The 57671-nt window shown below is 64.4% G+C and carries 44 protein-coding genes (2 of these 44 cut by a window edge); 29 read left to right on the top strand and 15 right to left on the bottom strand.

All coding sequences use genetic code 11. The annotated features are described in order from the left end of the window. Positions 1–551, bottom strand: the 5' end (the start) of a protein-coding gene (locus AC1DX6_RS09040) for a 4-hydroxyphenylacetate 3-hydroxylase N-terminal domain-containing protein (protein ID WP_477313653.1). 994 nt of this gene lie to the left of the window's left edge; only the first 551 of its 1545 coding nucleotides appear in the window; the start codon lies at positions 549–551; its stop codon lies beyond the left edge, outside the window. A 93-nt stretch (positions 552–644) separates the two neighbouring features. On the opposite strand from AC1DX6_RS09040, the gene AC1DX6_RS09035 reads away from it, so the two are divergent. Continuing rightward, entirely contained in the window at positions 645–1517 is an 873-nt protein-coding gene (locus AC1DX6_RS09035) for a helix-turn-helix domain-containing protein (protein ID WP_477312394.1), read from the top strand. Positions 1518–1557: 40 nt separating this feature from the next. Here AC1DX6_RS09035 and AC1DX6_RS09030 read toward each other — a convergent pair whose 3' ends face one another. The 4 genes from AC1DX6_RS09030 to AC1DX6_RS09015 are packed head-to-tail and all read right to left on the bottom strand — an operon-like array spanning position 1558 to position 5664. Next, on the bottom strand, positions 1558–2913 hold the full coding sequence (locus tag AC1DX6_RS09030; RefSeq protein WP_477312393.1) for an aminotransferase class III-fold pyridoxal phosphate-dependent enzyme: 1356 nt from the start codon (positions 2911–2913) through the stop codon (positions 1558–1560). Further along, positions 2906–3604, bottom strand: a complete 699-nt coding sequence (locus AC1DX6_RS09025; RefSeq protein ID WP_477312392.1) for an HAD family hydrolase — start codon at positions 3602–3604, stop codon at positions 2906–2908. Before AC1DX6_RS09025 ends, AC1DX6_RS09030 begins: the two co-directional genes overlap by 8 nt. After that, entirely contained in the window at positions 3601–4863 is a 1263-nt protein-coding gene (locus AC1DX6_RS09020; RefSeq protein WP_477312391.1) for a Tm-1-like ATP-binding domain-containing protein, read from the bottom strand. The genes AC1DX6_RS09025 and AC1DX6_RS09020 overlap by 4 nt, the downstream gene beginning before the upstream one ends. 27 nt (positions 4864–4890) lie before the next feature. Then, on the bottom strand, positions 4891–5664 hold the full coding sequence (locus AC1DX6_RS09015) for an IclR family transcriptional regulator (RefSeq protein WP_477312390.1): 774 nt from the start codon (positions 5662–5664) through the stop codon (positions 4891–4893). Positions 5665–5841: 177 nt separating this feature from the next. On the opposite strand from AC1DX6_RS09015, the gene AC1DX6_RS09010 reads away from it, so the two are divergent. The 3 genes from AC1DX6_RS09010 (at position 5842) to AC1DX6_RS09000 (ending at position 10030) form a co-directional block, all read left to right on the top strand. Then, positions 5842–7287 (top strand): APC family permease, encoded by a 1446-nt coding sequence (locus tag AC1DX6_RS09010; protein WP_477312389.1) that lies wholly within the window; start codon positions 5842–5844, stop codon positions 7285–7287. Positions 7288–7349: 62 nt separating this feature from the next. Continuing rightward, complete coding sequence (locus AC1DX6_RS09005; protein WP_477312388.1) at positions 7350–8543, top strand: cytochrome P450; 1194 nt, start codon at positions 7350–7352, stop codon at positions 8541–8543. Continuing rightward, on the top strand, positions 8540–10030 hold the full coding sequence (locus AC1DX6_RS09000) for an aldehyde dehydrogenase (protein WP_477312387.1): 1491 nt from the start codon (positions 8540–8542) through the stop codon (positions 10028–10030). Before AC1DX6_RS09005 ends, AC1DX6_RS09000 begins: the two co-directional genes overlap by 4 nt. Positions 10031–10039: 9 nt before the next feature. Here AC1DX6_RS09000 and AC1DX6_RS08995 read toward each other — a convergent pair whose 3' ends face one another. Beyond that, positions 10040–11626, bottom strand: a complete 1587-nt coding sequence (locus AC1DX6_RS08995) for a GMC family oxidoreductase (RefSeq protein ID WP_477312386.1) — start codon at positions 11624–11626, stop codon at positions 10040–10042. A 4-nt stretch (positions 11627–11630) separates the two neighbouring features. Then, complete coding sequence (locus AC1DX6_RS08990) at positions 11631–13133, bottom strand: aldehyde dehydrogenase family protein (protein ID WP_477312385.1); 1503 nt, start codon at positions 13131–13133, stop codon at positions 11631–11633. Positions 13134–13337: 204 nt separating this feature from the next. Here AC1DX6_RS08990 and AC1DX6_RS08985 point away from each other — a divergent pair, with 204 nt between their 5' ends. The 10 genes from AC1DX6_RS08985 to AC1DX6_RS08940 all read left to right on the top strand — a co-directional run bounded on the left by AC1DX6_RS08985 (position 13338) and on the right by AC1DX6_RS08940 (position 21877). Beyond that, a complete protein-coding gene (locus AC1DX6_RS08985; RefSeq protein ID WP_477312384.1) occupies positions 13338–14237 on the top strand; it encodes a hypothetical protein in 900 nt (299 codons plus the stop codon). Positions 14238–14280: 43 nt separating this feature from the next. Next, a complete protein-coding gene (locus AC1DX6_RS08980; protein WP_477312383.1) occupies positions 14281–14865 on the top strand; it encodes a YceI family protein in 585 nt (194 codons plus the stop codon). 180 nt (positions 14866–15045) lie between these two features. Further along, on the top strand, positions 15046–15834 hold the full coding sequence (locus AC1DX6_RS08975; RefSeq protein ID WP_477312382.1) for an SDR family NAD(P)-dependent oxidoreductase: 789 nt from the start codon (positions 15046–15048) through the stop codon (positions 15832–15834). 13 nt (positions 15835–15847) lie between these two features. Next, the gene (locus AC1DX6_RS08970; protein ID WP_477312381.1) at positions 15848–16642 is read left to right on the top strand and encodes a MoaF C-terminal domain-containing protein; all 795 of its coding nucleotides are present in this window, start codon (positions 15848–15850) and stop codon (positions 16640–16642) included. Positions 16643–16659: 17 nt separating this feature from the next. Further along, complete coding sequence (locus AC1DX6_RS08965) at positions 16660–17049, top strand: nuclear transport factor 2 family protein (protein ID WP_477312380.1); 390 nt, start codon at positions 16660–16662, stop codon at positions 17047–17049. A 65-nt stretch (positions 17050–17114) separates the two neighbouring features. Next, positions 17115–18323, top strand: a complete 1209-nt coding sequence (locus AC1DX6_RS08960) for an amino acid ABC transporter substrate-binding protein (RefSeq protein ID WP_477312379.1) — start codon at positions 17115–17117, stop codon at positions 18321–18323. 234 nt (positions 18324–18557) lie between these two features. Next, a complete protein-coding gene (locus AC1DX6_RS08955) occupies positions 18558–19295 on the top strand; it encodes an ABC transporter ATP-binding protein (protein WP_477312378.1) in 738 nt (245 codons plus the stop codon). Continuing rightward, positions 19276–19998 carry an ABC transporter ATP-binding protein gene (locus tag AC1DX6_RS08950; RefSeq protein WP_477312377.1) on the top strand — a complete coding sequence of 241 codons (723 nt, stop codon included), beginning with the start codon at positions 19276–19278 and terminating at the stop codon, positions 19996–19998. Before AC1DX6_RS08955 ends, AC1DX6_RS08950 begins: the two co-directional genes overlap by 20 nt. Positions 19999–20003: 5 nt before the next feature. Next, entirely contained in the window at positions 20004–20897 is an 894-nt protein-coding gene (locus AC1DX6_RS08945) for a branched-chain amino acid ABC transporter permease (RefSeq protein ID WP_477312376.1), read from the top strand. Between the two features lie 5 nt (positions 20898–20902). Beyond that, the gene (locus tag AC1DX6_RS08940) at positions 20903–21877 is read left to right on the top strand and encodes a branched-chain amino acid ABC transporter permease (RefSeq protein ID WP_477312375.1); all 975 of its coding nucleotides are present in this window, start codon (positions 20903–20905) and stop codon (positions 21875–21877) included. Between the two features lie 13 nt (positions 21878–21890). Here AC1DX6_RS08940 and AC1DX6_RS08935 read toward each other — a convergent pair whose 3' ends face one another. Then, positions 21891–22793 (bottom strand): LysR family transcriptional regulator, encoded by a 903-nt coding sequence (locus AC1DX6_RS08935; RefSeq protein WP_477312374.1) that lies wholly within the window; start codon positions 22791–22793, stop codon positions 21891–21893. 102 nt (positions 22794–22895) lie between these two features. Between AC1DX6_RS08935 and AC1DX6_RS08930 the strand changes: the two genes are divergently transcribed. Beyond that, positions 22896–23885 carry a zinc-dependent alcohol dehydrogenase family protein gene (locus AC1DX6_RS08930; protein ID WP_477312373.1) on the top strand — a complete coding sequence of 330 codons (990 nt, stop codon included), beginning with the start codon at positions 22896–22898 and terminating at the stop codon, positions 23883–23885. A gap of 24 nt (positions 23886–23909) precedes the next feature. Here the strand turns inward: AC1DX6_RS08930 and AC1DX6_RS08925 are convergent, their stop codons facing one another. Continuing rightward, a complete protein-coding gene (locus tag AC1DX6_RS08925; protein ID WP_477312372.1) occupies positions 23910–24863 on the bottom strand; it encodes a helix-turn-helix domain-containing protein in 954 nt (317 codons plus the stop codon). A gap of 173 nt (positions 24864–25036) precedes the next feature. After that, entirely contained in the window at positions 25037–25783 is a 747-nt protein-coding gene (locus tag AC1DX6_RS08920) for an IclR family transcriptional regulator (protein WP_477312371.1), read from the bottom strand. A 160-nt stretch (positions 25784–25943) separates the two neighbouring features. On the opposite strand from AC1DX6_RS08920, the gene AC1DX6_RS08915 reads away from it, so the two are divergent. The 3 genes from AC1DX6_RS08915 to AC1DX6_RS08905 are packed head-to-tail and all read left to right on the top strand — an operon-like array spanning position 25944 to position 28903. Next, positions 25944–27332, top strand: a complete 1389-nt coding sequence (locus AC1DX6_RS08915; protein WP_477312370.1) for a transaminase — start codon at positions 25944–25946, stop codon at positions 27330–27332. A 3-nt stretch (positions 27333–27335) separates the two neighbouring features. Then, on the top strand, positions 27336–28133 hold the full coding sequence (locus AC1DX6_RS08910) for an SDR family oxidoreductase (protein WP_477312369.1): 798 nt from the start codon (positions 27336–27338) through the stop codon (positions 28131–28133). Continuing rightward, complete coding sequence (locus AC1DX6_RS08905) at positions 28130–28903, top strand: SDR family NAD(P)-dependent oxidoreductase (protein ID WP_477312368.1); 774 nt, start codon at positions 28130–28132, stop codon at positions 28901–28903. The genes AC1DX6_RS08910 and AC1DX6_RS08905 overlap by 4 nt, the downstream gene beginning before the upstream one ends. Positions 28904–29160: 257 nt before the next feature. On the opposite strand, the gene AC1DX6_RS08900 is transcribed toward AC1DX6_RS08905, so the two are convergent. Beyond that, positions 29161–31053, bottom strand: a complete 1893-nt coding sequence (locus AC1DX6_RS08900) for an ABC transporter ATP-binding protein (RefSeq protein WP_477312367.1) — start codon at positions 31051–31053, stop codon at positions 29161–29163. Then, on the bottom strand, positions 31053–32915 hold the full coding sequence (locus AC1DX6_RS08895) for an ABC transporter ATP-binding protein (RefSeq protein WP_477312366.1): 1863 nt from the start codon (positions 32913–32915) through the stop codon (positions 31053–31055). The genes AC1DX6_RS08900 and AC1DX6_RS08895 overlap by 1 nt, the downstream gene beginning before the upstream one ends. A gap of 333 nt (positions 32916–33248) precedes the next feature. Here AC1DX6_RS08895 and AC1DX6_RS08890 point away from each other — a divergent pair, with 333 nt between their 5' ends. After that, positions 33249–34292, top strand: a complete 1044-nt coding sequence (locus AC1DX6_RS08890) for a LacI family DNA-binding transcriptional regulator (protein WP_477312365.1) — start codon at positions 33249–33251, stop codon at positions 34290–34292. A 15-nt stretch (positions 34293–34307) separates the two neighbouring features. On the opposite strand, the gene AC1DX6_RS08885 is transcribed toward AC1DX6_RS08890, so the two are convergent. Beyond that, entirely contained in the window at positions 34308–35339 is a 1032-nt protein-coding gene (locus tag AC1DX6_RS08885; RefSeq protein ID WP_477312364.1) for an L-idonate 5-dehydrogenase, read from the bottom strand. A 14-nt stretch (positions 35340–35353) separates the two neighbouring features. Then, a complete protein-coding gene (locus AC1DX6_RS08880; RefSeq protein WP_477312363.1) occupies positions 35354–36322 on the bottom strand; it encodes a 2-hydroxyacid dehydrogenase in 969 nt (322 codons plus the stop codon). A 125-nt stretch (positions 36323–36447) separates the two neighbouring features. Between AC1DX6_RS08880 and AC1DX6_RS08875 the strand changes: the two genes are divergently transcribed. From AC1DX6_RS08875 to AC1DX6_RS08835, 9 genes are all read left to right on the top strand, one after another. Then, entirely contained in the window at positions 36448–37185 is a 738-nt protein-coding gene (locus AC1DX6_RS08875; RefSeq protein WP_477313651.1) for an SDR family oxidoreductase, read from the top strand. Continuing rightward, a complete protein-coding gene (locus tag AC1DX6_RS08870) occupies positions 37154–37732 on the top strand; it encodes a gluconokinase (protein ID WP_477312362.1) in 579 nt (192 codons plus the stop codon). Before AC1DX6_RS08875 ends, AC1DX6_RS08870 begins: the two co-directional genes overlap by 32 nt. Further along, positions 37729–38613: an NAD(P)-dependent oxidoreductase gene (locus AC1DX6_RS08865; RefSeq protein WP_477312361.1), complete on the top strand. Its 885-nt coding sequence runs from the start codon at positions 37729–37731 to the stop codon at positions 38611–38613. Before AC1DX6_RS08870 ends, AC1DX6_RS08865 begins: the two co-directional genes overlap by 4 nt. 80 nt (positions 38614–38693) lie before the next feature. Then, entirely contained in the window at positions 38694–40190 is a 1497-nt protein-coding gene (locus tag AC1DX6_RS08860) for a sugar ABC transporter ATP-binding protein (protein ID WP_477312360.1), read from the top strand. Positions 40191–40209: 19 nt separating this feature from the next. After that, the gene (locus AC1DX6_RS08855) at positions 40210–41265 is read left to right on the top strand and encodes an ABC transporter permease (RefSeq protein ID WP_477312359.1); all 1056 of its coding nucleotides are present in this window, start codon (positions 40210–40212) and stop codon (positions 41263–41265) included. Between the two features lie 22 nt (positions 41266–41287). After that, positions 41288–42223: an SMP-30/gluconolactonase/LRE family protein gene (locus AC1DX6_RS08850; protein WP_477312358.1), complete on the top strand. Its 936-nt coding sequence runs from the start codon at positions 41288–41290 to the stop codon at positions 42221–42223. Between the two features lie 60 nt (positions 42224–42283). After that, on the top strand, positions 42284–43399 hold the full coding sequence (locus AC1DX6_RS08845) for an ABC transporter substrate-binding protein (RefSeq protein ID WP_477312357.1): 1116 nt from the start codon (positions 42284–42286) through the stop codon (positions 43397–43399). A gap of 85 nt (positions 43400–43484) precedes the next feature. Further along, positions 43485–43817: a hypothetical protein gene (locus AC1DX6_RS08840; RefSeq protein ID WP_477312356.1), complete on the top strand. Its 333-nt coding sequence runs from the start codon at positions 43485–43487 to the stop codon at positions 43815–43817. Positions 43818–43992: 175 nt separating this feature from the next. Beyond that, entirely contained in the window at positions 43993–44655 is a 663-nt protein-coding gene (locus tag AC1DX6_RS08835; protein WP_477312355.1) for a GntR family transcriptional regulator, read from the top strand. Positions 44656–44883: 228 nt separating this feature from the next. Here AC1DX6_RS08835 and AC1DX6_RS08830 read toward each other — a convergent pair whose 3' ends face one another. Further along, positions 44884–45420 carry an invasion associated locus B family protein gene (locus AC1DX6_RS08830; protein ID WP_477312354.1) on the bottom strand — a complete coding sequence of 179 codons (537 nt, stop codon included), beginning with the start codon at positions 45418–45420 and terminating at the stop codon, positions 44884–44886. Positions 45421–45696: 276 nt separating this feature from the next. Between AC1DX6_RS08830 and AC1DX6_RS08825 the strand changes: the two genes are divergently transcribed. Then, a protein-coding gene (locus AC1DX6_RS08825) for a beta strand repeat-containing protein (RefSeq protein WP_477312353.1) crosses the window boundary here: on the top strand, positions 45697–57671 show its 5' portion. Its footprint extends 454 nt past the window's final position; 11975 of the gene's 12429 nt are visible here — the first part of the coding sequence; its start codon is at positions 45697–45699; its stop codon lies beyond the right edge, outside the window.

Genomic DNA, 57671 nt, shown 5'->3' with positions numbered 1-57671 from the left:
GCGTCGCTCTCCTTGGTGATGTGCACGAACACGTCCTTGACCTGTTCGGCCGGCTTGTGGCGGTCGATCGGCGGGTTGACGATGGTGTGGTTCATGAACAGGACGGCTTCCTGCGCTCTGCTGTGCCAGGCGCGTGCATTGTCCTTGAACGGGCCGTACCATTCGGCATTGGCGCCGAGCGTGTTCATCAGCGCGGCCTTGTAGTCGGGCGTGCGCCCCATCCATCCGTAGGACATGCGCGACCAGTCAGCGATCGCCGCCTGCTGTGCGCCAAGCTCGCCGGAAGATCTGGCGACGCGGAAATATTTATGGGTGTAGCCGCCCGAGCCGGTGTCGGTCGGCGAGGTCAGCACCGCCTGCCGCGCCGGGTCGTGCAAGGCATCGTAGAGACGAGCGAGCGAGCGGGCCGAATTGCGCATCGCCGGATGCGTGGTGACGTCGGCGATGCGTTCGCCATTGATGTAGACCTCGCGGCCATCGCGCAGGCTCTCGAGATATTCGGCGCCTGTGAACGGCCGTTTCGTATCGGCCCGGAAATCTTCCGATCGCATCATGATCCTCCCTTTGATGGTCGAACACTAGCCCGGCGCCGTGCAATGGTTTATGGACGAAAGACCAAAACCATTTGGACTTTTTCGGGCGTCATGAGCCAGGCCAGCATTCCCGAGTTCTTCGTCTATGGCGAGCCGGCGCAAACCCTCGACGTCGGCTTCCTGCATGTCGAGACGGTTCTTGCCCGCGCTGCCGTGCACAGGGGCCAGGTGTTGGCGCACAAGCATCCGCAAATGGCGCAGATCACCTTCTGGACCAGCGGCTGCGGCAGCTACCGGATCGAGGACCAGACCTGGAGTTTTTCGGCGCCGACGGTCAGTTTCATGCCGAGCGGCGTGGTGCACGGCTTCAGCATCGAACCGGGCACCGATGCCATCGTGGTGTCAGTCGCCGACGCGGCACTTGCGGCAATCGCCGAGCACTCTTTGCTGCCACTCGACCAGCCGGTCTTCGTCACCGGTCGCGGCGAAGCAGCCCTTTGGGAGAAGCTCGCAAGTATCATCAGGCTGATCCAGTCGGAATATGCCGACTCACTGCCGGGCTTGGACAAAATCCTGCCGCCGCTGATCGCCGTGGCGCTGTCGGGGATTGCTCGCCTCGATGCCGAGTCGCATTCCGTGGCGGTGCCGGCGGCAGTTGCGCTGGCCGGCCGCTTGCGGCGGTTGATCGACCGGCATTTTCGCGACGACTGGCCGGTCGAGCGCTATGTCGCCGCACTTGGCACCACGCGCCATCTGCTCGACAAGGCGGCGCGGCAGGGTCTGGGTGCGGGCGTGCGCCAGGCCATTGGCGAGCGGCGGCTGGTCGAGGCCAAGCGGTTGCTGCTGTTCACCGTGCGCCCGGTCGAGGATATCGCCTATGAGACCGGCTTCAACGATCCCGCTTATTTCTCACGCTTTTTTCGCTCGGCAATAGGTATGTCGCCGGCGGCGTGGCGGCGGGAGAGACTGGGCAGTAGGCAGTAGGCAGTAGGGGTTCGGCTCCCTAATCCCTACTGCCTATTCCCTAGGCTGCGGCAGCAGCCAATCCCACATCCAACGCTTCGGCGATCTTCGCCACATCAGCGGACGAAATCACCAGTGGCGGCGACAGGATGATGGCGTTGCCGGAGACGCGCAGCATGACGCCGGCCTTGTAAGCAGCATCGGCGACAGCATTCATCGTCTTCTTGTCGGCGGGCTTCTTGGCGGCGCGGTCGGTGACCAACTCGAGTGCCGCCATCAGCCCCTGGTAGCGGACGTCGCCGACCAAAGCGTGCTTCGCCTTCAGCGCTTCGAGCACCTTGCCGAGCTCGACGCCGCGCGCAGCCGCGTTCTCATTGACGGCAAGCCGCTTGGTTTCGGCAAGTGCGGCCAGCCCCGCCGCGCAGCCGACCGGATGGCCGGAATAGGTGTAGCCGTGGCCGATGGCGCCGAAGCTGGTCTTGTCGGCCTCGAACACCTCGGCGACCTTGCCACTGATCAGCGTCGCGCCGAGCGGAAAATAGCCTGAGGTGATCGCCTTGGCGATGGTCATGAAGTCAGGCTTGACGCCGGACAGGCGCGAGCCCGACCAGGCGCCGGTGCGGCCGAAGCCGGTCACCACTTCGTCGGCGATGAGCAGGATGTCGTGGCGGTCGCAGATGGCGCGCACCAGCGGCATGAAGCTCTCATGTGGGACGATGACGCCGCCGGCGCCAAGCACCGGCTCCATGATGAAGGCGGCGATGGTGTCGCCGCCCTGGAAGGCGATCTCGTCCTCGATTGCACGGGCGCAGAGTTTGGCCAGCTTGGCCGGGTCGGTCTCGTCGAATGGATTGCGGTAGGTCCACGGCGCCGGCGTGTGGAAAACGCCGGGCATCAACGGCTCGTAGTTGCGGCGGAAATTGGCGTTGCCGTTGACCGATGCGCCGCCGAAATGCGTGCCGTGATAGCCCTTCTTCAGCGCCAGGAATTTCGTCCGGTCGCCCTGGCCGCGGATTTTCCAGTATTGCCGCGAAAGCCGCAGCGCAGTCTCTACCGAATCCGAGCCGCCGGAGGTGAAGAAGGCGCGGACCATGCCCTCGGGAGCAAACCAGTCGCAAAGTTCAAAGGCGAGCTCGATCGAAGGTCCGGTCGAGGTGCCGCGAAAGCCGGAATAGTAGGGCAGAGCGTCGAGCTGCGCGGCCATTGCCTGCTTGATCGGAGCGCAGCTGTAGCCAAGGTTGACGTTCCATAGCCCGCCGACCGCGTCGAGCACGGTGCGACCGTCAATATCGGTCACCTCGACGCCGTTGCCCTTCATGATGATCCTGGGCGGTGTCGCCCGCATCTCGGCCGGATGCGCCATCGGATGCCAGATCGGCTTGGCGTTGTTTTCGGTGAGGAAGTTGATGTCACGCATCGCTGGGGACTCCGGAGTTTTCTGGATTATGGGTAGCGAGGCCAAAATGACCAAGCGCCTCGGCGTAGCTTCGCGCCGGCGCGGCGACGTCGAAATGCACGGCGAGCATGCCGGCAGCGAGCGCGCCGTCGACATTGCGCTTCTGGTCGTCGACAAAGACGCAAGCAGCAAGCGGCAGATCAAGCGCCATGCTGACCATGGCATAGGCGCGTGGGTCGGGCTTGAGGATGTGGGTGTAGGTGGCGTCGACGATTGTCTCGAACAGGGACAAAAGCGGCAGCCGCTGACGGAACGTGCTGCCGTAGAACAGGTCGAGCTCGTTGGAGAGGATGGCGAGCCGGATGCCGGCGGCGTGCGCGGTCCGGATCGCCCGCTCGGCCTCCGGCCGCACCACGGCTTGCGGATCGGCGCCGCGCGCGCGTTGCACGAAGGTCGACATATCCTCCCAGTCCTCGCCGACCAATTGTCCAAACTCGCGCGTGCGCGTCTTCCAATAGTCGCGCTCGCTGATCTCGTCGGCCTGCATCGAGCGCCAGAGTGGATCGGACGCCGGCTCAAATGGCCCGCGCCAGGAAAGCGTGCCGGGTGCCAGCCCGAGCGCCCGCTCGGTCAGCGCATGCGTCTCGAACAGCGTGCGGGTGACGACGCCGCCAAAGTCGAGCACCAGCGCCTTTGGTCGCATCGTGCTCATGCGGCCTGCTTTCCCTGTGGCGCCCCTGGCGGGATGAGGCCCTCGGCAACCCAGCGATCGAAAATCTCCAGCGCCTTGGCGCTGAAGGCGGCGTCGTTGATGTGTCCCGATATCTCGTGCAGTTCGGCATTGCCGGGCATACTGGCGCGCATCTCCTCAATGAATGCCATCAGCGCGTCGGGTTCATGCAGTGGCTCGCCTTGCTGGTCCCATTGCTGGATGCCGCCTGCGGGAAGGATGAAGGCGGTCGGGCCCTTGGCCGCCGCCAGTTTTTGGCCGATGGCGCGGGCGATCTCGCGGCGCGTGGCGCCATCCGAGGTCACCGAGGCGAGCAGGCGGTTGTGGGCGTGGTAGGGACGGTCGACAAAGCGGGTTGGCACTGCTTGCCAGGTGGGAAAATCCACCATGTCGATGGCTCCCGGCGCGACGATCTGTGGGATGGCTTGCCGGCCGGCATTTTCCAGCCGGTCGGTGCCCGAGTTCACCACCGAACCGGTGAGCTGGTTGGCAAGTTCCTGCAGGCTGAAATCCATCACCGCGGCAAAACCCTTTTGCGCGGCGATCGCTTCCAGTGCACGTCCGCCCATGCCGGTGGTGTGGAAGACCACGACTTCATAGCCGCGACTTTCGAGCGCCGGCTTCAGCGTCACCATATATTGCAGGCAGCTCTTGCCGAGCGAACTCATACCGATCATCGGCCGCAACGTATCCGGCTTGATCGCGGCCCTTGCCGCGCCGACGACCGCGCCGCAGGCCTGCGACAACACCGCCTTGCAGGTGCTGTTGAGGCCATAGAGACCGCCCGCCCACAGGATCATCATCAGATCGGTGGCGATCCGTTCCGGCGGCACCAGATGCGAATAGGCGATGGTCGACACAACGAATTTCGGCACGCCGAGTGGCAGCGCCAGGGCGACGTCGAGCGCCAGGTCAGTGCCCATCGTGCCGCCGAGGCCGATGAAGCCGTCGATGTCGTCTCGATCGTAAAGCGTGCGGGTCAGCCGCGCGGCGCCGAGCGCCATCAGCGTCATGGCCGAATTCTCGTCGCCGCTGGCGATGATCGCCTCGATCGTCGTGTCCGCAGCTTTGGCTACCGCATGCTTGTCGTGCTCCGGCCGGTAGGGCGGGTCACCAAGCACGCTGACATCCATCATCACGGCGACACCGCCGACGGCCTCTATGCGCTCGCGCATGAACAGCAGTTCGTCGGCCTTGGTGTCGCCGGTGCCGATGACCAGGATTCGGCGTCTTTCCTCCACGTCAGTCTCCTTGCAATCCGAAAATTCTTATGATGCTCGCCTGCGGTCCGGCAGGCTACGCCGTCCGACAAGCTGCTCGCCGATGCCGCGCGCGGCATCGGCGACGCTGGCGCCATGGCGTTCGATGTCGCCCTTGCGGATGCGCGCTTGCGGCGCGGCGATGGCGATTGTGCCGATGGCGAAACCGTCAGCGCCGAGGATTGGCGCCGCGACACTCTGCACGCCTTCCTCGAAGCCTTGTGAGCCGATCGAATAGCCACGCACGCGAGTCGCGGCAATCTGCTCGGCAAGTGCGGGCGCGCTGGAAATGGTGAACGGCGTGAACTCAGGAAACGGTCCGGCGAGAATGGCGTCGCGAATCCGGTCCTCGGTGAAGGCCAGGAAGGCGATGCCGGAGGCGGTTGCATGCATCGGCAGCAATTCGCCGAGTGGCACGCTGACACGGTTGGCCTTGGTCGACTCGACGACATGGACCGAGATCAGGCCGCGCCTGGAATATTCCGACAGATGCACTGTCTCGTCGGTCTCCGCGGCCAGGGCCTCGGCCACCGGCACCGCGGTTCGCAGGAAAGGGAACTGGGCTTCGCGCAGCAGCGCCAGCCGCCCGATGCCGGCGCCAAGCCGATAGCGGCGCGTGCCTTCGTCCTGCTCCACCAGCCCATATTCCATCAGCGAGACCAGCAGACGGCGCGTTGTCGCCTTGTCGAAGTTCGCACGCCGGGCGAGATCGGCCAACGCCATCTCTGGCTCGCCGCGACCGAGCATTTCCAGCAGGGAAATGGCTTTGGCCACAGTGCTCATGCGTGTCTGATCCTCCGACAGATACTTAACGTGCGAATTAACTTGACAGGAAGTGGATTCCTTTGCAAGTCTATATTCGAAATGCCGTTGCAAATAGTGAAATGAGCATTGGCCCCTCAAGAAGGCCGCGGCATTTCAGGGACACTTGTTTCCGCAGCGCGGAATTTGGAGGGTAAAATGACGACAATCGAAACCGGTGAGGTGAACCGGCTGAGGAAGAACAGCCTCGGCGTCGGCGCCATCACCTTCATGGTCATCTCGGCGGCGGCGCCACTGACGGCTGTCGCTGGCGGCACGCCGCTCGGCATGCTGATGGGCAATGGCGCCGGCTTTGCCGGCACCTATCTCATCGTGACGGTTCTGCTGCTGCTGTTCGCGGTCGGCTATGTCGCCATGTCGCGCCATGTCGGCAATGCCGGCGCCTTCTATGCCTACGCGGCACGCGGGCTCGGCGGCCTTGCCGGCGGCGCCACGGCGCTGATCGCGATCCTCTCCTACAACGCCATGCAGATCGGTGTCATGGGCCTGCTGGGTGCGGCCACATCCGGCCTGTTCGCCTCTTGGGGCATCAATCTGCCGTGGTGGGTGTGGAGCTTCATCGCCATCGCCGTCGTTGCCGTCCTCGGCTACCGGCAGGTCGACCTGTCGGCCAAGATTCTGACCGTGCTGGTGCTTGCCGAATATGTGGTGGTGCTGATCCTCGATCTGGTGATCCTCAAGACCGGCGGCGACAGCGGCCTGTCCGCCGCACCCTTCAGCTGGAGCCAGATCACCAGCGGCGCGCCGGCGATCGCCATCCTGTTCTGCTTCGCCGCCTTCATCGGCTTCGAGGCGACCACGATCTATGCCGAGGAGGCGCGCGACCCCAAGGTCACCATTCCGCGCGCCACCTATTTCTCCGTCATCCTGATCGGCGTCTTCTACATGGTCACGGCATGGCTGATGGCCGTCGGCGCCGGTGTCGACAAGTTGCTGCCGGCACTGCAGGGCTTGCAGGACCCGACCACCTTCCTGTTCGGCCTGTCCGACCGCTATGCCGGAACGCTGCTGACGCACGCCATGAGCATTCTGTTCGTGTCGAGCCTGTTCGCCGGCGTGCTGGCGTTCCACAATGCGGTCGCCCGCTACATCTACGTCGCTGGGCGCGAGAAGCTGCTGCCGCAGTCGATCGGCGTGACGCATTCGTCGCACCAGAGCCCGCATGTCGCATCGGTCATCCAGACCGTGCTTGCCGCCGTCGTCGTCGGGCTCTTCGCCGTGCTCGGCCTCGACCCGGTGCTGGCGCTGTTCTCGTGGCTCACCAACGTCGCCACGCTCGGCGTCATCGTGATGATGGCGGTGGCCTCGCTCGCCGTCGTGATGTATTTCCGCGCCAATCCGTCCGCCCAGGAAAATGCGCTGAAAACCACCATCCTGCCGGGGCTGACCTTCATCGCCTTCGTCATCATCATCTACCTGATCGTCATCAATTTCGGCAGCCTGTCGGGTGCCGGTGGCTTCCTCGGCGTGTTCCTGCCGTTGCTGGTGTTGATCGCGGCCGTGGTCGGCCTGCTGCTGGCGGGCGCGTTGAAGGGCCGTGATCCGGTTGCCTTCGAAAATCTCGGCGTGCCGCTGAAGGACTGAGACAGACAAAAGGGGCGGCGCGCTCTGCGCCGCCCCTTTCCATCGCAAAGGGAGTGACAGCATTGAGCTTTGCCGATGATATCACCGTCGAGGCGCTGGAAGCCGATCCCTACCCAATCTATGCCGAACTGAGACGCAGCGCCCCTGTCGCTTTCGTGCCGGCCGTCAATCTCTGGTTCGTCACCCGCTGGAAGGACGTCGAAACGGTCGCCAAGTCGCCGGACATCTTTTCCGCCGTCGTCGGCACATCTCCGGTCGAACGTTCCTTCGGCAAGCCGACCATCCTGACCACCGATGGCGAGACTCACAAAGAGCTGCGCCAGGGCGTCGACCCGAAATACCGGCCGCGCACCGTCGCCTCCTATGCCGGCGACCTCGTGCGTTCGATCGCCGACCCCTTTCTCGACCGCATCGCCGAACAGGGCTCGGCCGAATTGATGGCGGACTATTTCGAGCCGGTGTCGACGCTTAGCCTGGCGCGTTCTCTCGGCCTTGCCGACATCGACATGCCGACCTTGCGGCGCTGGTTCTATGGCCTTGCCCAGGGCGCCATCAATTTCGAGAACGACCCCAAGCGCCAGGAGATCGCCGACGCGATCAGCGCCGAGGTAGGTGCAGCCATCCTGCCGACGCTGCAGCGCCTCGTCAGCGAGCCCGACGATTCCGCACTGTCGCACATGCTGCATGACGGCATGCCGCAAGGCGCGACCCGCCCGATCGACTTCCTGATGCCGAGCATCAAGGTCATCCTGCTCGGCGGCATGCAGGAGCCAGGCCATGGCGCCGGCTCGATCCTTGCCGGCCTGCTTTCGCATCCCGAACAGTTGCGGCAGGTGCTCGACGACCCTGGGACATTGGTGCCGAAGGCGGTCGACGAAGGCCTTCGCTGGGTCGCGCCGATCGGCACCCAGACACGCCAGACGACGCGCGCGGTGGAGATCGGCGGCGCCGTCATCCCGGCCGGCGCGCCGGTCGCGGCACTGGTCTCCTCGGCCAGCCGCGACGAAAGCCGCTTTTCCGATCCCGACCGCTTCGACATCAATCGCGACGAGGGCAACCATGCCGCCTTCGGCTTCGGCCATCACTTCTGCTCGGGCCGTTTTTTCGCGCGCGAACAGATGTGCCTGGCGGTAAGGTTGCTGCTCGAGCGCTTTCCGGATTTGAGGCTGGTGCCGGGCAAGGAACCGGTCTTCCGCGGCTGGGAGTTCCGCGCGCCAACCACATTGCATGTCAGTTTCGGAGCCAGTTCCCAATGATCAGCCAGACCACCATCGATGCGCTGCGCACGACGGAGATCGGCGCGCGCAACCTCTTCATCGATGGCGCCCAGACCGCAGCCGCGAATGGCGCCACCTTGCCGGTGATCTCGCCGATCGACGGTCGCCCGTTCACCAGCATCGCCGACGGCAATGCCGCCGATGTCGATCGCGCCGTGGCGTCGGCACGGCGTGCCTTCGAGAAGGGCTCCTGGTCGCGCGCAGCACCCGCCTTCCGCAAGAAGGTGCTGACGCGGCTTGCCGAACTGATCGAGAAGTATGCGCTTGAGCTTGCCGTGCTCGGCGTGCGCGACAACGGCACCGAGATCGGCATGGCCTACAAGGCGGAGCCGCTGTCGGCCGCCGGCACCATCCGCTACTACGCCGAGGCGATCGACAAGGTCTATGGCGAGATCGCACCGACGCCGGACAACGTGCTCGGGCTGATCCACAAGGAGCCGCTTGGCGTCGTCGGCGTCATCGTGCCGTGGAACTTCCCGCTGATGATCGGCGCCTGGAAAATCGCGCCGGCGCTTGCCGCCGGCAATTGCGTGGTGGTCAAGCCGCCGGAAATCGCGTCGCTCACTCTGCTGCGGCTGGCCGAGCTCGCTGTTGAGGCCGGACTTCCCGAAGGCGTGCTCAACGTCGTCACCGGTCGCGGCGTGGTCACCGGCGAGGCACTCGGCCTGCATATGGACATCGACGCCATCGCCTTCACCGGATCGGGGCCGGTCGGCCGGCGACTGCTCGAGTACTCCGCGCGTTCGAACCTGAAGCGCGTTTTCCTGGAGCTCGGCGGCAAGTCGCCCAACATCGTCTTTGCCGACGCGCCGGACTTGAAGCAGGCAGCAACCGTGTCGGCCAATGGCATCTTCCGCAATTCCGGACAGGTCTGCGTCGCCGGCTCGCGCCTGCTCGTCCAGTCATCGGTCTATGACGGCTTCATGGACGAGCTTCTCAAGGCAACGACAAAACTCAAGGTCGGCGATCCGCTTGATCTCGCCAGCGACATCGGCGCGGTGTCGAGCGCCGAGCAGCTGGACAAGAATCTCGGCTTCGTCAACAGAGCCACGGAGGAGGGCGCCCGCCTCGTCACCGGCGGCGAACGCATTCTGACCGAGACCGGCGGCAGCTACATGGCGCCGACCATCTTCGAGAACGTGACGCGCGACATGCAGCTTGCCCGCGAAGAGGTGTTCGGGCCAGTGCTCGGCGTCATGTGCTTCGAGACGGAGGACGAGGCGGTGAGCCTCGCCAATTCCACGGTGTATGGCCTCGCCTCGGCGGTATGGACCTCGAACCTGTCGACCGCACACCGCATGGTGCGCGCCATCAACGCCGGCGTCGTCCACGTCAACACCTATGGCGGCGCCGACATCACCGTGCCGCTCGGCGGCGTCAAGCAATCCGGCTTCGGCCGCGACAAGTCGCTGCACGCGCTCGACAAATACACCGACCTGAAAACCGCCTGGATTGCTCTCGGCTAACCGCCCTGGCTATGCGCCAAGAATAAAATCGGCGCAGCGGTCGCCGATCATGATCGCCGGCGCGTTGGTGTTGCCGCTGATCAGGCGCGGCATGATCGAGGCATCGCAGATGCGCAGGCGCGGCACGCCGCGCACCCGAAGCTGCGGATCGACCACCGCATGATCGTCCGAGCCCATGCGGCAGGTGCCGGAGGGATGATAGACCGTCTTGGCGTGGCGGATGATGTGGTCGACGATGGTCTGGTCTGGAAGGTCGTCGGCCTTACCGGGCCCAAGCTCCTCGGCGATCACCTCCTGCAGCGCCGGCTGGCGCAATACCGTGCGGGCGATCTTCATGCCGGCGAGCAGTGTGGCGAGATCGTCGGGATGCGACAGGAAACCGGTGGTGAAGCGGATCGGCTCCTTCGGATCGCGCGACCGTAGCAGGATCGTGCCGCGTGATTTCGGGCGGAGCACGCAAGGATTGATCTCCATGCCGTGCCGTTCGATCGAGCCATGTTCGGCGCTTTCGATCATCACCGGCAGCACATGGAACTGGACATCGGGCCGGCCGTCGCCATCGGTGTCGAAGAAGCCGCCGCTCTCGACCACGTTGGAGGTGAGCAGGCCGCTGCGAAACAGCAGGTACTCGATGCCGTGACGCAGCGCCTTCAGGCCGCGGTCCTGGCCGAGCAGCGAGATCGGCTGGCGGGTCAGCGCGTAGAGCGGTGCGGCGACATGGTCCTGCAAGTCGCGGCCAACCGAGGGCATGTCGCGGATGACAGGTATGCCCATCTCCGCAAGGTGCTCGGCAGGCCCCAGACCCGACAGCATCATCAGCTTGGGCGTGCCGAGCGCGCCGGCACAGAGGATCACTTCGGCCTCGGCGCTGGCCGTTTGGCTCTGGCCATCCGCTGTGGTGTAGGCGAGGCCGGTCGCAGCGCCATTTTCCAACGTCAGTCCGGTGATCAGCGCATCGGTGATCACCGTGAGGTTGGCGTTGCCGGCCAGCGGCTTCAGGAACACTTTTGCCGCCGACTGCCGTTCGCCATTCGCGGTCGTCGTCTGGTAGAAGCCGACGCCCGCCTGCTTAACGCCGTTGAAGTCGTCGTTGAATGGATAGCCGGCCTGTTGTGCTGCCTTGACATAGGCAAGCGACAGAGGGTGGCGATGGCGCGGATCGGAGACCGGCAGCGGTCCAGCATTGCCGTGGCGCGCGCCGGCCAGCCGCTCGTTGCGCTCCAGCCGCTTGTAGACCGGCAGCACATCGTCCCAGCACCAGCCAGGGCAGCCGAGATCGCGCCAGCCGTCATAATCCTCAGGCTGGCCCCTGATGTAGAGCATGGCGTTGATCGACGAGCCGCCGCCCAGCGTGCGGCCCTGCGGGATCGGCAAAGTGCGGCCGCCGACGCTGGGCTCCGGGTCTGACTGGTAGATCCAGCTGCGCGCCGTGCCGATCACCTTGGCGAAGGTGGCCGGCATGTCGATGAAGCGCGTATTGTCCGCGGGGCCGGCCTCGACCAGAAGCACGCGCTTTCCCGCGCTGACCAGCCGGTTGGCCAGCGTGCAGCCGGCCGAGCCGGCGCCGGCGATGATGTAGTCGTAGCTCTTTGTCATGGTTTCAGGCGTAGCGCATGATGACGGTTTTCATCTCGAGATAGCCGTCGATCGCGGCGCGGCCATGCTCGCGGCCGATGCCGGACTGTTTGAAGCCGCCAAACGGCGCGTTGGGGTCGAGCGTGTTGTGCGAATTGACCCAGACAGTGCCGGCCTTGAGGCCGTGGATGGCGGTCATCGCCTTGTCCATGTCGCGGGTCCAGATCGAAGCCGACAGGCCGTAGCGTGTGTCGTTGGCGACACGGATCGCCTCGTCGAGGTCGGCGACCGGCATCGCCGCCACCACCGGCCCGAAAACCTCTTCGCGCACGATCTCCATATCGGGCCGGACATTGTGCAGGATGGTCGGCGCCACATAGTGGCCCTTGCCCGGCACCGGCCGTGCCCCGCTGATGCGCTCGCCGCCGGCGGCCAGGCTGCGCTCGACAAAGCCTTCGACGCTCTTCCTGTGCTTGGCCGAGACCAGCGGGTTGATCTGTGCATCGGCGTCGCGGCCGGCGCCGAGCGTCATGCCGTCGGCGATTTCGGCCAGCCGCGCCAGCGTGCGGTCGTAGATCGACTTTTCGATCAACAGCCGCGAGGCGGAGGTGCAGACCTGGCCCTGGTTGAAGAACATGCCGAGCCCGGCGATCAGCGGCTCGATGCCTTCCTCCATGTCGGCGAGCAGGATCATCGGCGATTTCGAGCCGAGCTCCAGCGTGAAGCGCGCGACGCGATCGACCGCCGCGTGGCCGACGCGCTTTCCGACCTCCGTCGAGCCGGTGAAGGTCAGCTTGTCGATGCCGGGGTGGCGGATCAATGCTTCGCCGGTGATGGCGCCGCTGCCGGTGACGATGTTGACGACGCCGGGCGGGAAGCCGACCGCCTCGATCAGTTCGGCGAGCCGCAGCAGGCCAAGCGGCGTCTCCTGCGGCGGCTTCAGCACCACCGTGCAGCCGCAGGCCAGCGCCGGGGCGATCTTCCACATGCCGATCAAAAGCGGAAAGTTCCACGGCACGATGGCGCCGACCACACCGACCGGCTCCATCACCGTCATCGCATGGTGCTTGGCGCCGGGCGGCACGGGGATGGAGACCTGGAAGGTCGAGCCCTCGATCTTGGTCGCCCAGCCGGCATAGTAGCGCAGCCAGTCGACCGTGCCGCCCGCGCTCAGCATGCGGGCGACGCCGAGCGACTTGCCGTTCTCGATGCTTTCGATTTCGGCCAGCAGGTCGGCATCGGCCTCGACCGCGTCGGCAAGCCTCAGCATCAAATTCTGGCGGTCGACCGGCCGTATCGATGCCCACGGTCCCTCAAGCGCCGCACGTGCCGCGCGCACTGCTTGATCGACCAGTTCGGGACCACTTTCGGGGACGCGGGCGACGATCTCGCCGGAGGCTGAGTCATCGACGGCGAGGCCGTCACCTGCAGGGCCATCGACGAAACACCCATTGATGAACGGCCGATGCGAACGCGACAGGAAGGCAGCGGCGGCCGCGCTGATCGGCGGCACGGTTCTCTCGTTCACGCCATCCTCCTCGATTGCTGATGAACATGTCTGAAGCGATATGGACGGCGCCGGGTCCGTTCAAGCGGCTGACGAAGCGAGTGCGCGTTCAGTCAAAACAAAGTTCCCGCTCGGACAAGACGCCCGGCATTCCGCCCATCAAGATTGAAGCATGAGATCGGACCGAGGGTTCGACCGGAAACCGACATCGGAGGGTTGCAGCGGTTGAGCGCGTTTCTGGGCAATCCGATGGTCACCACGGCGGCACTGCCGCTGCTGATCGGCATTGTGCTGGCGCTGCTGGTGAAATTCGTCGTGCCCGGAGCATCGGTCATTGCCACGCTGATCGCAGGCGCGGCGGTTCTGTTCTTGTACTGGGATACGATCGGCACGCCGGCTTTTCCGCCGATCGTCGCCAGCCAGAAGCTGGTCTACCTCGCGGTCGCCGGCATTCTGATTGGGCTGCTGTTCGGGCGCTTGCCGAACGGCGCCAAGGCCGGCGTGGTTGCTGCCGTTGCCATCGCCGTGGCTTTCGTATGGCTCGGCTGGCGGCGCATCCTTGCCGGTACCCTGGATCTGCAAATGGCTGCGGCAATCGTCGTCGGCTTGCTGACGGCTGCCGGTGTGGCGGCACTGATGGCGATGCGGATCGAGCCGTCGCCGCCAGCCGAGCGGCCGTTCCTTGTGCCGGCCGCAGTGCTCGCCCTGTCGCTTGCTGGCGCCATCATCTCGGTGCTCGGCGCCTCGATCGTCGTCGGTCAATTGCTCGGCTCGCTCGCTGCGCTCGCCGGTGGCTGGTGCCTGGTCGAATACATTGCGCTGCTGCGCGGCCGCACCGCAGCCGGCTGGAGCAAGGGCGTCGAGTTTCTCGTCCTCTTCGCCGCCGCGACGGCGCTCATTCAGGTCGCGCTGCTGGCGCCGAAGGCCAACCCCGCCGCGCTCGTGCTTTCGCCTATGCCGCTGCTGGTGGCAGCGTCTCTGGCTGGTCCGCTGCAAAATCTGCTTCCCGGCAGCCGGCCCTTGCGGCCGCTTATTGCCGGTTTCCTGATCGCCATACCGGCGATGCTGGCTGTGCTCGCGGCGATCGTCTGGGCGCCGCACGGGGCAGCACTCGGCTTTTCCTGAGCCATTGCGACAACAACCTTCGAACAACCGGGAGAGACATGTGATGACAAGAAAACTGATCGCCGCCCTTGCCTTCATCGGCGCTTCTGCAATGGCGTCGGGCGCTCATGCCGACACTTACGAGATCGATGGCCAGCACAGCTGGATCACCTTCACCATCAAGCACGGCATCTATGGCATCGCGCATGGCCAGTTCGACGCTGCGTCGGGCACGATCGTCATGGACAAGGCCGACGTGTCGAAGAGCAGCGTCAAGGCAGAGATCGATGTCGGTTCCGTCCACACCGCTTTCGACCAGCGCGACAACGATCTGAAAGGCCCCGACTTCTTCAACGCGGCCGAGTTCCCCGCGATCAGCTTCGAGAGCACCAAGGTCGAGAAGGTGGACGACAAAACAGGCAAGGTGACCGGCAATCTGACCATCAGCGGCGTCGCCAAGGAGATCACGCTCGACGTGACGCTGCGCAACGAAGCGCCGGCACCATGGGACGCGACCCTGACCAAAGCGGCGTTCACCGCCACCGGCAAGGTCAGCACCGCGGACTTCCCGATGGCGAAAGCCGCCGACGGTTTTGGCCTCGGCCCGGACGTCGACATCGTCATCGATCTCGAGGCAGTGAAAAAATAAACGGGTCGAGCGCTGTGCGGCCAGCACGGGTCGCGCGGCGCTTTCCTCCTTCTGCCTGCATGAAGTGCGCGCTCAGTCAAAACAAAGTTCCCCCTCGGACAAGACGAAAAATGGGGGATGCCGCACTATCCCTGAAGAAGATCGGCGCATAGCCGGCGCACCAACCATCGGGACGGAACAATGAGATTTTCAGGCAAGACAGCCTTCATCACTGGCGGCGGAACCGGCATCGGTGCCGCCGTCGCCCGGCGCATGGCCGCCGACGGCGCCAAGGTGGTGCTGATGGGCAGGCGGCGCGAGCCGCTCGAAGCCGTCACCAGGGACATTGGCGGGCTGGCGCTGCAAGGCGACGCCGCCGATCCGAAAGCGGTGCGTGCCGCCCTTGCCGAAGTGCATGAGAAATTCGGACCGGTCGACATTCTGGTCGCCAATGCCGGAGGCCACGGCGTCGGCCCGACCATTTCGATGAGCGACGAGACCTGGTCGCTGGCAACGCGCACCAATCTCGACACCGCCTTCGTCTGCGCCCGAGAATGCCTGCCCGACCTGATCGCGCAGAAGGGCAACATCGTCGTCGTCGCTTCGATCGCCGGCCTGTTCGCCGGACCGGCGGCGGCGGGCTACGTCACCATGAAGCATGCCTGTGTCGGCTTCGGCAAATCGCTGGCGCGCGACTATGGCCGCCAGGGCGTGCGCACCAACATCATCTGCCCCGGCTGGGTGGCGACCGCCATGGCCGACGAGCAGATGCAGGTGATCGTCGACAAGCATGGCCTTGCTTCGGTCGACGAGGCCTACCGGCTGGTGACCAAGGACGTGCCGCTCGGAAGACCGGCGACACCGGAAGAAGCGTCCAACGTCATCTGCTTCGTCGCCTCGGGCGAGGCGGCGATGATGAACGGTTCGATCCTGACGGTCGACGGCGGCGCGACGGTCGTCGATCTGCCGACCTTGGCCTTTGTCGATTGATGTGGAGATGGCGATGAACGACCAGAACAGACCCGCGGACTGGAAGCATTTCGACGACTTCGCCGCCGGCATCGCCACCAACAGGCTGGCGACGACATCGGCGCTGCGCGGCCAGACTTTCAAGATCACGCTGAACACCGGCCGCACCATCGATCTCGCCTTCACCGCCGCCGATACGGTGGCGTGGAGCGAGGGCAAGGATGCCGGCGCCGACTGGTACGAGGCGCTCGAAGTGGCGCCTGACGTGTTCTTCATCAACATGACCTTTGCCACCCGGCCGACCGAGGACGAAGCGTTCATCGTCAACACCAGGACGCGGCGCGTGCTGTCGGTGCGCGAGCGGGTGCGTGAACCCGCCGAAGCGCCCGGCGAGCCGCGCGTGGCGCAAATCTATGCGGCCGGCGTGCTCGGCGATCCCTCGGTGCCGCCGACCGGCATCGAGCCGGCGCCGACCAGGGATCTGATCGGTCTTACGGCGCACTACACCTACAGTCCCAACCACGTCTACGAGCACATCTATCTGAGCTCGGAGCGCTATGCCTGGCAGAACCTTGTCGGCATCCAGCGCGGCCATGGCGATGTCGATCTGGCGACGACCTGGAAGTTCGCTGAAGACCAGTATGTCTTCGGCTTCCGCGAGTTCATCATCCCGGTCGCTTCGCTGTTCTTCTACAATTGGGACACGATGCGCTCGACCGGCAAATTCCTCGGCGTGACCAGCCGGGGCAAGGTCGAGAACAAGCCGGCCGGCGCTTTCATCGAGAAGAAATCCACAACCGTCTACGACCACGGCCAGGCGCCGGTCTGAGCGCGCGGAGCATAAGCATGAGCAGGAACTACGAGGTCATCAAGGCGCACTATGCCGGCTCCGACGCCAAGAATCTCCAGGCGATGATGGCGCCGGTCACCGACAAGACGGCCTGGACCGAAATGGCCGGCTTTCCTTATGCCGGCACCTATGTCGGCCCCGACGCCATCATCTCCGGCGTCTTCAAGCGCATCGGCGAGGACTGGGACGGCTATGCCCTCAAGCTCGAAAGACTGGTCGACGGCGATACCACCATCGTTGGCATCGGCACCTATTCGGGCACCTGCAGGAAGACCGGCAAGGCGATGTCGGCGCGCGTCGTCCATGTCTGGGACATGGATGACGGCAAGGCCGTGCGTTTCGAGCAGTTCACCGACACCAAACTGGTCGCGGCAGCGATGAGCTGAGGCCGGCGCATGCATGCGGGCCAGGCGTTGACGCGCCTGCCCGAGGAAAAACCTGGGAGGATGAAATGGATAAATCTCTGAAAGGAATGCTGGCGGGCCTGGCGCTGTCGACCGTGCTTGCGGTCGGTGGCATGAGCGTCGCCAATGCCGGCGACAACGAGATCGTCATCGGCGCGCCGATCTCGCTGACCGGGCCGCTGGCCGGCGACGGCAAGGAACAGAAATGGGCCTATGAGCAGGCCGTCGCCGACATCAACAAGGCCGGCGGCATCATGATCAAGTCGGCCGGCAAGAAGCTGCCGGTCAGGCTCGTGGTTGCCGATGACGAGAGTTCGGAAAGCAAGGTCGCCTCGGCGCTCGAGAACTTGATCAAGGTGCAGAAGGTCGATGCGCTGCTGTCGACGCACTCAGGGCCGATGAACATCGCCGGCGCCATCGTCGCCGAAAAATACAAGAAGTTCTACATGATCACGACGGCCTTCCCGTTCGAATGGCAGCCGTTGAAGCTGAAATACTCCGCGCTGTTCTTCTTCCATCCGGGGCCCGGCGCCGAGGTGCCGTTCGAGATCTGGGACAAGCTGCCGGCCGGCGAGAAGCCGAAGAACCCGGCGCTGGTTTCCGAGGATTCTCCCGACGGCAAGGGCTTTGGCGGCGCCTTCGAGGCGGCAGCCAAGAAATATGGCTACACCTTTGCCGTCGACGATCCGTGGGCAATCGGCGCCACCGACTATTCGGCGCTGATCACCAAGCTCAAGGCCGCCAATGTCGACGCCATGCTGGTGTTCGGCTCGCCGGCCGACACCATCACCCTGCTGCGGCAAATGAAGGAGCTCGGCTTCAGCGTGCCTTACCTGCATGGCTGGAAAGGCACCTGGACCGGCGAGTTCCACGAAGCGCTCGGGGCTGACTCGGACTACATCATGACTGACGGCTTCTGGTCGTCGAGCTATCCCTATCACGGCGCCAAGGAGCTCGGCGACCGCTATGAAACCGAGTTCAAGAAGGACTCTGTGACCGTCGGCGCTTTCTACGCCAACGCGCAGGTCCTCGCCCAGGCCATCGAGAAGGCGGGCACGACCGATGCCGGCGCCCTGCATGACGCGATCTTCAATCAGGAGTTCAAAGACACGGTGGTCGGCGACCTCAAATTCGACGAGACCGGCTTTGCGCTGATCCCCAGCGTCGCAACGCAATGGTGGCAAGGCAAGCATCAGCTGATCTTCCCGAATGGCGACTGGACCTACAAACCGGCACCTGCCTGGGACAAGCGCTGACGGGGCGGGGCGGCGGGTAGCGCCCTACGAGTTACCCCCACCCCTAACCCCCCCACAAGGGGGAGGGGGACTTCGCAGCGCTTATCGCGGCAAATCGCTACCGTTGACGGAAGTGCGTGCGGCAGCGTTTCCCTCCCCCTTGTGGGGAGGGGTTAGGGGTGGGGGTACTCGACAAGCGATAGCCTTGCCCGCTTGCCGATGTCCGGCATGGATAACTGGAGAAACGGAAACACGATGCAGCCGGACGAAACTTTGCTTCGCCTCGAAGCGGTCCAGAAGCGGTTCGGCGGGCTCGTCGTCCTCAACAATATCGACATCGCGGTCGGCGCCAACGAGCTGATCGGGCTGATCGGTCCCAACGGCGCCGGCAAGTCGACGCTGTTCAACATCATCACAGCCATCTACACGCCGACACAGGGGCGGATCCGGTTTCGCGACCGCGACATCACCGGCACGGCGCCGCACCGCATCTGCCGTCTCGGCATCGCCCGCACCTTCCAGCTGGTGCGCACCTTCCTGACCATGACCGCTTTCGAGAACGTCATGGTCGGCGCCGTCTACGGGGCAGGGGGGCGTGTCCGCAACGCCGCTGAAGCAGCCGCGCAGGCGCTCGAGCTGGTCGGCCTGACGGCAAAGCGCGATGTGCGCACCGCGCACATGACACTGTCCGACCGGCGACTGCTGGAGATCGCGAGAGCCGTGGCCTCCAGTCCGGCGCTGCTTTTGCTCGACGAGCCGATGGCCGGCCTCAACCCGACCGAGATCCAGCGCATGGTCGACGTCATCCGGCGCGCGCGCAGCGAACGAGGCATCTCCATCCTTTGGGTCGAGCACAAGGTCGACGCCATCATGAAAGTATGCAGCCGGGTGATCGTGCTCGATCATGGCGAGAAGATCGCCGACGGCACGCCGCGCGAAATCGTCGCCAACCGCAAAGTCATCGAGGCCTATCTTGGCGAACCGACTGCTTGAAGTCACCGATCTCGAAGTTGCCTATGGCGACGTTCGCGCGCTGTGGGGCGTGTCGATGCATGTCGATCCCGGCAGCATCGTCGCCATCGTCGGCGCCAACGGCGCCGGCAAGACGACGCTCTTGAAAACCGTCTCCGGCCTGCTCAAGCCGAAGGCCGGCGACATCCGCCTCGCCGGCGCCTCGCTGATCGGCAAGGCGCCCGAAGACATCGCCGGCATGGGCATTGCGCATGTGCCGGAAGGGCGCGGCCTGTTTCGCCAGATGACGGTGCTGGAAAACCTCGAGCTCGGCGCTTTTCAGCCAAGGGTGCGGGCGCGCATGAAGCAATCGCTCGACAAGGCGTACTCGTTGTTTCCACGGCTCAGGGAGCGTATCGGCCAGAAAGCCGGTTCGCTCTCGGGCGGCGAGCAGCAGATGCTGGCCATCGCGCGCGCCACCATGTCGGAGCCGTCGCTGCTCATCCTCGACGAGCCGTCGCTCGGCCTCAGTCCGATCGTGGTGCAGCAGATGTTTTCGCTGATCCAGACCTTGCACAAGCAGGGCGTCACCATCCTGCTGGTCGAGCAGAACATCCACCAGGCGCTCAAGGTCGCCGACTATGCCTTCGTGCTGAAGACCGGCGCGCTCGCCATGCAAGGCACCGGCGCCGAATTGCTCGCCGACCCCGAAATCCAGAAAGCCTATATGGGCGTGTTGGAGTAGCTGAAATGTTCAACATCCCGCCCCTTGAAATTCTGCTGCAACTGTCGCTCAACGGCGCGCTGGGTGGCGCCATGTATGGCGTTGCCGCCGTCGGCTTGAGCCTCATCTTCGGCACCATGCGGCTGATCTTCCTCGCCCAGGGCGCGATGATCATTCTGGCCGCCTATTTCGTCCGGGCGCTGTTCTACGGCCTCGGCATCGATCCGTTCCTGTCGCTGCTGATCGTCGTGCCGGTCGGGCTCTGCGTCGGCTGGCTGATCTACCAGGGCCTGTTTCGCAAGGCTGCCGCCGAGGAGGACCGCAACGTCTCGCTGCTGATCGCCGTCGGCCTGATGTTCCTGGTGCAGAACCTGATGACGGTTATCTGGGGCGGCAACACCGCCGGCATCGTCACTAGCTACACGGCGAGCGGCATCGAACTGCTTGGCGTGCGCACCTCGTTCACCCGTTCGATGGGCTTCCTGATCGCGCTCGCCGGCACCGGGCTGGTGGTGCTGTTCCTGCGCAAGACGCTGGTCGGCAAGGCAGTGCGCGCCGCCTCCGAGGATATGGCGGCGGCCACCTTGATGGGCATCAGCCCGCACCGGGTCAACGCCATCGCCTTTGCCATCGGCATCGGGCTCGCCGGTGCTGCCGGCGTGGCAGTGGCGACCACCTTCCCGTTCAACCCCTTTGCCGGTTTCATCTTCAGTCTGAAGGCGCTGGTCGCACTGGCGCTTGGCGGCATCGGCAATGTCGCAGGCGCGCTTGCCGGCGGCATCCTGCTCGGCCTGATCGAAGCCTATGTGCAGTATTTCATCTCGGGCGGCTGGACCAACGCGATCGCCTACGGCGTGTTCCTGGCCGTGCTGATGTTCAAGCCGGAAGGCCTGTTCAGCCGGCCCTACAAGAAGGCTTGAGCGCGATGCAGCACGCCTGGAAATGGATCGCAATCGTCGTTGTCGCCGCGCTGGCGCTGTTGCCGCTCCTGCCCGGCGCGCTCGACTCCTACGCCTTCTCCTTCCTGTTCTTCGTCTTCATCTACGCCATCATGGCGCAGGGCTGGAACCTGGTCGCCGGCTTCGGTGGCCAGATCAGCCTCGGCAATCATGCCTTCTTCGGCCTCGGCGCCTACACCACGGCCATCCTGTGGAGCGGCAACTATCTCTGGGGCTCGCTCTACGACAGCCACCCGAATATCTACTATTTCGATCCGGTGACGATGGTGCTAGGCGGGCTGGTCGCGGCCCTTGCCGCGGTGCTCGTCGGCTTGCCGCTGCTGTCCAAACTGCGCGGCGATTATTTTGCGCTCGGCACGCTGGGCTTCGGCGAGATCGTCAAGGTGATGTTCATTAATGGCGGCGATTTCACGGGCGGCGCTTTCGGCATCGTGGCGCCGGCCAGCACCTTCGACACGTTGCGTCCGCACTATCTGGTCGGGCTGGGGCTGGTGGTCGGCACAGCACTTGCCATTCGCACGCTGATGCGGTCGCGATACGGGCTGGCGCTGATTGCCGTGCGCGACGATGAGATGGCGGCCTCCGCGAACGGCATCGACACGCTCAGGGTCAAGGTCGCCGCCTTCGCCGGCAGCGCCTTCATCGCCGGCATCGCTGGGAGCCTCTACACCTACTACATCTTCCATGTCGGCCCGGATTCGGTGTTCGACCTCGACTGGATGCTGCTGCCGCTGATGATGACCGTGGTCGGCGGCACCGGCACGCTGCTCGGCCCGCTCCTCGGCGCTTTCGTCATGTACGCGGTGTTCGACTTGGCGCGCATCGTGGTGCCGGATTATCACCCGGTGATTTCGGGGCTGACCATTATCCTGGCCATGCTGTTCTTGCCGAAGGGACTGATGCGGTTCGGCCTCGGCCGTCGCACGGCGCAGTCCTCCTGAGGATCGCTGCATCTCACGTCATCAGCCTGGGCAGGGCTGCCGCCAACGCATCGACGGCGAGGCGCACCTTCAGCGGCAGATGCGGGGTCTGCAGCCACAGCGCGTGGCAGTCGTAGAGAAATCCCGGCTGTTCCGACAAGAGTGCGACAAGCGCTCCTGCCTGAATGCGGTCGCGGACCAGCCAGTATGGCAGCCAGGCAAGCCCCAGGCCTGAGGTCGCGGCGTCGGCGATCGCATCGAGGTCGTCGAGCCGGAGTCGGCCGACAGGTGTAACCTCAACGGCAGGCAGGCCGTCGCGGGCAAACAACCATGGCTGAACGGCATAGCCGAGGCGGTGATAGATGATGGCGTGGTGGCTGCCGAGATCTTCGATCTGTTCTGGCCGGCCATGCCGGTCGAGATAGGCGGGCGCGGCGCAGACGACCATGCGCTGGCGGGCGACGCGACGCGCGATCACCCCGGCCTTGTCGTCCAGAATGCCGGTGCGGATGGCAAGGTCGTAGCCATCCTCGGCAAGGTCGGCGAAGCGGTCGCTGAGCGACAGGTCGAGTTCGAGCGCGGGATAGTGCCGCGCCAGGTCCAGCAAGACCGGCGTGACGCAGTGGCGGCCGAAATGCGCCGGCATGGTGACACGCAGCCTGCCGCGTGGCTCGGAAAGCTGGTCGGCCGCCAGTGCATCGGCGGCGTCAGCTTCGGCGAGCACCACCCGGCAGCGGTCGTAGTAGGCGCGTCCGAAGTCGGTCAGGCTCTGGCGCCTTGTGGTGCGGTTGAGCAGCCGCACGCCGAGGCGCTCCTCGAGAAACCTGACATGCTTGCCGACCATCGGTCCCGACAGGTCGAGCGCTACGGCTGCGGCCGCGAACGAACCGAGATCGACCGCTTTGACGAACACCGCCATGCTCGCAAGACGATCCATATTCAAAACTCTTGATTTCTAGTGTTCTGTCTGAACAGCCATTTATCCGATGAATCCGCTCCGGCATAGCATATTCAGTTCAAATGTTTTGGAGTGCACCGGATGGCACGGGTTGTTCGTTTTCACAGGCATGGCGGGCCGGAAGTCCTGCACATCGAGGAGATCGATGTTGCGGGGCCACGGCCGGGAGAGGTGCAGATCCGCGTCAAGGCGTTGGGCCTCAACCGGGCCGAGGCGTTGCTGCGCGCGGGCACCTATATCGAGACGCCGCTGCTGCCTTCCGGCCTTGGCCTCGAGGCCGCAGGTATTGTCGAAACGGTTGGCGAAGGTGTCAGCGGTTTTGCGCCAGGCGACGCCGTCAGTGTCGTGCCGCCGATATCGATGGTCGAATATCCCGCCTATGGCGAGTTTGCCACCTTTCCGTCCAGCCACATCGTCAAGCACCCGCCGTCGCTCAGCTGGGAAGCGGCGGCAGCCGTCTGGATGCAATATCTCACCGCTTACGGCTCACTGATCGACATTGCCGGGCTACGCAGCGAGGACTTTGTCGTCATCACCGCGGCGTCGAGCAGCGTCGGGCTGGCCGCGATCCAGATTGCCAACAGGATTGGCGCCACGCCAATCGCGGTGACGCGGAATTCGGCCAAGAGACAGGCCTTGCTGGCGGCCGGCGCCGCTCACGTCATTGCCTCCGCCGAGGAGGATCTGGAGGCACGGCTCAACGAGATCGCCGGACCCCGGGGCGTCCGCGTGGTGCTGGACGCGATCGGCGGCCCGATCTTCGAGCCGCTGACGGCGGCGATGTCGCGGGGCGGCATTCTGATCGAGTATGGCGGCCTGAGTCCCGAGCCAACACCGTTTCCACTGTTCACTGTGCTCGGCAAGACGCTGACGCTGCGCGGCTATCTCGTCCACGAAATCATCAGGGATGCGACGAAGCTGGAAGCGGCCAAGGCGTTCATCCTCGACGGCTTGCAGTCGGGCGCCCTGAAGCCGGTCATCGCCAGGACATTTGCCTTCGACAGAATTGTCGACGCGCATCGCTATCTGGAGTCGAATGAACAGTTCGGCAAGATCGTCGTGACGATCTGATCGAATCCGATAAGGTTGAGTCGGCTAATGCACCACCGCCCGCAGCCGCTCCCGCAACTCCCTGGGTGCCACATCGTACTTGCTCTTGAACGCCCGCGAGAAATGCGCGCTGGAATTGAAGCCGCAGGCAAAGGCGATCTCGGAGATCGAGACCGAGCGCCGCGCCGGCGACAGCAGTTCCTCCTTGCTGCGCTCCAGCCGCCGGTCCCAGACGAAACGCTCTAGTGTCGCGCCTTCGCCTTCGAAGGCGCGGTGCAAATAGCGGCGGGAGCAGCCCATGTGGCGGGCGATGTCCTCGGCCGACAGGCTGCTGCGCGCGAGGTTGGCGTCGATATAGGCGACGATGCGCTCGCGCAGCGCCTCCAGGGGCGAGCGGCGGAATTCCGGCGCCATCGGCTTGGCCTGGATCAGTCCATTGACCAGCTGGATCAGGCTCTCGCCGACCCGCCGGCAGCCGGTCTCGTCGAGCTTGTGCGCCTCGCCGATCGCCATTTGCATCAGTCCGGACACGATATGGGTCAGGCTGTCGTCATTGCCGGGCAGCGGCACCGGCGCCGACAGGCGGGCGAGCGTCTCATCGCCGAAGGTCGAGCGCGGCACCTGCAGGATGAGTTGGTCGACTTCCGACAGGTTCTGCAAGGAGTAGCTGCGCACCGGGTCGTAGATAATGGCAGAGCGCGGACCGAGATCGACGGCGACCGACTGCTGTTCGAAGCGGCTGCGGCCGCTGAGCTGCATCAGGATCTTGATGGCGTCGGGGTCGAAGCTGCGCCAGAACAGGCGGTCGTTGACGACCAGATGCGAATTGGCCTTGATCTCGGACAGCCGGCAAGCGCCGAGATGCACTGAAACCAGCTTCGGCAGGGAAGGCTCCACGCCGCGCGAAAAGCGCTGGGTGATCGGGCCGAACAGCATCCGGGACGTGGACAGGAAAGCCTCGCCGTCGGCGACGCTCACATGGTGGGCGGCAGCTTGCATCGTTTCCTCCTCCAGAGCGTGATCCCGAAAAGCGGAAGCCGTTATCGGAAAAGATCATGCTCAAACCAGACGTCCCGTCTTGTCGCGGGATTGCGGCGCAAGGGCAATGCCCGATGCATCCGTTGCGGAAGTTAACATGCTAACCATCTCCACTGCAACGGCAGAGATGTTGATCAGGCGTCGCCGGCCAGGCGTGCCGAAATCAGCTTTGCCGCCCGAACCGCCGCCTGGCCCTGGCTGGCCGCGATCGCGTCGTCGACGCGCGACACCGGCGAGGCCACCGCCAGCGTTCCCAACGGATAGCCGTCGGAGCCGAGGATCGCGGCGGCGATGCTGTGCACGCCTTCCTCATAGCCTTGCGAGCTGCGCGAATAGCCGCGCGACGCCGCGAGGCGGATTGCTTCGATGACCTTGTCCTGCCGCGTCATCGTATGCGGGGTGAAGGTATCCAGCGGTTTGTCGAGATAGGCATCGACCATCTCCGGGCGTGAGAAGGCGAGGAGGGCAATGCCGGACGCGGTGCCGTGCAGCGGCAGCACCTGGCCGACATCGACATTGACGCGATTGGCCTTTGCCGAAAGCTCCACATGCACCGTCATCAGCGCGCCGGCGCTGAACTCCGACAGATGGACCGTCTCGCCGGTCTCAAGCGCAAGCTCGCGCACCACCGGCGCCGCGACCCGGACAAAGGGGAAATGCGCGTCGCGAATCCGGGCCAGCCGCGACAGGCCGGCGCCGAGGCGGTAGCGGCGGCTCTTCGGCTCCTGCTCGATCAGCCGATGGCCGGCAAGCGAGACCAGCAGGCGCCGGGCGGTGGCCTTGTCGAGGCCGGCTTTGCGGGCGAGGTCGGACAGACCGATCTCCGGTTCAGCCAGCGTAAACAGCTCCAGCAGCGAGATCGCCTTGCCGACTGTGCTCATTGTATTTCTCCGAGATAGTTCGCGTGTGAATTAACTTGACAGCGGTCGCTGCGCCTTGCAGTTTGCTTATAACATACAAAACATCGGTTCATATAGTGAACCGAATTGGGAACCGTAGTCGCGCCCCGTGACCGGATGGCGCACAGGGAGAATTTGCGCCGTGACGGCCAGACAAGATTCGCATTCCGCAACCATAGGCGAATTGCTCGACCGCGAGCAGCAGCGCTTCCGCGACACGCATCCGCGCTCGGCGGCGGCCTGGGAAGAGGGCAAGCAACACTACCTCTATGGCGGTCCTTCGCACTGGATGCGGCGCTGGGCCGGCGGTTTCCCGGTCTATGCGGCCGAGGCCAAGGGCGCCCATATAGTCGACATAGACGGCCACGACTATGTCGACTTCGCCCTGGGCGACACCGGCGGCATGTGCGGCCATGCGCCGGAGGCGGTGACCCGCGCGGCGCTGCGCCAGTTGCAGAGCGGCGCGACGATGATGCTGCCCACCGAAGACAGCCTGTGGGTCGGCGCCGAGCTGCAGCGTCGCTTCGGCCTGCCCTACTGGACGTTCACCACCTCGGCCACCGACGCCAATCGCGGCGCCATCCGCATCGCCCGTATGATCACCGGCCGCGACAAGGTGCTGGTGTTTTCCGGCTGCTACCACGGCGGCGTCGAGGAGGCCCATGTCGAGATCCGCGACGGCCGCATCGGCATGCGCAACATGATCCACCCGAACGGCGTCGATCATTCTGCCGTCTCAAAAGTGATCGAGTTCAATGATGTCGCCGCACTGGAGCAGGCGCTGTCGGCCGGCGATGTCGCCTGCGTGCTGACCGAACCGCTGATGACGAATTTCGGCATGATCCCGGTCGCCGATGGTTTTCAGGCGGCACTGCGCGAGATCACCCGCCGCACCGGCACGGTGCTGATCATCGACGAGACGCACACCATCTCCAGCGGCCCTGGTGGCTACTCGTCCGAGTATGGGCTGGAGCCGGACATTCTCGTCGCCGGCAAGGCCATCGCCGGCGGCATCCCGGCCGGCATCTTCGGTGTTTCGCTAGGGATCGCCGAGCGGCTGTGGGCGATCGTGCCGATGGTCAATCCGCGCGTTCGCCAGTCGGCGCATCTCGGCATCGGCGGCACGCTGGCCGGCAATGCGCTGACTGTCGCCACCATGCGCGCGGTGCTGGAGGAGGTGCTGACGCCGGCCAATTTCGAAATCATGATCGCCAACGCATCGCGGCTTGCCCAGGCCGCGCGCGGCATCATCCACGCCAATGGACTGCCCTGGCATGTGACGCAGATCGGCGCCCGCGCCGAGATCATGTTCATGCCGCAGCCACCGAAAAACGGCGCCGATGTCATCGCCGGCCGTCGCGGCGATCTCGAAACCTTGCTGCACGCCTTCTACATGAACGAGGGCATACTGGTGACGCCGTTCCACACCATGTTCCTGATGTGCCCGGCGACCACTAAGGCCGATGTCGACCGCCATCGCCAAGTGTTTGCGCGCTTCGTCGATCTGGTCCGCGGCGCCGGGGTCGTCTGAGCGATGGCGCAGCCTTTCGACCTCCGTGGCAAGGTGGCGCTGGTGACCGGCGGCGGACGCGGTATCGGTGCCGCCATCGTCACGCGCTTTGCCGAGGCCGGCGCATCGGTGATCATCGCCAACCGAACCCTCGATGTCGCGAAAGCACTGGCCGCCGATCTCTCGGCCCGTGGGCTGGACGTACGGGCGGTGCCTTTGGCCGGTCTCGATCGTGCCAGGCTGCACGCACTGGTCGGCGACATCGTGCGCCAGGCGGGCCGGCTCGACATCGTCGTGCACAATGCCGGTGGCTGCCCCTGGGCCTCGATCGAGGAACTCGACGAGGACAAGCTAGAAGACGCGCTGGCGCTCAATCTCAAAGCCTGCTTCTGGCTGGCGCAAGCGGCAGCGCCGGTCATGCGCCGCAACGGTTTTGGCCGCATCCTCGTCACCTCGTCGGTGTCGGCGCGGGTGGCGATGGCCGGCGGCGCGCACTATTCCGCCGCAAAGGCCGGCGTCAACGCCTTCATCCGCGGTGCGGCCTTCGAATTCGCGCGCGACGGCATCACCGTCAACGGCGTCGAGCCGGGCTTCGTCGCCAAGCCGGGCAGGGGCACGATGAGCGCGCCCGAAATTGCCGACAGGCTCGGCCGGCACATTCCCGTCGGCCATCTCGGCGAGGCCGACGACATCGCCTACGCCATGCTCTACCTCGCATCCGAACAGGCGAAATACACCACCGGCCAGACCATCGTCGTCGACGGCGGCTCGACCTTGCCGGAGACCGGCTTTGCCGTCGAACGGCATTGGGGGCTGGCATGAGCCGGCGCCTCGCAGGCCGCAAGGCGCTTGTCACCGGCGCCGCCTCCGGCATGGGCCGGGCGACCGCCGAACTGTTCAGTCGGCACGGCGCCGAAATCGTTGTCTTCGGTCATGGCGGCGGTGTGCTGGACGAGGCGGCAAAGGCAAGTCGCGGTGTCGCCGTGCGCGGCGATATCACCATTGCAGACGACGTTGCGCGCGCCATCGAAGCTTGCGGCGGTCAGCTCGACATCGTCGTCAATGCGGCAGGCGTGATGATCCTCGATGAGCCGGAGAGCCTGAGCGACGAGACCTGGGCCCGCAGCTTCGCCGTCAATGTGACTGGCGCGATGATGGTCTGCCGCGCAGCACTGCCGCTCTTGAAACAGCGCGGCGGGGCGATCGTCAACATCGCCTCGGTCGGCGCCTTCAACGCCAGTGGCCAGAACGCTGCCTATTCGGCGAGCAAGGCCGCGCTCATCTCCTACACCCGCTCGCTCGCCTACGCACATGGTCCCGACGGCATCCGCGCCAATGCGGTGGCGCCGGGCTGGGTGCGCACGCCGATGAGCGTCTACGAGATGGAAGCGGCGGCAGCAGCCAACGGCTCGACGCCGGACGAGGAATTTGCAGCGCTCACCGGCCGCATCGCCCTGCGGCGCGTCGCCGAGCCGGCAGAGATCGCCGCCTGCTGCCTGTTCCTGGCCTCCGACGATGCCTCCTTCGTGACTGGTGCCGTGCTCGTCGCTGATGGCGGCGGCCGCGCGCCGACGCAGAACAGAGCGGTGTGATGCGAATGCAATCATTCGAACGACCCGATCCGCCGCTCGGCACGGGCTGATGGCTCAGGGAGGAGCAAGACACAATGCCTGATAGAAGTGCCGACCTGATACTCACCAATGGCAGCATCCATACGCTGGATCGCAAGCGGCCGTAGGCCCCGGGCGGTCGCCGTCAAAAGCGGGCGCATCGTGGCGATAGGCGAGGCGGATGCGCGCGCGGTCGCTTGCGGGCAATCCGTCAGGTTCAAACTCAACCTGGATCCTATTCACGTCGCTTTGCCGACCGCCGAGTCCAGCTCCAGCTCGCTATCTGAAATATCGTCGAACGAGGCGTAGTTCATGTTGTAGAGGCGGGCGTAGAGGCCTTTTCCTTGCATCAACTGCTCGTGGTTGCCGCTTTCGACGATCTCGCCGTTCTGCAGGACGATGATGCGGTCGGCGCCGCGGATGGTGGCCAGACGATGGGCGATGACCAGACCGGTGCGGCCCTCCAGAAGCTTTACCAGCGCCTTCTGGATCAGCATCTCGGTGTAGGAATCGATGCTGGCCGTGGCTTCGTCGAGCACCAGGATCTTGGCGTCGGCGACCAGCGCGCGGGCGAAGCTGATCAGCTGGCGCTGGCCGAGCGAGAGATTGCCGCCGCGCTGCTCGAGCTCGGTGTCGTAGCCATCGGGCAATTGCTCGATGAAGTCGTGCGCGCCGACGGCCTGTGCGGCGCGGACCACTTCTTGCCGGCTGGCTGATGTCTTGTGGTAGCGGATGTTCTCCAGCACCGAGCCGGAGAACAGGAACGGTTCCTGCAGCACCATCGCCACCTGGCTGCCGAGCGAGTCCTGCGTCACGTCGCGCACATCATGGCCGCCGACCAGGACCTGACCCGACCAGACATCGTAGAAGCGGTGCACCAGCGCCATCGAGCTCGACTTGCCCGATCCGGTCGGGCCGACGAGCGCAACCGTCTCGCCCGGATTGACGCGGAAGGAGATGTTCTTCAGCACCGGCAGGTTCTGCCGATAGCCGAAGGTAACGTTCCTGAACTCGACCGAGCCGTCCATGTCGCGCGACAGCGTCACGGCGCCTTGCCTGTCGCTGACGTCCACCGGCACGTCGAGCACTTCGGAGATGCGCTGGCCAGACGCCATGGCGCGCTGCATGACGCTGTACTGCATGGTGAGCGAGCGGATCGGGTCGAAGAAGCGCTGGATGTAGAACAGGAACGCCACCATGACGCCGATGTCGAGGTTTTGCGAAAGCACCATCGAACCGCCGACGACAATGACCGTCGCCATGGCGATGCCGGTCAGCGTATCGACGATCGGCACCATCACCTGCGCGTATCTGGCCGACCTCAAATGGGCGTTGAGGTTGGCCAGCACCTTCTCGTCGTAAAGGTCGAAATTGACGTGCTGGCGCTCCAGGCTCTGCACGGTGCGCACGCCATGAATGCCTTCCGCCAGCGCGCCGTTGGCGATGGAGTTGGTTTCGTGCGCGGCCATGAAGGCGACCTTGGCGCGCGGCAGCCAGAACAGGCGCACGATGAACAGCACCGGCATGGTCGACAGCGTCAGCAGGCCAAGCCTGAAATCGAGCCACAAGAGGACGCTGACGATGCCGAACAACAGCACGATGTCGCCCACCGACATCACCGATGTTTCGAGGAATTCCTGCATCGAATTGACGTCGCCCTGCAGGCGCGACATCAGCCGTCCCACCTCGGTTTTGTCCATGAAGCTCAGCGAGACCCGCTGCAAATGGCTGAACATGGCGCGGCGCAGGTCCGACAGCACATTCTCGGCCACCTTGCCGACGACGCTTTCCTGCACGTAGGAGGCGGCATAGTTGACGAGGATGACCACCGTAAAAGCAGCGATCGCGGCGTTCATCACCGACCGGTCGAGCCTGCCCGCCGTCATGCCATGGTCGATGGCGTAGCGGATGATCAGCGGGATCGCCAGTTGCGTCAGCGTGAACACCAGCACCGCGGCGACCGAGATGAAAATCCTGGCCTGATACGGCTTCACGAAGCTCCAGATACGCCTGACAATGCGCGGATCGTAGGCCTTGCCGAATACCTCTTCCTCGTCGCGATGCGAGCCCACGACCGCCTTTGCCGGCCGTCCGCTGGTATCGTCCTTCTCGTCGTCGCTCTGTGTCGACATCATGCGGCTCCCAGCGCCACAGGCCGGTCGTCGTCGGGCCGCAGCTGCAGGTCGTAAAGCGCGCGATAGCGTCCACCGAGCGCCAGCAACTCCTCATGCGTACCGCGCTCGACGATGCGGCCGTTCTCCACGAACAGGATCTGGTCGGCATGCATCAGCGAACTCAGCCGGTGTGAAATGATGAGCGTCACACGATCCTTGGCGAAGCGCTTCATCGCCGTCCTGATGCGCTGCTCGGTGCCGGCGTCGATGGCAGCCGTGGAATCGTCGAAGACCAGCACCGATGGCCGCAGCATCAGGCTGCGCGCGATGGTCAGGCGCTGCCGCTGGCCGCCGGAAAGCGAGGCGCCGCGTTCGCCGACGACCGTGGTGTAGCCGGCGGGAAGCCCGATGATGTAGTTGTGCAGCTGGGCATATTCGGCGGCTTGGCCGATACGGGTTTCTCGCGCCCAGGGATTGCCATAAGCGATGTTGTTCTCGATCGAGGTGGTGAACAGGAACGCGTCCTGCTGCACGACGCCGACGGCCTTGCGCAGCGATTGCAGCGTGACCTCTCGGATGTCCTGGCCGTCGATGGTGATCGCGCCTGACGCGACATCGTAGAAGCGCGGTATCAGATGGGCGATGGTCGACTTGCCGCTGCCTGGCGGGCCGACAATGCCGATGGTCTCGCCGGACCTGGCCTCGAAGGAAATGCCGGACAGCGTCTCCCGCTCGCCCGCGCCCACGTAGCGGAAGCCGACATTGTCGAAGCGCAGCACGCCGTCGGTAACGACGAGATCCCTGGCGTCAGGCGCGTCCTTGATGTCGAGCTCGGCGTCGAGCAGTTCGAACAACCGTGTGCCGCAGGTCGAGGCGCGCGCGAATGAATTGACCATCAGACCGAGCTGGCGCACCGGCATCTGCAGGATGGTCATGAAGGTGAGGAACTGGGCCAGCGTGCCGACGCTGATCTCACCTGCAATCACCTTCTGGCCGCCGAACCAGAGCACCAGGCCCATGGCGACGAGGAACGAGAAATTCATGGCGCTGGTGTTGGAGACGCGAATGTCGACGCGCTGATTGGCGAGTTCCAGCGCCGACAGCTTGGCGCGGTCGAATTTTTCCAGCTCGTGCTTCTGCGCCGCAAAGGCGCGCACGACACGGATGCCGCCGAGATTCTCGTCCATTACCCGGCTCAGCACCGACAGGCGCTCCTGCAGCGTCAGCCAGGTGCTGCGCAATGCCAGTTGGGTAGCCGAGGACCGCCAGGCGACGAACGGCACGAAGCTCAGGCTGAGCAACCCGAGCTCAAGGTCGGTGCTGATCAGAAGGTACGAGCCGACGCCGATCAGCACACCGAGCAGGACCACGCGCAATATGCCGGTGGAAAAGAACATGCGCACGCCGTCGAGATCGAGCAGCCCAAGCGTGATGAGATCACCGGTGTGGACCCGATCGTGGAAGGAGAAGCTGAGGCGCTGGATCTTCTCATAGAAAGCCAGGCGCAGTTCATAGCCGGTGCGATGGCCGACGGCCTCGCCATAATAGTTCTGCGCCATGGTGAAGAGACCGCGCAGGATGCTGACGACGAGCAGCGTCAGCGCCGTGTTCCATAGAGCGTGCTCGGCCGCCACGCCGGCACCGGCAACGATCACGCCTTGCGCCTGATCGATGGCGCGCCCCAGCAGACGCGGAATGAAAAGCTGCAGCGTCGCGGCGATGAAGGTCGAGACGATGGTGATGGCAACCTGCCAGGGATGGCGAAGCGTCATGCGGGCAATACGCAGCAAGGTGCTGAGGCCCTTGCCCCATGAGGCTTCCGCCACATGGGCAAACGATTTGCCGCGCTTCCCCGCGCTGCTGGCCGCATCGGTATCCAAGGAAAATATCCAGATCCGCCCGGGGTTTAGCCCGGACTAATGAAGCAGACTCAATCTGAGCGGTTAATTTGGCGCGATGTTACGCGTGTCCGGCTCGACCGTTCAAGAGCCAATGACGGGCTCGCACTGTGCCTGACAGGAACTGCCGCCTGACATGTGTTCGACGCTACCTGGCATCGGGTTGTTGCCAGCCTTTCGTGATATCGATAACATGTCCAACCTGATCCGATTCCACGGGGTGTGGCGCATGAACGAGGCTGGACGCCAGAGGGAGCTTGTGCTCGATAGTCTGGCGTTTGCCTGGAGCAAACCAGCGCCATCAGGTGGAGCGGAATGATGGCCAAGGCAGCCGCATCGAGGCCGGGCGAAAGCCACACGCCGACGATGGTCGACGTGGCACTGCGGGCCGGTGTGTCGACCATGACGGTGTCGCGCGCCTTGAGGGAAGGCAGCCGGGTTTCCAAAGCGACGCGCGAAAAGATCATGGCTGCGGTCAACGACCTTGGCTACGTGCTCGACCAATCGGCCGGCAGCCTGTCCTCGCGCAAGACGGGCTTCGTCGCAGCGATCGTTCCTTCGATCAACAATTCCAACTTCGCCGATACGGCGCGTGGCATTACCGATGAGTTGGAGAGCACCGGGCTGCAGCTCCTGCTCGGCTACACCGACTATACCGTCGAGAAGGAAGAACAGCTGATCGAGGCGATGCTGCGCCGGCGGCCGGAAGGCATCATCCTGACCGGCGGCGCGCATACCGACCGCGCCCGCCGCCTTCTCAAAAGCGCCGGCATTCCTGTGGTCGAAACCTGGGAGTTGCCGGCCAAGCCGATCGATCAGGTCGTCGGGTTTTCCAACGAAGAGGCGATGGGCCTGCTGGTCAAGACGCTCGCCAAAAAGGGCTACCGGAAGTTCGGTTACATCGGCGGCACGACCTCGCGCGACACGCGCGGCAGCCAACGGCGCGAGGGCTTCGTCAGGGCCATCGAGGAACTCGGCCTGCCCACCGGCCGCCTCGTGTCCTTCGGCGTGCCGCCAATCTCCATCGAGCAGGGTGGCCAGGCTGTCGTCTCCATGCTGGAGCGTTGGCCGGATACCGAGGCGGTGCTTTGCGTCTCGGATCTTTCGGCCTTTGGCGCGCTGATGGAATGCAGGCGCCGGGGCATGCAGGTGCCGCAGGACATCGCCATTGCCGGTTTTGGCGACTATGAGGTTGCTGCCTTTTGCCATCCCGGCATCACCACCGTGAATGTGGACTGCTACGGCATCGGGCAACAGGCCGCCCGCAGATTGATCCAGGTGATCCGCGGCGACGAGAAACGGCACGGCCAGGAAATCGTCCTCACCGGCTATCGCGTCGTCGAGCGCGAAAGCACCTGACGTTGCCGTATCGGTTCAGAAGGCGATCTGGACCTTCATCGACTTGTTGCGGTCACCGGCGATCTCGAAAGCGGCAACCGCTTCTTCGAGCGGATAGATGTCTGATAGCAGCGGTTTGACGTCCACCCGGCGGCGGTTGATCAGGTCGACGGCGAGCGTGAACTCGTCGTGGAAGCGGAAGCTGCCGCGCATCTCGATTTCCTTGGCGACGATCAGGTTCTGAGGGATCGACACGTCGCCGCCGAGGCCGAGCTGCATGAGCACGCCGCGCGGCTTCAGCACATCGAGGCCGGCCCGCACGGCGCGCTCGTTGCCGGAGGCTTCGAACATCACGTCGAAACTGCCCTTGTCGACATTGTAGGCCGCGAGCTTTTCGCCGTTGGTCGCGACATTGATGGTGCGGTCGGCGCCGATCTCCAGGGCCTTTGCCAGCACGCCGTCCATGACGTCGGTGGCGACGATTTCGCGCGCGCCATGCGCCCGTGCGGCAAGGATGCAAAGCGCGCCGATCGGCCCGCAGCCGGTGACCAGAACGCGCTTACCGAGCAGCGAGCCGGCGCGGTTCATCGCATGCAGCGTCACAGCGAAGGGCTCGGCGAAAGCGGCTTCGTTGATGGAAATTTGGTCGGCTATTCTGTGGCACTGCCACGCCTCGGCGACGAGGCGCTGGCAGAACGCGCCTTGGATGTGCGGCATCGGCATGGCGCTGCCGTAGAAGCGCATGTTCAGGCACTGGTTCTGCATGCCTTGCAGACAGTAGCGGCAGGCATTGCAGGGGCGGCTGGGCGAGATGGCGACGCGGTCGCCGATGGCAAGCGCGGAAACGCCGCCGCCCACGGCCTTCACCGTGCCGGCGACCTCGTGGCCGAGGATCATCGGCTCGCGCAGCCGGATCGTGCCGAAGCCGCCATGATTGTAGTAGTGCAGGTCCGAGCCGCAAATGCCACCGGCTTCGACGGCGATTTCCACCTGTCCATCGCCGAGGACGCCCGGATCGGTCTCCTCGATCCTCAAATCTTTTGCTGCATGGATGACGATCGACTTCATGATGTGATCCTGTCTCAGACGACCGGCGTCAGCAAGGTCCGCCCGCCGAAATGGGCCGCGAGGTTGTCGCGAACCAACTGACCCATGGCCTTACGGGTCTCCACCGTGCCGCTGCCATGGTGCGGTTGCAGCACGACGTTGGAAAGCTTCACGAAGCGCTCGTCGATCTTCGGTTCATTCCAGAACACGTCGAGCCCGGCGCCCTTGATCTCACAGGATTCCAGCGCGGCGAGCAACGCTGTCTCGTCGACGGTGCTGCCACGCGCAATGTTGATCAGGATGCCATCCGGCCCGAGCGCTGCCAGAACCTCTGCGTTGACGATGTTCCTGGTGCCTTCGCCGCCGGCCAGCGTGACGATCAGGAACTCGCTCCGGCGTGCCATCTCAACCAGATCGCCAACGAATTCGTAAGGCAGGTCGTCATGTTTGCGGGTGCCGAAATAGGCGATCTCGCAGTCGAAGGCAGAAGCGCGCCGGGCCACCGCCTTGCCGATACGACCCATGCCGACAATGCCCAGCCTCTTCCCATAAACGCGCGTGACCAGCGGCAAGTTGGCCTTGCGCCAGCTGCCGTCGCGCACATAGGCATCGGCCTGCGGAATCTGCCGCGCCACGGCGAGCAGCAGCCCGATGCCGATATCGGCGACGTCCTCGGTCAGCACGTCAGGTGTGTTGGTGACGCGGATGCCGTTTTCCCTGGCATAGGCCAGGTCGATGGCGTCGGTACCCATGCCGTAGCAGGAGACGATTTCGAGCTTCGGCAGTTTCGCCATCAGCGCAGCACTGGCGCCAAGTTCGCCGCGCGTTGCGATGGCGCGGATGGCGTCGGAATGGCTTGAAATCAACGCATCCTTGTCGTCGGCCTGCCAAAGCTTGTGGACGCGATATTTCGCTTCGAGGTCCGCCATGTCCCAGTCCGGATAGGGGCCGGTCATCAATATGTCGGTCACGGCGTCGTCTCCCGCGTATCTGCATTTTTCCATTGACTATGTTATCGATAACATTCATGTCAATAGGCACTGGCGGCGGCGCGGCGGAAATCGTATCCCGCTTCAGGAACATTCCTCGGGAGGAGCACTTGAGCAGTTCGTTGTTCGATTTGACCGGCATGCGGGCGCTGGTCACCGGTTCGGGGCAGGGCATCGGCCTGGCCTTGGCCGAGGGGCTGGCGCAGCATGGCGCCGAAATCGTGCTCAACGGCCGCAGCGCCGAAAAGATCAAAACGGCCGCGGATGCGCTGGCGGCGAAAGGCTACAAGGTCCATAGCGCCGTCTTCGACGTCACCGATCATGCGGCGGTGGCGAGTGGCGTCGCCGAGATCGAGGCGACGATCGGCGCAATCGACATTCTCATCAACAATGCCGGCATGCAGTTTCGCACACCGCTCGAGGATTTTCCCGCCGACAAATGGGACGAATTGCTGCGCACCAACATCTCGAGCGTCTTCTTTGTCGGACAAGCGGTGGCGCGGCACATGATCCCGCGGCGGCGCGGCAAGATCATCAACATCGCTTCGGTGCAAAGCGAACTGGCGCGCACCAACATTGCGCCCTACACAGCCACGAAAGGCGCGGTGCGCAACCTGACGCGCGGCATGTGCGCCGACTGGGCCAAGCATGGCTTGCAGATCAATTCCATCGCGCCGGGCTACTTCAAGACGCCGCTCAACCAGGCGCTGGTCGACAATCCCGAATTTTCAGCCTGGCTGACCAACCGCACGCCGGCGGGGCGCTGGGGCGATGTCGGCGAGCTGGTCGGCGCGGCGGTGTTCCTGTCCGGACCGGCCTCATCCTTTGTCAATGGACACACGCTCTATGTCGACGGTGGCATCACGACCTGTCTTTGAACCCGCGCTCATCGTCGTGATGGGCGTCAGCGGCTGCGGCAAGACCAAGGTTGGCGTCGAGATCGCCGCCCGGCTCGGCCTTGCCTTCGTCGAAGGCGATACGCTGCATCCGCGCGGCAATGTCGAAAAGATGTCGGCGGGCATCCCGCTTGCCGACGACGATCGCTGGCCCTGGCTGGATCTGGTCGGCGCAGCCTTGCGCCAGGCGCGTGAGGAGGGCCGCGGGCTGGTCGTCTCCTGTTCGGCGCTCAAGACATCCTATCGCGATCGGCTTCGCCATGCGGCGGGCGGGCCGCTGTTTTTCGTATTCCTGGAGGGCTCGCGCGCGCTGCTGCAAGCCAGGCTCGCCGCGCGCCGCGATCATTTCTTCCCGCCGGCGCTGCTCGACAGCCAGTTCGCCGCGCTGGAACATCCCGGCGACGAGAAGCTGGTGGTCACCGTGGATATCGACGCCCCGGTCGACAGGATTGCCGATGCGGCGTTGCGAGGCCTGGGCGCCTTTGGCGTCGGCCCCGCCAGGATCAAGGAAAGAGGCTCGTTGAGATGACGCAAGCTGCAAAAGTCGCCGTTGTCGGTGCCGGCATCATGGGGTCGGCAATCGCCACCCGCCTGATCGAGGCCAAGCAGGCGGTCACGGTGTTCGATCTAGACAAAGCCAAGGTCGCCGCCCTGACCGCGAAGGGTGCGACTGCCGCCGCATCTGTTGCCGAGGCAACGCAGGCGAGCGACTTCGTCATCCTCAGCCTCAACCATGCCGATATCGTGCGTTCGGTGGTGTTCGGCGATGCCGGTGTCGCCGCTGCGGCGTCATCGGGGAAGCTGCTGATCGACATGTCGTCGATCGACCCGGCCGACACCGCTGTGATGGCGAAGAAGCTCGCGGCCGAGACCGGCATGAAATGGCTCGACTGCCCGCTGTCGGGCGGCGTTCCCGGCGCGCTGGCCGGCCGGCTGACCGTCATGGCGGGCGGCGACGCCGCAGACTTCGAACAGGCGCGTAAGGTCATGCAGCACCTCTGCGCCAACTATACGCTGATGGGGCCGAGCGGGGCAGGGCAGACGACCAAGCTGATCAACCAGCTGTTCTGCGCGGTGCTGTTCCAGGCCGTCGCCGAAGCGGTCAAGCTTGCCGAAGCCGGCGGCGTCGATCCGAAGGCCATCCCAGCGGCGCTGAAGGGCGGGCGGGCCGATTCCAGCATCATGCAGGAGTTCATGGCAAAGTTTGCCGCCCGCGATTTTTCGGCCACCGGCCGCATCGACAACATGCTCAAGGATCTGGATTCGCTGCAGGCCTTTGCGCTGAAGACCAAGACGCCGATGCCGATGACCGGGCAGGTGGTCGAGATCCACCGCCTGCTCTGCGCCGCCGGGCTGGGGCCTCGGGATTCTGCCGAAATGATGCGCCTGCTCGACGGCAAGACCAGTTAGGCAGAGAGCCCTGATTTTGTCGCTTGACGCTCAGAAATGTTATCGATAACATCAATTGGCGATCTCGGGAGGAACGCTTTGTGACTGAGGAAAAACTGATCGAGTTCAAGTCGATTACCAAGGAGTTCGGCGGCACCCGCGCGCTCTCCGACGTGACGCTCGATCTGCACAAGGGCGAGATCCTGGCACTGCTCGGCGAGAATGGCGCCGGCAAGTCGACGCTGATCAAGACGCTCGCCGGCATCTACCGTCCCGATGGCGGCAGCATCCTGTTTCGCGGCGAGCCCTATCACCACCGTCCGCCGCGGCCGAACCAGCGCCAATCCGTCGCCTTCATTCACCAGGATCTCGGCCTGATCGAATGGATGACAGTCGGCGAGAATGTCGGCCTCGCCCAGGGATTTTCGCTGCGCTCTGGCCTCATCGACTGGCGCTCCACCGAAGAGCGGGCACGCGAGGCGCTGAAGCTGGTCGGTTGTGATTTCGATCCGACGACGCGCGTCCAGGATTTGACGCGTACCGAGAAATCGCTGGTCGCCATCGCTCGCGCTTTGGCCACCGAAGCCGATGTGCTGGTGCTCGACGAGCCGACCGCCAGCCTTCCGGCCGACGAGGTCGACCGCCTGTTCGACGCCATCCGTCCGCTCAAGCAGCGCGGTGTCGGTATGATCTATGTCTCGCATCGTCTCGACGAGATTTTCCGCATCGCCGACCGCGTCGCCGTGCTGCGCGATGGCAGGCTGGTCGGCCAGAAGAAGGTCGCCGACACCAGGCCGGACGAGCTGGTCGAGATGATCGTCGGCCGTCCAGTCAGCCAGGTTTTCAGCAAGGCTGAGACGCAGGCCGGCGAGACGGTCTGTGCTGTCCGTGACCTCGTCTGCACCGGCGCCGGCCCGGTGTCGTTCGATGTGCGCAAGGGCGAGTTGCTCGGCCTGGTCGGCCTGCGCGGTGCCGGGCAGGAACTGGTCGGCCGGGCGCTGTTCGGCTGCCAGGCCTTTTCGGGTTCGGTGACGATCAATGGCGTTACGCCCGATCTGTCGAGCCCGATCGCGGCAATGTCGGCCGGCGTCGGCCTCATCGCCCGCGACCGAACCGAGGAATCCATCGCCGCCTCCTTGTCGATCCGCGAAAACAGTTTTCTCAATCCCGGGGCCGGCAAGCGCGGCCTGTTCTCGTTCCTGGCGCCTCACAAGGAGGCCGCCTTGGCGCAAGTGATCGGCGGGTCGGTCGGGTTGCGCCCCAACGATCCGAACCTGCCGATCGAGGCGCTTTCTGGCGGCAACCAGCAAAAGGTGGTCGTCGGGCGCTGGCTCCACACCGGCCGCACCTTGCTGATCGCCGAAGATCCGACCGCCGGCGTCGATGTCGGCGCCAAGGCCGAGATCTACCGGCTGATCGGCCGCGCGCTTGAAGCCGGCCTCGCCGTCGTCGTGGTGTCGACCGATTTCGAGGAGATCGCCCATATCTGCCACCGCGCTTTGGTGTTTTCGCGCGGACAGATCGTGCGCGAACTCACCGGCAACGATCTCACCACATCCGCCGTGATCACCGCGGCATCGGCTTCCGAAGCCGCCTGATTTTTCTGGGAGCGAACCCATGCAATCGATCGAATCCAGCGCACTCGAACCGACCCGTGGCGAAATGGCGGGTTTGCCGTTGGGGCAGAAGATCATCCGGCTGCTGCCGGTCTACGGGCTGGTGATCCTGACGGCGCTGCTGATCCTTTTGTTTTCGATCCTGCTGCCGAACACGTTTCCGACGCTGCTCAATTTGCGCTCCATCATCTCCGACAAGGCAATCATCGCGTTGCTGTCGCTGGCAGCGATGATCCCGATGGCGTCCGGTCGCATCGATCTCACCGTCGGCTACGGCATCGTGCTGTGGCACATCCTCGCCATCAGCCTGCAGACCATGTTCGGCGTTCCGTGGCCGCTGGCGGTGATCATCGTGCTGCTGCTTGGCGCCGCGACCGGCTTCCTCAATGGACTGCTGGTGGAAGTCGCCCGCATCGACTCTTTCATCGCCACGCTCGGCACCGGCACCGTGCTCTATGCGCTGGCGCTCTGGCACACTGGCGGCAGGCAAGTGGTTGGCGTGCTGCCGAACGGGTTCTACGCACTCAACGGCACGATGGTGTTCGGGTTGCCGATCACCGGCCTCTATGTCTTGGCAATTGCCGTCGCGCTGTGGATCATCCTCGAATATCTGCCGATCGGCCGCTACGTCTATGCCATCGGCGCCAATCCGAAAGCCGCTGCGCTGAACGGCATTCCGGTGCGCCGCTTCGTCATCGGCGCCTTCATCTCGTCGGGTTTCCTGACGGCGCTGACAGGCGTGCTGCTCGCCTCCAAGCTGCGCATCGGCCAGGCCAGCGTCGGGCTGGAATATCTGCTGCCGGCGCTCGTCGGCGCCTTTCTCGGCTCGACCACGATCAAGCCCGGACGCGTCAATGTCTGGGGCACGATGACCGGCGTCATCATCCTGGCGGTCGGCATTTCCGGCATCCAGCAGTTCGGCGGCTCGTTCTTCGTCGAACCGCTGTTCAACGGTGTGACGCTGCTGGTTGCCATCGGCATCGCCGGCTACGCCCAACGCAAGCGCGGCGCGGCGCACAGGGCCAGGATCAAGACCGTGGCGCAGTCCTCGAAGTGAATCGAGCCTCGGGGACCACAACATGAGCGACTACGAGATTTTGGACGATCGCTTCCGAAAACTGACGATCGGGCATGCCAAGCTCGAACGGCTGTGGACCGGCAGCCGCTGGGCCGAAGGACCGGTCTATGTTCCCTCAGCAAGGCATTTGCTGTGGTCGGACATCCCCACCGACCGGTTGCTGCGCTACGACGAAAGCGACGGTTCGGTCAGTGTCTTCGAAACCCATTGCAACAACCAGAACGGCCACACGCTCGATGACCAGGGCCGGGTCGTCGCTTGCGAGCATCGCGGCCGGCGCATCTCCCGGCTCGAACACGATGGGCGCTGGCAGCCGCTGGTCGAAACCATCGATGGCAAGCGGTTCAATTCGCCCAACGATGTGGTGGTCAAATCCGACGGGACGATCTGGTTCAGCGACCCGGTCTACGGCATCGACAGCCATTATGAAGGGATGATTGCCCGGCCGGAGATCAGCGGATCCCACGTCTACCGGTTCGACGAAGCAACCGGCGAGGTGGGTGCGGTCATCACCGATATGGTGCAGCCGAACGGGTTGGCTTTTTCGCCCGACGAGAAAATCCTCTACGTGTCGGACACCGGCGCGAGCCATGTTCAGGGCCTGCCGCGCGCTATCAAGACCTATGATGTCGCCGCGGACGGCCGCTCGTTGCGGTCGCGCGGCACCCTGGCCGAATGCGAGGCAGGATTCTTCGACGGGTTCCGCGTCGATCGCGATGGCAATATCTGGGCCTCCAGTGCCGATGCGGTTCGCGTCTACGCGCCGGACGGGACGCTGATCGGGCGCATTCTGGTTCCCGAAATCGTCTCCAATTTGTGCTTTGGCGGTCCGAACCGCAACCGCCTCTACATCACCGCCCAGACGTCGCTTTATTCCATCTATGTCAACGCGCATCCCGCCGGTTTGGGCCCGGTGGCTGGGCATATCAGCCAGTGACCTGGCGCGCGAAGTCGAGTTCCTGAAGACCAATTTTTTGAAACCAAGGGAGGTACCAACATGCAACGCAGAACATTCCTGAAATCATCCGTCGCCTTGATGGCCATCACAATCGCTGCTCCGGTCCTGTTCGCCGGCCAGGCACGGGCGGATGCGATGGCCGACGCCATGGCGGTGGTCGAAAAATATGCGCAGAAGGTCACCGCCTGGGACGGCCCGACCACCGGTCCGAAGGCGCAGCCAGGCAAGACGATCGTCGTGCTCGCCGGCGACCTCAAGAACGGCGGCATTCTGGGCGTCACCACCGGCGTCGAGGAAGCGGCCAAGGCGATCGGCTGGGAGGTCAAGGTGATCGACGGCGCCGGTTCGATCGGCGGCCGCACCGCCGCCTTCGGCCAGGCGATGGCGCTGAAGCCGAATGGCATCGTCATCAACGGTTTTGACGCCGTCGAGCAGGCGCCGGCGCTGGAACAGGCGAAGGCCGCCGGCATTCCGCTGGTTTCCTGGCATGCCGGACCGGTGATCGGGCCCGACGAAAAGAGCGGCGTGTTCGCCAATGTCTCGACCGACGCCATGCAGGTCTCCACGGCTGCGGCCGACTGGGCCTATGCCGATGCCAAGGGCAAACCCGGCGTCGTCATCTTCACCGATTCGACCTACGCCATCGCCATCGCCAAGGCCGACAAGATGAAGGCGGAGATCGAACGGCTGGGCGGAAAGGTGCTCGAATATGTCGACACGCCGATCGCCGAGACCTCGCAGCGCATGCCGCAGCTCACCACCTCGCTGCTGCAGAAATACGGCGACGCCTGGACGCATTCGCTGGCGATCAACGACCTCTATTTCGACTTCATGGGACCTTCGCTCGCCGCGGCCGGCAAGGCCGGCACCGACGCGCCGATCAATGTCGCCGCCGGTGACGGTTCGGAATCGGCCTATCAGCGCATTCGCGGCGGCCAGTTCCAGAAGGTGACGGTCGCCGAACCGCTCAACCTGCAGGGCTGGCAACTGGTCGACGAATTGAACCGCGCCATCGCCGGTGAGAAATGGTCGGGCTATCTGTCGCCGCTGCATGTGGTGACGGCCGACAATGTCGAGTTCGACGGCGGCCCGAAGAATGCGTTCGACCCCGAAAATGGCTACCGCGACCAGTACAAGAAAATCTGGGGCAAATAAGCGCGCACCAAGGCGGGCGCGTCACCCGATGCGCCCGCAAAGCCGACAGACATCTCCAAGCGCACACAGTCAGGATAGACTCGCCATGATCATTCGCTACGCCCTCTTCGAAGGTGAAATCCATCCCGGGCAAGAGAGTGAATTCCGGCGCTTCGTCAGGGACAGGCTGGTGCCGCTGTGGACACAGTTCCCCGGCGCCGAGGAAGTGCGCGTTCTCGATGGCACGGCGCGCGACGAAGGTGCGCCTACCTATGCCATGGCGCTCGCCATTCGCTATCCCGACATGGAGGCCTGCAACCGGGCGCTTCAATCCGACGTCCGCTTTCAAAGTCGGGAGGTCACCGGTGAACTGTTGAAGATGTTCACGGGGCGCGTGCATCACCATGTGTTCGAGGCCAACGAATACGCACCAGCCTAGTCGCAGCCGGCTCTAAGTATTTGTTTTTACGCAATTCCCTAGGGAAAGCGCTACGCGCTTTTCCCGGAAAAGCCGCTGCGCACTTTTCCTGGAATTGCTCCAGTATCATCAATAATTGCGGGATGCCTGTCTCTGCGGCTAAAGTGGCCGGCCGAGACGGCGCGAGGACGTGATGATGCTCAACGTGGCAGACTATGGCGGCAAGGAAGCCGATGTCGTGCGCGCGCTGGAGGAAGACATCATCTTCGGCCAGCTGGAGCCTGGCGCGCGGCTGGTCGAGGATGTGCTGCTGTCCCGGTTTCCGGTGTCGCGCCACACCATTCGCCAGGCCCTCTACCAGCTCGAAAAGCTCGGCGTCGTTACCCGCGAGCGCAACAAGGGCGCAATGGTGCGGCGGCTGACGCCGGACGAGGTACGGCAAATCTACGAAGTGCGCGAACTGCTGCAGCGCCAGGCGGCGCTGATGATCCCGCTGCCGGCAAGCCAGTCGTTGATCGACGAACTGGTGGAGATCAACCGGATCTACAACGGCCATGTCGATGCTCACTATCTGCGTGGCATCCACGAAGCCAATGACCGCTTTCACATGACCATTTTCTCGGCTTGCGGCAACGATTATCTGGTGTCGTCGATCGATCACTATATGCGACTCAGCCTGCCGATCCGGGCCAATTCGCTGGCCGACCGCGAGAAACTGGAAGTGTCGCGCCAGCATCATGGGTTCATGATCGAGGCGCTGAAGCGGAAGGACAACTGGGTTCTGGCCCAGCTTTGCGTCGACCATCTGCAACCCAGCAAGATCTACTATCTCAAAGAAGTCGAGAAGGCCGGATCCTGACAGAAGCCACTAGCGGTTGCAGCGACAGCCGGGCCGAGGTCAAAGACTCCGACAAAAGCTGTGGCTAATCAGCCCTTGGCGATCTCACCGATATCCGCGTCACATCTGCAACTGTAGTCTCAGCCGGAAACCCCGGTCGAGAATCAGCCGGGGCGGCAAAGTGCTATGGTTCGGGCACTTGGATAGCCGCCGCTACAGGAGTCGACCGGTTTCCCGACTCTTTCGCCGCTACTTGATGGCTTCCAGCTTGTCGATCGCGGCGGTGAAGCCGGCGAGCGAGACCGGAATGGTCACCGGCTTTCGCGTTACCGATTCCATGCCGATGTTGAGGTTGGTTCCCGCTTTCATCGCGGTGACGAGTTCCGGCGACAGCGGCGCAGCAGCGTAGGCGCCGTTCTGGTCGCTGGTCTGGATGGCGACGGTCGTCTTCTGCCCCTGGTCGATCTGGTAGGAGGCGCCGGAGGGCAGGAACAGGCCGTGCGGCAGAGCGAGCAGCATGGCCAGGCTGCCATTGCCCTTGTCGCGGCGCACGGTCACCGTCAACACACGCTGACCGGTCTTGGCCTCGGTCAGGTTTTGCGACACCTGGCACTGAAGCTCGGCCGTCGACGAGGCGCTGGAGCAGTTGATCGCCCACGGATTGGCGTCGGCGGGCTTTGCCTCGACCGGCTTGGCGTCTTCGGCCAGGGCCGATCCCGTCAGGGACAGGGCGAGGCACACGGCGCCAAGCCACGCCGCCCGGCCAGGAATAGTCTTTTGCAACAATGGGAAAGCCACATGGTCCTCGCTGTATTAGGGATTTCTGAGACTTTTGATACAGCAGTTGGGCCTGCCCGGAAAGTCACAACCTGTGAGGGTAGCCGGCGAACTTGTTGTGGCCTTATTGTCACAACAAACAACTTTACAAGTCTTCGAGATGACGGCAAGCATTTCCGGACTCGCTATACATTCGGATTCGGATAAGAATTTCGCGTGCAGCGTGTACTCTTCGAGGGCCCGCAGGGGATGGAGACGACCGAGGCTACTCGGCAAGGCGGTGGTATGAAAGCACGTGGACACGGCTTCCGCGTGCGCGCCGGCTATCGTCATTCGCATCTCGCCCGGCATCTCTGGAAGACGACGGCGCTTTCCACTTTCGCGCTTGCCCTGTCGGGCATGGCCGCGCATGGCGGCCAGGATGGGCTGTGGCAGCCGCAGATCCGCGCCATCATCGGCGCCGACAACAATGGTGCAAACACGGCGATCGAAGGGTTCTTGCCGCTGAAGCAGAACCTCGAATCCGTTCTGTTCCTGGATGTGCGCTCGAAATATGATTTCCAGGACGGTTTTGGCCAGGACGTCGGCCTCGGCGTTCGCCGCATCGTCAACCCCGACCTGATGATCGGCGGCTACGCCTATCTCAACATCCAGAACAGCGACAGCCATCAGTTCGTCGCCTCGACGCTCGGCCTCGAGGCGATCACGTCGAAGTACGATGCGCATGTGAACGTCTACCTGCCGATCAGCGGCGACGTGAAATCAGACGGATTCGATTCGACCCTATCGCTGGTCGGCAATCAGCTGCTCGAGCAGATATCGGCCATCTCCCACCGCGACTACGCCGCCTGGGGCATCGAAGGCGAGGTCGGTATCCAGGCGCCGATCGATCTTCCCGAAAAGCACTCGCTGCGCTTCGATGTCGGCGCCTACCATTTTGCCGACCCGGACGGCGAAGACCGCAGCATCACCGGCGCCAAGGCCGGTTTCGAATATACGATCGGCGATGTCATCGGAACCGGCACGGAGCTGACCTTCACCGGCGAAGTGCGCAACGACAATCGCGACAACACCCAGTTCGCCGGCAGCGTGCGGCTGACGGTTCCGCTCAATGCCCCTGGCAAGGGGTCTTCGGCCGATGACGAGCCGGTCTTTCCGGTCGGCGCCGGCTTGCGCAAGCGCGTCAACGAGCGCGTGCGCGGCGATATCGGCGTCAGGATAGAGAGCGCCGACAAGGTTACCGGCAACACGACGCGGGTGGCGATCAATGCCGCCACCGGTACGGCGTTCGGCAAATTCTTCTTCGCCGATGGCGACAACGACGCGCTTGGCCTCGGCACGATCGGCGACCCGACGACACTGGACAAGGCGGTCGCCGGCGCCGGTGCGAACGGCTTTGTCGTCGCTCTCGGCGGCAAGGGCAACATTACCACCGCCGGCGTGACGCTGGCCAATGGCCAGACCGTCATCGGTGGCGGCGGCAGCGTCAAGGCGCTGCTCTTCAACGGCAGCACCAGCAGCTTCACTTTCGGCGGCAGCAGCGGCACCATCCAGGGCACCAACGTTGGCAACAACGTCATCACGCTGGGCAACGCCAATACGCTGAGCGGCATCACCATCACCGGCGGCGCCGACGGCATTTTCGGCAACAACATCAGCGGCGCCACGCTGACCAATGTCACGGTCACTGGTGCTGGCGGCAATGGCGCCGATTTCACCGGCACCTCGACCAATATCTCGGCCTCCAATTTCACCGCCACCGGCAACGGTCTCGACGGCCTGCACATCGATGGCGACGGCACCTACAATTTCACCGGCACGACGCTGTTGCAGGGCAATCTAGACGACGGCCTCGATGTCACCGGCGACGGCACCTACAGCTTCGCGACAGTCAATGCGCTGAACAATGCCGACCGCGGCATCACCGTGCAGGGCACGTCGGTCTCGGGCAGCTTCACCACCACCGGCGGTACGGTTTCGGGCAATGGCGGCATCGGCGTCTTCATCGACCCGATCACCGCGCATGTGGTGCTGGATTCGATCAGCCAGACCGGCGGCGTCTCGGGCGTGGTGCTCGACGCGGTCTCCGGCAGTTTCACCGTCAATGGCAACACCACGATTTCGGGCACCTCGGGACCGGCGATCGCCATTTCGAATTCACCGGCGACGATCCGCTTCGGCGACATCAACATCAGCGCCCCCGGCGGCGACGGCATGTCGTTTGCCGGCGTCAACGCCGCGGTGATCGCCGGCAACATCGTCATCTCCGGGCTTGGCGTCGGCACCGGTCTCGATTTCTCCGGCAGCCAGACCAATTTCACCGCGCAATCGCTCAACATCACCGGCACCGGCGCTGCCGGCTCGATCGGCATCGACCTTACCTCGCCGAGCGCGGGCGGGGCAACGATCATCATCACCAATGGCGGCGCGATCGCCAATGTCGACACCGGCGTGCGCTTCGGCATTTCCGGCTCGCTGGCCAATTCGGCCAATGCCCAGTTTACTTTCGGTGGCGGCTCGATTGCCGGCATCACCGCCTCGCTCGACGCGCGCGGGCTCAACCAGACGCTCGGGCTTTATGCGTTCGGCTCGACAACCTTCAGCGGGCCGCAGCTCTTCGACCCGCAGAATTTGATCTTCATCGGCTCGTCGGCAACGGGCACAGGCGACGGTTCCTCGCTTGCGAATCTCGTCGCAGTCGGAACCGCCGACGCCAATACCAGCGGCACCGCGATCTTCGTGCTGGTCAACGATGTCGGCAATACGCCGATCGACGCAGCTGGCGGCTTCACGCTGAGCGCTGGCCAGACGTTGGCTTCGTTCGGCAATGGGCGCACCTTCTCGCTCGGCGGCATTCCGGTGAACGTGACGGGCACCAATGTCCAGCACGCTACGACCATCTCCGACCCCAATGGCGCCGCGACGCTGACCAATAGCGGCGCCGGCGACGTCGTCACGCTGGCCAACAACAGCTCGCTGCTTGATTTCAACATCAACGGCGGCAGCGCCAACGGCGTCCACGGCAGCAACGTCAGCGCGGTTACGATCTCCGGCCTGAACGTTTCGGGCGCCGGTCTCGATGGGGTGCTGTTCGATGGCACCAACGGCGTCACCGCCAACAATTTGAACTCGAGCGGCAATACCGGCAACGGCGTGCTGATCGACCACGGCGACGGAACCTATAATTTCACGGGCACGACCACACTCTCGAACAATACCGGCCACGGCCTGTTCATCGTCGGCGGCGGAAACTATGGGTTCGAGACGCTCGACGCCAAGAACAATGGCGGCGTCGGCGTCTTCGTCAACTCGACGGGCGGCGGAACACTGACGACGACGGGCGGCACGATTTCGGGCAATGGCCTCGCGGCATTCGATGTCGTCACTTTCGGGATTGGCAACAGTATCGGGCTCGATGTCACGCTGGACACGGTAAGCCAGTCCGGTGGACAGAATGGAATCGGCCTGACCAACGTCGGCGGCAATTTCTCCGTCACCGGCACGACGACGGTCTCCAACACCCTTTTTGACGGCATTTTCATCTCAAGCAGCTCCGCCACGGTTGATTTCGGTGGCGCGGCCACCATCACCCAGCCATCCCGCAATGGCATTGCGCTCAGCGGCAACTCGGGCGCCATCACCTTCGGCGACGTGAGCATCAGCCAGCCGGGCGAGAACGGCATCGACGTTTCCGGTACGAACGGCACCATCGGCTTCGCCAACATCGACATCACCAACCTGCCGACGGGCAAGACCGGGCTCGACCTGTCTGGCAGCCAGTCGACCTTCACTGCCACTTCGCTCGACATCACTGGCGCCGGCACGTCGACCGGCATCGATCTTTCCGGCACCACCGGCGGCTCGGTAACAATCGGCACCGGCGTCATTTCCGTCGGCACCGGTGTGCAGATGGGCACGCATGGCGCGGCCGGGACCAGCGCCGACACCACCTTCTCGTTCGGTGCGGCCGGCGGTGCATCGATCACCGGGACGACCGCCTCGCTCGACATGCGCGGCCTGTTGGCCGGCAACGGCACCTATGCCTTCAACACCACTGTGCTGAACGGGCCGCAACTGTTCGACGCGGCCAGCATCATCTTCGTCGGCGCCGCCGACACCGGGACCGGCAGCGGCGCGGACGTCAACGATCTCATCAACGCGGCCGCCGCCGACGATTTGACCACCGACGCCAACACCATCTTCGTCCTGGTGGACAAGAACGGTGGCGATGTCCTCAACACCGATGCCGACGGTTTCACCCTCGCCAACGGTCAGTCGGTCGTCTCCTTCGCCAATGGCCAGGTTGTCGATCTGGGCGCGCCGCCCGCCAATGTCACGGGAACCAATGTGGTCACCGGCGCGACGCAGGCCGACCCCTTCGGCAATGGTGCGGCGACGCTCAACAACGGGGCCGGCAGCGCAATAAACCTCGCCGACGGCAATCTTATCCAGAACCTCATTGCCAGCAACACTGGCTCGGGCGCGGCGATCGACGGATCGGGCAGCAACGGGCTGATCATCAACGGCGTGACCATCAGCAGCGCCGTCACCGGCGTCGACCTGACCGGCGCCTCGGGCACGATCGGCGTCACCAATCTCAACATCCAGGCGGCGCAGAACGGCATCGTGCTGGCCAATTCGGCTGCAACGGCCAGCTTCACCGACACCACGATGGGCGGCGTCACCGGCACCGGCCTGTCGCTCAACAATTACAGCGGCACCGCCACCTTCACCAATTTCGACATCACCGGCGCCGGCACTGGCGTCAGCATCACCGGTGGTTCCACCGGCACGATGACCTTCGACGCGGCGAGTTCGATCGCCGGCACGACGGGCATTGCGTTCAACATCGATAGTTCTCAGCCGAACGTCACCTATAACGGCACCATCAACCAGACCGCTGCTGCAAGCGCGGTCAAGATAAATGCCATGACCGGCGGCACCGCCACCTTCGGCGGCAAGATCACTGCCAGCACCGGTGCGGCCAATGCGATCGACCTGACCGGCAACACCGGCGGCACGATCAATTTCAACGGTGGGCTCGACCTCACCACCGACGGCGGCTTTGCCTTCAGTGCGATCAATGGCGGCACGCTGAGCGTGACAGGGTCCAACACGGTCGCCACTGGTGCCAACCTGATCGAAAAGGGCATCCAGCTTGGTGGCGTTGGCGGTCTGACCATTGGTGCTGCGGGCGTGACCTTCGCCAGCGTCACCGTCGACGGCTCCGGTGGGTCGGTGCCGACCGGCATCGTTATCGAGAACACCGGCGGCGGCAACGTCACTTTCGGCGCCGTGAACATCAACCGCGTCAATGGCGATGCGATCCGCCTCACCAACGTGGGCAGCGGCATCTATACATTCGGTGGAACGACGACGATCGACACGGTTGTTGGCGGCGGCGCCGGTTTTGTGGTGCAAGGCAGCGCCGCGACGGTCAATGTCAACAATCTGGTGACAACGCTGGTTTCCGGCGCGGACGTCAGCCTGACCAACAACACCGGCACGATCGCCATCGGCGGTACCATCACCAATTCCGGCAGCGGCGACGGCGTCGTCGTCTCCGGCGGCAGCGCGGCGATCACAGTTTCGGCCGGCATCTCCAGCTCGGCCACAGCGCCGGGCACGGCGGTGAAGGTCGACGGCATCACCGGTGGATCGGTAACCTTCAGCGGCAATGTCACCTCGACCGGCACCGGCAATCTCTTCAACATCGGCTCGACGACGGCACCCACCGGCGGCACGGTCAGCTTCACCGGCTCGACGCTGACGGCGACGGGCGGTGGCGGTGCGGTGATCGGCGGGCTCGGCGTTGGCGCGACCTTTAACGCCACCGCGGCGCTTTCCGTTACTAATGCGACCGGCAACGGCCTGTCGGTCGCCAATGTCGCCGGCAGTGCCACCTTCGGCGCGGTGACGGTGAGCGGCGCCGGCGCCAACGGCATCGACATTTCAGGCAATTCCGGCTCTGTCACCCTCGGCACGACCAAGGTGACGATGGGTGCCGCCGCCAACACGGCCGGCATCAATTTCGCCGGCACCAATGCCGACGTGACCTTCGGCACGACGACCATCGACAATGTCGGCGCCAACCAGACCGGCATCGACTTCAGCGGTTCCGCCACCACGGCCGATTTCGGCCTGACGACGATCACCGGCCTTGGCGATCTGACCTCGCGCGGTATCGACCTGTCGTCGACATCAGGCAACAAGGTCATCACCTTCCTGCAGGGCTCCAAGATCGACAATCTTGGCGTCGGCGTCGAATTGTCGTCCGGCGGCACCACCGCGACCTCGGCCAACGCCACCTTCACCTTCGGTGACGGCGATTCCACCGACGGGCTGGAATCCTTCATCATTGCCGCCGCCGGCGGCTTTACCGTCAACACGGTCGGTCTCGATCCGACGCTCGGCAATTACGATTTCGACGACGTGTTCTTCACCGGCAGCGCCAATCTGGCAACGGCGCCCGGTTCGGTCACTCTGGTCTCGCAGTCGGGCGGCTTCATCGCCCAGGGCACGACCGGCAATCTCAGCATGGGCGTCAACACCATTTCGCTCGCGGCCGCCGATGCGCTGACCGGCGCACAGAACTTCGCCTTCGTCGGTACGATCAATCTCGGCGCCACCACCTTCACGCTCGATTCTGGCCAGACGATCACCGGCTTCGGCAACAACAACGTCGTTTCGACCGGCACGATCCAGCCGGCCAATGTCCAGGGCAATCTCGGCGCCACCGGCGGCAACATCTCCGGTGACGAGGCCGTGGTCAGCGGAACGGCCAACCTCATGCAATTGCTCGGCGACAACGCCGTACGCCACACCGCCTTCGACTTCAGCAGCGCCACCGGCGCTGCCTTCCTCATCGACCAGAGTGCGGTCGGCTTCAGCAATGCCAGCGGCATCACCATCGAAGGCGTGACGATCATCAATGTCGCCGCCGGCCAGACGGCGATCAAGGTCGTCGGCCTCGACAGCAACCTGACGGTCATCAACAACAACATCAACGTTGCCGGCACGCTGCTCGACGTCAATGGCGGCACAGGCACCATCTCTGTGTCGCGCGGCATCCTGCCCAACAGCGCGACACCGGGAACGCTGACCGGCGGCGGCATCAATATCGCCAATCGCACCGGCGGCGCGGTGACCTTCACCGACCAGGCGACCATCACCGGCGGCAATGGCGTCTCGATTTCGGGCGGCAGCGCGGCAGCCGCGGTCAATTTCAACGGCGGCCTCGACATCACGACATCCGCCACCACCGGCCTCAGCCTCTCGGGCCTCAATGTCCTGACCGTCGCCAATGCCGGCTCGACGACGATCAATGCGACGGGCCAGACGGCGCTGTCGCTGCAAGGCACGCTCGGCGCCGGCGGCGTCAACTTCGACAGCATCACCTCAAGCGGCGGCACCAGCGGCATCATCCTCAACGGCGTCACCGGGGCGGTGAATGTTTCCGGCGCGACGAGCATTACCGGCACCAGCGGCTTCGGCATCGACATCACCGGCGCCAACACCGGCACGTTCACCTTCGGCGCGGTGACGGTCAACAACACCGCCACGGCCGGCGGCGGCATCCATGTGGTATCCGGCACGGTCAACGTCACCGGCCTCGCCAACATCGATACGACGAGCGGCGTCGGCCTGTCGCAGAGCGGCGGCACGACCAGCTTCACCGGCGGCCTGACCATCGACACGACGACCGGCACCGGCATTGCCGGAACCGGCGGCACGATGGGCATCACCGCCACTGGCGGCGCCGAGACCGTGAATTCGACTCTCGGCCAGGCGATCAGCCTCTCAGGCGTCGCGGCGACCATCGCGTTGGACTCGACGTCATCGGGCGGCGGAACAAACAATGTCAGCTTGAGCAATGTCAGCGGCACCGTGAATCTCGGCACCGGCGCGCTCGGCGGCGCGTCGGGCGTGGCATTCCTGCTCAACGGCGGCGCCGCGACCGTCAGCTATGGCGGCACGGTCACCAAGACCACCGCCGGCAATGTCGTCGACATCTCCGGCGTCACCGGCGGCACGGTCACGCTGTCAGGCAACCTCAGTGCCACCGGTGGCTTCGACAACGGCATCGATGTCCACACCAACACCGGCGGCACGTTCAATTTCAACGGAGCCATGACGCTTTCCACCGGCGCCAGCCCGGCAGTCAGTCTGATTGCCAACACCGGAGCCGTGATCAATTTCGGCGGCGGATTGGGGATCACCACCACCTCCGGTACCGGCTTCAATGCCACCGGCGGTGGCACGATCAGTGTCACCGGCGCCAACACGATCTCGACCGGCAGCGGCACCGCGCTGAACCTCAACGGCGTGACCGTCGGCACCGGCGGCGTCAACTTCAACTCCATCTCCGTCAATGGCGCAGCGACCGGCATCGCGCTGAACAACATCGCCTCGTCCGGCGGCGGCGCCATCGCGCTCGGCACGGTCAACCTGCAAGGCATCACCTCGCGCGGTGTCGATGTTTCCGGCACGCTGGGCGCGGCACTGTCCTTCACCAACCTCGACATCGGCCTCAACAGCACCACGGGCGTCGCCTTCGATCTCAATGGCGCAACCATCAATGCGGCGGTGACAGCCGACGATTTCGACGTCACCAACGCGGCCGCGGCCGGCACCTCGATCGGTGTCGACCTGCGCGGCGCCATCGGCGGCCAGACGGTGCGCCTAGGCGATGCCGTGGTTGGCGGCGCCAGTTCGAGCATTGCCGGGGTCAACACCGGCGTGTTCCTCAACAGCACGACGAACCTTGCCTTCGTCTATGGCGACGGCGAGTCGGCGACGGACCAGAATTCGACCATCAGCGCCAATGTCGGCATCGACGCCGCCAGCGCGCCGGTGGCCGGCACCTACAATTTCCAGGATGTGAACTTCCAGGCCAATCCCGGCAACGGCTTTGGCCTCGGTAAGATCTATTTCGTCGGCGCGACAGCCACCGGCGACGGCACCGGCCGCGACCAGAACAATCTGGCGACGCTGACCACCGCGGAAGCGGCGGCGGTCGCCAGCGACATTCTCGTCCTCGTCAACGATGGCGGCGCCATCACTGCGGCAGGCAGCAATGGCAACGACACGCTGGTGCTGCTGGCCAACGAACAGGTGCGCGGCTTCGACAATGGCAACATCAATCTGGCGCTGACGGTGCCGTCGACCATCCAGCTCGCCAGCAACAGCCTCTCGATCGCCGACCAGACGCCGGGGGGCACCACCACGCTGACGACCACCGACGGCAACAACGTCATCACGCTGGGCGCCAGCGGCAACATCATCGACGGCTTTATCATCGATGGTAACGACGGCACGGGCTTGAATGCCGCGATCGGCATCAGCGGCTCCGTCACCGCGAACGCCACGATCAGCAACATGACGATCAGGAACTTCACTGCCGCCGATATCGACTTCGGCACCGGCGCCACCGGCACCACGACGCTGACCAATCTTACCCTCTCTGCCGGGGCGGCCACGACCGCCATCAAGTTTGGCGCCGCCACCGGAACGGTCACCGCTACCAATGTCGATACCACGGGGGGTAGCGGCCTGTCCGTTGTCGGCGGAAATGCGGCGTTCATCTTCGACAGCACGAGCTCGACCAGCAGCGTCGCCGGCACCGCTGTCAGCATCACCAATCGCACCGGGGGCAGCTTCGGCTACGCAGGCACGATAACGACGGGCGTCACCGCCGGCGGCATCGTCATCTCCGGCGCGACTGGCGTAAACACGGTCAGCTTTACCGGCGCGGTCACTCACAACGCCACCGGCGCCGCGGTCTCGATCAACAATGGCGGCTTGGCCTCGACCGTCAGCTTCGCCAATCTCGCCATCACGACGGGCTCCGTCAACACGGCCTTCACCGCGACCAATGGCGGCACGGTCAATGTCACCACCGGCTCGATCAGTGCAGGCGCGCAAGCGGTCAACCTCAACGGTATCGCAGCCGGCATCAATTTCACCTCGATCACCTCAGGCGGCGGCGTCAACAATGTCGCGCTGACGAACGTCACCGGCACGGTCGATCTTGGCTCCGGTGCGCTGAGCGGCGCGACTGGCGCGGCGTTCCTGGTCAGCGGCGGCACGGCCAACATCAGCTATGCCGGTTCCGTCACCAAGACGACCGCAGGAAACGTCGTCAGCATCTCCAGCCGCACCGGCGGTACCACGACGCTGTCGGGAAATCTCAGCGCTACCGGCGGCGTTGCCAACGGCATCCTGGTCAATGGCAACACCGGCGGCACGATCAACTTCTCCGGCGCCACCAAGACACTGACCACCGGCGCCAACAACGCCGTCGATCTGACGACGAATGCCGGCACAGCGATCAATTTCAGCGGCGGCGGCCTAGCCATCACCACCACCTCCGGCATCGGCTTCAATGCCTCCGGCGGCACGATAACCGTTACCGGCTCGGGCAACACGATTTCGACCGGCAGCGGCGTCGCGGTCAACATGGACACCGTCGCCGTCGGTGCGGGCGGCGTGACCTTCGCGTCCACCAACAAAGGCGCCGGCGGCACCAGCGCCGTCATCCTCGACACCGTCACCGGTGCCGGAGCGATCGATCTCGGCACCGGCGCGCTGATCGGCGGCACCAGTGCCGTGATCCGTATCGGCGATGGCGCCGGCACCGCCAACAGCGGCGGCACGGCGGCCTTCACCTATGCCGGCACGATGACCAGCGGCAGCGGCCGTGGCATCGACATCCAGGATCGCGCCGCGGGCGCGGGCAACATCACGCTGTCGGGCAACATCACGCACAATGTCGGCGGCCAGACCGGCATCTTCCTCGATGACAATGCCGCCGGCACCATCACCTTCTCCGGCGCGTCGAAGTCGATCACCTCGACGACGGCGAACGGCGTCAGCCTGAGCGACAATGCCGGCGTGACGATCAACTTCACCAATGGCGGGCTGGTCATCAGCACCACCAGCGGCATCGGCTTCAACGCCACCGGCGTGGGTCCGGCGGCCACCACCGGCGGCACGGTGACGGTGCAAGGCACCGGCAACACGATCACGTCCACTACCGGCACGGCGCTCAACGTCGTCAACACGACGATCGGTGCGAGTGACGTGACGTTCCAGAGCATTTCGGCCAACGGCGCCGTCAACGGCATCGTGCTCAACAACACCGGCGCGAGCGGCGGGTTGACGGTGACCGGCGACGGCGCCACATCAGGCGGCCAGCTCGTGCTCAACGGCACTGGCGGCACGATCCAGAACACCACCGGCGACAGCGTGGTGCTGACCAACGCGTTCAACATCAATCTGCGTCAGATGAACATCACCAATGCCGGGCTGGACGGTGTGCAGAGTATCGGCGGCGGCAATATCAAACTGTCGGCCGTCAACATCACCAATCCCGGCGCGTCCAACCCGTTGTCCGATGGCTCGAGCGGCAACCCGGCAGGCTTTGGTGGCGGCAATGGCTGGTTCGCCCAGAACATCACCGGCGTCAACGCCTTCGACAACAACTCCAAGGTCTCCGGTTGGCAGTCGTCGCAGTCGAACGGCGTCTTGCTCTTCAACACCAACACGAGTTTCACCTCGTTCACGGTCGATCATGCGCTGTTCACCACCTCGGCGACCGGCGCCGACGGCTTCCTGGCCAACCTGTTCGGGACGACCTCCGGCACAGTGAACGTGACCAGCAGCGAATTCACCCTGATCGATCAGGACGCCGTGCAGATCAGCAACCAGGGTTCCGGCACCGTCAACGCCATCGTGCAGAAGAGCAATTTCCACGATGCGGACAATACAAGCGGCGACGGCAACAACACGCTATATCTGTCCAATTCCGCCAACGGCGTCCTCAACTTCACCATTGGCGGACCGACCGCGGCCGACGGCAACACCTTCCACAATCTGGCGAGGTTGACGACCTTGGCTGGCGTCGTTCAGGTCGACGCTGCCGGTGGCAGCGCGGCGACACCTGATGGCGGGCAGATCAACGGCTCGATCCGCAACAACACCATCAGCAACGATGTCGGCTTCGTGAATGGCCGCCGCGCCATCGACGTCCAGGTCGAGGCGGACTCACACGATCTCGGAAAGCTCGCTGTTCTGATTTCCGACAACACGATCAACAACGTCTCCAAGCAAGGCGTTCACGTCTCCGTCGTCTCCGTCGGCGGCGGCAGCGTCACCGATGCCAACTGGACCATCCAGAACAACCATATCGGCGACACGTCGCCGGTCGGCACCGAGGGCAACGTCGACAGCGGCTCGGCCATCGAGTTCGAAACGAACTT

This window comes from Mesorhizobium sp. P2_C4 (assembly GCF_056404575.1).
This window is presented reverse-complemented; position numbering and strand designations above follow the sequence as displayed.

Coding starts and splice junctions, on each gene's coding strand:
- AC1DX6_RS09035 (WP_477312394.1), top strand. CDS start 645: ATGAGCCAGGCCAGCATTCCCGAGTTCTTCGTCTATGGCGAGCCGGCG.
- AC1DX6_RS09030 (WP_477312393.1), bottom strand. CDS start 2,913: ATGCGTGACATCAACTTCCTCACCGAAAACAACGCCAAGCCGATCTGG.
- AC1DX6_RS09025 (WP_477312392.1), bottom strand. CDS start 3,604: ATGAGCACGATGCGACCAAAGGCGCTGGTGCTCGACTTTGGCGGCGTC.
- AC1DX6_RS09015 (WP_477312390.1), bottom strand. CDS start 5,664: ATGAGCACTGTGGCCAAAGCCATTTCCCTGCTGGAAATGCTCGGTCGC.
- AC1DX6_RS09010 (WP_477312389.1), top strand. CDS start 5,842: ATGACGACAATCGAAACCGGTGAGGTGAACCGGCTGAGGAAGAACAGC.
- AC1DX6_RS09000 (WP_477312387.1), top strand. CDS start 8,540: ATGATCAGCCAGACCACCATCGATGCGCTGCGCACGACGGAGATCGGC.
- AC1DX6_RS08995 (WP_477312386.1), bottom strand. CDS start 11,626: ATGACAAAGAGCTACGACTACATCATCGCCGGCGCCGGCTCGGCCGGC.
- AC1DX6_RS08980 (WP_477312383.1), top strand. CDS start 14,281: ATGACAAGAAAACTGATCGCCGCCCTTGCCTTCATCGGCGCTTCTGCA.
- AC1DX6_RS08975 (WP_477312382.1), top strand. CDS start 15,046: ATGAGATTTTCAGGCAAGACAGCCTTCATCACTGGCGGCGGAACCGGC.
- AC1DX6_RS08970 (WP_477312381.1), top strand. CDS start 15,848: ATGAACGACCAGAACAGACCCGCGGACTGGAAGCATTTCGACGACTTC.
- AC1DX6_RS08965 (WP_477312380.1), top strand. CDS start 16,660: ATGAGCAGGAACTACGAGGTCATCAAGGCGCACTATGCCGGCTCCGAC.
- AC1DX6_RS08960 (WP_477312379.1), top strand. CDS start 17,115: ATGGATAAATCTCTGAAAGGAATGCTGGCGGGCCTGGCGCTGTCGACC.
- AC1DX6_RS08955 (WP_477312378.1), top strand. CDS start 18,558: ATGCAGCCGGACGAAACTTTGCTTCGCCTCGAAGCGGTCCAGAAGCGG.
- AC1DX6_RS08945 (WP_477312376.1), top strand. CDS start 20,004: ATGTTCAACATCCCGCCCCTTGAAATTCTGCTGCAACTGTCGCTCAAC.
- AC1DX6_RS08940 (WP_477312375.1), top strand. CDS start 20,903: ATGCAGCACGCCTGGAAATGGATCGCAATCGTCGTTGTCGCCGCGCTG.
- AC1DX6_RS08935 (WP_477312374.1), bottom strand. CDS start 22,793: ATGGATCGTCTTGCGAGCATGGCGGTGTTCGTCAAAGCGGTCGATCTC.
- AC1DX6_RS08930 (WP_477312373.1), top strand. CDS start 22,896: ATGGCACGGGTTGTTCGTTTTCACAGGCATGGCGGGCCGGAAGTCCTG.
- AC1DX6_RS08925 (WP_477312372.1), bottom strand. CDS start 24,863: ATGCAAGCTGCCGCCCACCATGTGAGCGTCGCCGACGGCGAGGCTTTC.
- AC1DX6_RS08920 (WP_477312371.1), bottom strand. CDS start 25,783: ATGAGCACAGTCGGCAAGGCGATCTCGCTGCTGGAGCTGTTTACGCTG.
- AC1DX6_RS08910 (WP_477312369.1), top strand. CDS start 27,336: ATGGCGCAGCCTTTCGACCTCCGTGGCAAGGTGGCGCTGGTGACCGGC.
- AC1DX6_RS08905 (WP_477312368.1), top strand. CDS start 28,130: ATGAGCCGGCGCCTCGCAGGCCGCAAGGCGCTTGTCACCGGCGCCGCC.
- AC1DX6_RS08900 (WP_477312367.1), bottom strand. CDS start 31,053: ATGTCGACACAGAGCGACGACGAGAAGGACGATACCAGCGGACGGCCG.
- AC1DX6_RS08890 (WP_477312365.1), top strand. CDS start 33,249: ATGATGGCCAAGGCAGCCGCATCGAGGCCGGGCGAAAGCCACACGCCG.
- AC1DX6_RS08885 (WP_477312364.1), bottom strand. CDS start 35,339: ATGAAGTCGATCGTCATCCATGCAGCAAAAGATTTGAGGATCGAGGAG.
- AC1DX6_RS08880 (WP_477312363.1), bottom strand. CDS start 36,322: ATGGAAAAATGCAGATACGCGGGAGACGACGCCGTGACCGACATATTG.
- AC1DX6_RS08875 (WP_477313651.1), top strand. CDS start 36,448: ATGCGGGCGCTGGTCACCGGTTCGGGGCAGGGCATCGGCCTGGCCTTG.
- AC1DX6_RS08870 (WP_477312362.1), top strand. CDS start 37,154: ATGTCGACGGTGGCATCACGACCTGTCTTTGAACCCGCGCTCATCGTC.
- AC1DX6_RS08865 (WP_477312361.1), top strand. CDS start 37,729: ATGACGCAAGCTGCAAAAGTCGCCGTTGTCGGTGCCGGCATCATGGGG.
- AC1DX6_RS08855 (WP_477312359.1), top strand. CDS start 40,210: ATGCAATCGATCGAATCCAGCGCACTCGAACCGACCCGTGGCGAAATG.
- AC1DX6_RS08850 (WP_477312358.1), top strand. CDS start 41,288: ATGAGCGACTACGAGATTTTGGACGATCGCTTCCGAAAACTGACGATC.
- AC1DX6_RS08845 (WP_477312357.1), top strand. CDS start 42,284: ATGCAACGCAGAACATTCCTGAAATCATCCGTCGCCTTGATGGCCATC.
- AC1DX6_RS08840 (WP_477312356.1), top strand. CDS start 43,485: ATGATCATTCGCTACGCCCTCTTCGAAGGTGAAATCCATCCCGGGCAA.
- AC1DX6_RS08835 (WP_477312355.1), top strand. CDS start 43,993: ATGCTCAACGTGGCAGACTATGGCGGCAAGGAAGCCGATGTCGTGCGC.